64 protein-coding genes and 2 pseudogenes (2 of these 66 running past the window's edge) are annotated in these 56,391 nt (G+C 43.4%); 18 read left to right on the plus strand and 48 right to left on the minus strand.

The annotated features are described in order from the left end of the window. From B1A98_RS03565 to B1A98_RS03575, 3 genes are all read right to left on the minus strand, one after another. A protein-coding gene (locus B1A98_RS03565; protein ID WP_063385731.1) for an SAM-dependent methyltransferase crosses the window boundary here: on the minus strand, positions 1-593 show its 5' portion. It extends 10 nt beyond the left edge of the window; the window shows 593 of its 603 coding nt (coding positions 1-593); it begins with the start codon at positions 591-593; its stop codon lies beyond the left edge, outside the window. 68 nt (positions 594-661) lie between these two features. Continuing rightward, a complete protein-coding gene (locus tag B1A98_RS03570; protein ID WP_063385730.1) occupies positions 662-961 on the minus strand; it encodes a rhodanese-like domain-containing protein in 300 nt (99 codons plus the stop codon). Between the two features lie 241 nt (positions 962-1,202). Continuing rightward, positions 1,203-1,745, minus strand: coding sequence for a ribonuclease FAU-1 family protein (locus B1A98_RS03575; protein WP_063385729.1), 543 nt, complete (start codon positions 1,743-1,745; stop codon positions 1,203-1,205). Between the two features lie 257 nt (positions 1,746-2,002). On the opposite strand from B1A98_RS03575, the gene B1A98_RS20345 reads away from it, so the two are divergent. Next, positions 2,003-2,149, plus strand: coding sequence for a hypothetical protein (locus B1A98_RS20345; RefSeq protein WP_158286012.1), 147 nt, complete (start codon positions 2,003-2,005; stop codon positions 2,147-2,149). Between the two features lie 45 nt (positions 2,150-2,194). On the opposite strand, the gene B1A98_RS20865 is transcribed toward B1A98_RS20345, so the two are convergent. Next, positions 2,195-2,320 carry a hypothetical protein gene (locus B1A98_RS20865; RefSeq protein WP_256682623.1) on the minus strand — a complete coding sequence of 42 codons (126 nt, stop codon included), beginning with the start codon at positions 2,318-2,320 and terminating at the stop codon, positions 2,195-2,197. A gap of 257 nt (positions 2,321-2,577) precedes the next feature. Here B1A98_RS20865 and B1A98_RS03580 point away from each other — a divergent pair, with 257 nt between their 5' ends. From B1A98_RS03580 to B1A98_RS03595, 4 genes and pseudogenes are all read left to right on the plus strand, one after another. Continuing rightward, the gene (locus B1A98_RS03580) at positions 2,578-2,823 is read left to right on the plus strand and encodes a DUF2164 domain-containing protein (RefSeq protein WP_063385728.1); all 246 of its coding nucleotides are present in this window, start codon (positions 2,578-2,580) and stop codon (positions 2,821-2,823) included. A gap of 85 nt (positions 2,824-2,908) precedes the next feature. Beyond that, positions 2,909-3,193, plus strand: a complete 285-nt coding sequence (locus tag B1A98_RS03585; protein ID WP_041096775.1) for a hypothetical protein — start codon at positions 2,909-2,911, stop codon at positions 3,191-3,193. Between the two features lie 296 nt (positions 3,194-3,489). Continuing rightward, positions 3,490-3,720, plus strand: a pseudogene (locus B1A98_RS03590) (pentapeptide repeat-containing protein); the annotation flags it as partial. Positions 3,721-3,963: 243 nt separating this feature from the next. Continuing rightward, on the plus strand, positions 3,964-4,149 hold the full coding sequence (locus B1A98_RS03595; protein ID WP_087903723.1) for an aspartyl-phosphate phosphatase Spo0E family protein: 186 nt from the start codon (positions 3,964-3,966) through the stop codon (positions 4,147-4,149). A 144-nt stretch (positions 4,150-4,293) separates the two neighbouring features. Here the strand turns inward: B1A98_RS03595 and B1A98_RS03600 are convergent, their stop codons facing one another. Then, on the minus strand, positions 4,294-4,572 hold the full coding sequence (locus B1A98_RS03600) for a hypothetical protein (protein ID WP_041096779.1): 279 nt from the start codon (positions 4,570-4,572) through the stop codon (positions 4,294-4,296). Between the two features lie 187 nt (positions 4,573-4,759). Between B1A98_RS03600 and B1A98_RS03605 the strand changes: the two genes are divergently transcribed. Both B1A98_RS03605 and B1A98_RS03610 read left to right on the plus strand, forming a co-directional pair. Beyond that, positions 4,760-5,677, plus strand: a complete 918-nt coding sequence (locus B1A98_RS03605) for a DMT family transporter (protein WP_063385726.1) — start codon at positions 4,760-4,762, stop codon at positions 5,675-5,677. Between the two features lie 225 nt (positions 5,678-5,902). Beyond that, entirely contained in the window at positions 5,903-6,121 is a 219-nt protein-coding gene (locus B1A98_RS03610; RefSeq protein ID WP_063385725.1) for a hypothetical protein, read from the plus strand. Between the two features lie 757 nt (positions 6,122-6,878). Here the strand turns inward: B1A98_RS03610 and B1A98_RS03620 are convergent. Together B1A98_RS03620 and B1A98_RS20350 are read right to left on the minus strand one after the other, a co-directional pair. Beyond that, entirely contained in the window at positions 6,879-7,469 is a 591-nt protein-coding gene (locus B1A98_RS03620) for a GNAT family N-acetyltransferase (protein ID WP_063385723.1), read from the minus strand. Positions 7,470-7,619: 150 nt separating this feature from the next. After that, positions 7,620-7,787 carry a hypothetical protein gene (locus tag B1A98_RS20350; protein WP_158286013.1) on the minus strand — a complete coding sequence of 56 codons (168 nt, stop codon included), beginning with the start codon at positions 7,785-7,787 and terminating at the stop codon, positions 7,620-7,622. 167 nt (positions 7,788-7,954) lie between these two features. Here B1A98_RS20350 and B1A98_RS03625 point away from each other — a divergent pair, with 167 nt between their 5' ends. Both B1A98_RS03625 and B1A98_RS03630 read left to right on the plus strand, forming a co-directional pair. After that, on the plus strand, positions 7,955-8,056 hold the full coding sequence (locus B1A98_RS03625; RefSeq protein ID WP_082028119.1) for a YjcZ family sporulation protein: 102 nt from the start codon (positions 7,955-7,957) through the stop codon (positions 8,054-8,056). A 323-nt stretch (positions 8,057-8,379) separates the two neighbouring features. Further along, the gene (locus B1A98_RS03630; protein WP_041096788.1) at positions 8,380-8,553 is read left to right on the plus strand and encodes a hypothetical protein; all 174 of its coding nucleotides are present in this window, start codon (positions 8,380-8,382) and stop codon (positions 8,551-8,553) included. A 96-nt stretch (positions 8,554-8,649) separates the two neighbouring features. On the opposite strand, the gene B1A98_RS03635 is transcribed toward B1A98_RS03630, so the two are convergent. Further along, positions 8,650-8,874 carry a hypothetical protein gene (locus B1A98_RS03635; RefSeq protein WP_041096790.1) on the minus strand — a complete coding sequence of 75 codons (225 nt, stop codon included), beginning with the start codon at positions 8,872-8,874 and terminating at the stop codon, positions 8,650-8,652. A 246-nt stretch (positions 8,875-9,120) separates the two neighbouring features. On the opposite strand from B1A98_RS03635, the gene B1A98_RS03640 reads away from it, so the two are divergent. Both B1A98_RS03640 and B1A98_RS03645 read left to right on the plus strand, forming a co-directional pair. Next, a complete protein-coding gene (locus B1A98_RS03640) occupies positions 9,121-9,297 on the plus strand; it encodes an aspartyl-phosphate phosphatase Spo0E family protein (RefSeq protein WP_082028120.1) in 177 nt (58 codons plus the stop codon). Between the two features lie 110 nt (positions 9,298-9,407). Then, positions 9,408-9,617 (plus strand): cold-inducible protein YdjO-related protein, encoded by a 210-nt coding sequence (locus tag B1A98_RS03645; RefSeq protein ID WP_041096792.1) that lies wholly within the window; start codon positions 9,408-9,410, stop codon positions 9,615-9,617. Between the two features lie 138 nt (positions 9,618-9,755). Here B1A98_RS03645 and B1A98_RS03650 read toward each other — a convergent pair whose 3' ends face one another. Further along, the gene (locus tag B1A98_RS03650) at positions 9,756-10,433 is read right to left on the minus strand and encodes a DUF421 domain-containing protein (protein ID WP_063385722.1); all 678 of its coding nucleotides are present in this window, start codon (positions 10,431-10,433) and stop codon (positions 9,756-9,758) included. A gap of 161 nt (positions 10,434-10,594) precedes the next feature. After that, positions 10,595-11,467 (minus strand): patatin-like phospholipase family protein, encoded by an 873-nt coding sequence (locus B1A98_RS03655; RefSeq protein WP_063385721.1) that lies wholly within the window; start codon positions 11,465-11,467, stop codon positions 10,595-10,597. 332 nt (positions 11,468-11,799) lie between these two features. On the opposite strand from B1A98_RS03655, the gene B1A98_RS03660 reads away from it, so the two are divergent. Both B1A98_RS03660 and B1A98_RS03665 read left to right on the plus strand, forming a co-directional pair. Beyond that, positions 11,800-12,357, plus strand: coding sequence for a GNAT family N-acetyltransferase (locus tag B1A98_RS03660; protein ID WP_041096798.1), 558 nt, complete (start codon positions 11,800-11,802; stop codon positions 12,355-12,357). 151 nt (positions 12,358-12,508) lie between these two features. Beyond that, positions 12,509-13,885: an MATE family efflux transporter gene (locus B1A98_RS03665; protein WP_063385720.1), complete on the plus strand. Its 1,377-nt coding sequence runs from the start codon at positions 12,509-12,511 to the stop codon at positions 13,883-13,885. A 117-nt stretch (positions 13,886-14,002) separates the two neighbouring features. Here B1A98_RS03665 and B1A98_RS20870 read toward each other — a convergent pair whose 3' ends face one another. From B1A98_RS20870 to B1A98_RS03690, 4 genes are all read right to left on the minus strand, one after another. Next, entirely contained in the window at positions 14,003-15,406 is a 1,404-nt protein-coding gene (locus B1A98_RS20870; RefSeq protein WP_063385719.1) for a M28 family peptidase, read from the minus strand. Positions 15,407-15,921: 515 nt separating this feature from the next. Beyond that, positions 15,922-16,719: an SDR family oxidoreductase gene (locus tag B1A98_RS03680; protein ID WP_063385717.1), complete on the minus strand. Its 798-nt coding sequence runs from the start codon at positions 16,717-16,719 to the stop codon at positions 15,922-15,924. Positions 16,720-16,955: 236 nt separating this feature from the next. Beyond that, positions 16,956-18,629 carry a M4 family metallopeptidase gene (locus B1A98_RS03685; protein WP_063385716.1) on the minus strand — a complete coding sequence of 558 codons (1,674 nt, stop codon included), beginning with the start codon at positions 18,627-18,629 and terminating at the stop codon, positions 16,956-16,958. A 465-nt stretch (positions 18,630-19,094) separates the two neighbouring features. Beyond that, entirely contained in the window at positions 19,095-19,856 is a 762-nt protein-coding gene (locus tag B1A98_RS03690) for a CAP domain-containing protein (protein ID WP_063385715.1), read from the minus strand. 594 nt (positions 19,857-20,450) lie between these two features. Between B1A98_RS03690 and B1A98_RS03700 the strand changes: the two genes are divergently transcribed. Then, positions 20,451-21,758: a diguanylate cyclase domain-containing protein gene (locus tag B1A98_RS03700; RefSeq protein ID WP_063385713.1), complete on the plus strand. Its 1,308-nt coding sequence runs from the start codon at positions 20,451-20,453 to the stop codon at positions 21,756-21,758. Positions 21,759-21,850: 92 nt separating this feature from the next. Here the strand turns inward: B1A98_RS03700 and B1A98_RS03705 are convergent, their stop codons facing one another. The 8 genes and pseudogenes from B1A98_RS03705 to B1A98_RS03740 form a co-directional block, all read right to left on the minus strand. Beyond that, positions 21,851-23,326 (minus strand): lmo1851 family serine protease, encoded by a 1,476-nt coding sequence (locus tag B1A98_RS03705; RefSeq protein ID WP_041096815.1) that lies wholly within the window; start codon positions 23,324-23,326, stop codon positions 21,851-21,853. Positions 23,327-23,446: 120 nt separating this feature from the next. After that, positions 23,447-24,244 (minus strand): M15 family metallopeptidase, encoded by a 798-nt coding sequence (locus B1A98_RS03710; RefSeq protein ID WP_063385712.1) that lies wholly within the window; start codon positions 24,242-24,244, stop codon positions 23,447-23,449. 117 nt (positions 24,245-24,361) lie between these two features. Then, on the minus strand, positions 24,362-25,066 hold the full coding sequence (gene deoD / locus B1A98_RS03715; RefSeq protein ID WP_063385711.1) for a purine-nucleoside phosphorylase: 705 nt from the start codon (positions 25,064-25,066) through the stop codon (positions 24,362-24,364). Positions 25,067-25,164: 98 nt separating this feature from the next. Continuing rightward, positions 25,165-25,935 (minus strand): sporulation protein, encoded by a 771-nt coding sequence (locus B1A98_RS03720; protein ID WP_063385710.1) that lies wholly within the window; start codon positions 25,933-25,935, stop codon positions 25,165-25,167. A 167-nt stretch (positions 25,936-26,102) separates the two neighbouring features. Beyond that, complete coding sequence (locus B1A98_RS20715; protein ID WP_223661619.1) at positions 26,103-26,324, minus strand: YozE family protein; 222 nt, start codon at positions 26,322-26,324, stop codon at positions 26,103-26,105. Between the two features lie 46 nt (positions 26,325-26,370). After that, positions 26,371-27,021, minus strand: a pseudogene (gene msrA, locus B1A98_RS03730) (peptide-methionine (S)-S-oxide reductase MsrA); the annotation flags it as partial. Between the two features lie 134 nt (positions 27,022-27,155). Beyond that, on the minus strand, positions 27,156-27,731 hold the full coding sequence (locus B1A98_RS03735) for a YpmS family protein (RefSeq protein WP_063385708.1): 576 nt from the start codon (positions 27,729-27,731) through the stop codon (positions 27,156-27,158). Further along, positions 27,728-28,537 (minus strand): SGNH/GDSL hydrolase family protein, encoded by an 810-nt coding sequence (locus B1A98_RS03740; protein WP_223661621.1) that lies wholly within the window; start codon positions 28,535-28,537, stop codon positions 27,728-27,730. The genes B1A98_RS03735 and B1A98_RS03740 overlap by 4 nt, the downstream gene beginning before the upstream one ends. A 124-nt stretch (positions 28,538-28,661) precedes the next feature. Between B1A98_RS03740 and B1A98_RS03745 the strand changes: the two genes are divergently transcribed. After that, complete coding sequence (locus B1A98_RS03745; protein ID WP_063385707.1) at positions 28,662-29,168, plus strand: PCYCGC motif-containing (lipo)protein; 507 nt, start codon at positions 28,662-28,664, stop codon at positions 29,166-29,168. Between the two features lie 58 nt (positions 29,169-29,226). Here the strand turns inward: B1A98_RS03745 and B1A98_RS03750 are convergent, their stop codons facing one another. From B1A98_RS03750 to mntR, 19 genes are all read right to left on the minus strand, one after another. Beyond that, positions 29,227-30,069 carry a DegV family protein gene (locus tag B1A98_RS03750; RefSeq protein WP_041096828.1) on the minus strand — a complete coding sequence of 281 codons (843 nt, stop codon included), beginning with the start codon at positions 30,067-30,069 and terminating at the stop codon, positions 29,227-29,229. 157 nt (positions 30,070-30,226) lie between these two features. Continuing rightward, positions 30,227-32,278, minus strand: a complete 2,052-nt coding sequence (locus tag B1A98_RS03755) for a sigma-54 interaction domain-containing protein (RefSeq protein ID WP_063385706.1) — start codon at positions 32,276-32,278, stop codon at positions 30,227-30,229. Positions 32,279-32,415: 137 nt separating this feature from the next. Next, positions 32,416-33,582 carry a beta-aspartyl-peptidase gene (gene iadA / locus B1A98_RS03760; protein ID WP_082821810.1) on the minus strand — a complete coding sequence of 389 codons (1,167 nt, stop codon included), beginning with the start codon at positions 33,580-33,582 and terminating at the stop codon, positions 32,416-32,418. Positions 33,583-33,603: 21 nt separating this feature from the next. Then, positions 33,604-35,052: a Na+/H+ antiporter NhaC gene (gene nhaC / locus B1A98_RS03765; protein ID WP_063385705.1), complete on the minus strand. Its 1,449-nt coding sequence runs from the start codon at positions 35,050-35,052 to the stop codon at positions 33,604-33,606. A gap of 121 nt (positions 35,053-35,173) precedes the next feature. Then, positions 35,174-35,473: a hypothetical protein gene (locus B1A98_RS03770; protein ID WP_063385704.1), complete on the minus strand. Its 300-nt coding sequence runs from the start codon at positions 35,471-35,473 to the stop codon at positions 35,174-35,176. Positions 35,474-35,527: 54 nt separating this feature from the next. Further along, complete coding sequence (locus B1A98_RS03775) at positions 35,528-36,322, minus strand: ABC transporter ATP-binding protein (protein ID WP_063385703.1); 795 nt, start codon at positions 36,320-36,322, stop codon at positions 35,528-35,530. Continuing rightward, positions 36,297-37,316 (minus strand): ABC transporter permease, encoded by a 1,020-nt coding sequence (locus B1A98_RS03780; RefSeq protein ID WP_041098142.1) that lies wholly within the window; start codon positions 37,314-37,316, stop codon positions 36,297-36,299. Before B1A98_RS03780 ends, B1A98_RS03775 begins: the two co-directional genes overlap by 26 nt. 224 nt (positions 37,317-37,540) lie before the next feature. Beyond that, a complete protein-coding gene (locus B1A98_RS03785) occupies positions 37,541-38,542 on the minus strand; it encodes an ABC transporter substrate-binding protein (RefSeq protein WP_063385702.1) in 1,002 nt (333 codons plus the stop codon). A 360-nt stretch (positions 38,543-38,902) separates the two neighbouring features. After that, on the minus strand, positions 38,903-39,388 hold the full coding sequence (locus B1A98_RS03790) for a dihydrofolate reductase (RefSeq protein WP_063385701.1): 486 nt from the start codon (positions 39,386-39,388) through the stop codon (positions 38,903-38,905). 78 nt (positions 39,389-39,466) lie between these two features. Then, positions 39,467-40,486: an STAS domain-containing protein gene (locus B1A98_RS03795; protein ID WP_063385700.1), complete on the minus strand. Its 1,020-nt coding sequence runs from the start codon at positions 40,484-40,486 to the stop codon at positions 39,467-39,469. Between the two features lie 492 nt (positions 40,487-40,978). Beyond that, positions 40,979-41,935 (minus strand): thymidylate synthase, encoded by a 957-nt coding sequence (locus B1A98_RS03800; RefSeq protein WP_063385699.1) that lies wholly within the window; start codon positions 41,933-41,935, stop codon positions 40,979-40,981. A 7-nt stretch (positions 41,936-41,942) separates the two neighbouring features. Then, complete coding sequence (locus B1A98_RS03805) at positions 41,943-42,755, minus strand: class I SAM-dependent methyltransferase (protein WP_063385698.1); 813 nt, start codon at positions 42,753-42,755, stop codon at positions 41,943-41,945. 41 nt (positions 42,756-42,796) lie between these two features. Further along, positions 42,797-43,231, minus strand: coding sequence for a BrxA/BrxB family bacilliredoxin (locus B1A98_RS03810; protein ID WP_041113332.1), 435 nt, complete (start codon positions 43,229-43,231; stop codon positions 42,797-42,799). A gap of 16 nt (positions 43,232-43,247) precedes the next feature. After that, on the minus strand, positions 43,248-44,372 hold the full coding sequence (locus B1A98_RS03815; RefSeq protein WP_063385697.1) for a conserved virulence factor C family protein: 1,125 nt from the start codon (positions 44,370-44,372) through the stop codon (positions 43,248-43,250). A 70-nt stretch (positions 44,373-44,442) separates the two neighbouring features. Continuing rightward, positions 44,443-46,326 carry an ABC-F family ATP-binding cassette domain-containing protein gene (locus B1A98_RS03820; protein ID WP_063385696.1) on the minus strand — a complete coding sequence of 628 codons (1,884 nt, stop codon included), beginning with the start codon at positions 46,324-46,326 and terminating at the stop codon, positions 44,443-44,445. A 24-nt stretch (positions 46,327-46,350) separates the two neighbouring features. Further along, positions 46,351-46,851 carry a hypothetical protein gene (locus B1A98_RS03825; RefSeq protein WP_063385695.1) on the minus strand — a complete coding sequence of 167 codons (501 nt, stop codon included), beginning with the start codon at positions 46,849-46,851 and terminating at the stop codon, positions 46,351-46,353. A gap of 23 nt (positions 46,852-46,874) precedes the next feature. Then, entirely contained in the window at positions 46,875-47,552 is a 678-nt protein-coding gene (locus tag B1A98_RS03830) for a class I SAM-dependent methyltransferase (RefSeq protein WP_063385694.1), read from the minus strand. Between the two features lie 120 nt (positions 47,553-47,672). Further along, on the minus strand, positions 47,673-48,098 hold the full coding sequence (locus B1A98_RS03835; protein ID WP_063385693.1) for a hypothetical protein: 426 nt from the start codon (positions 48,096-48,098) through the stop codon (positions 47,673-47,675). 299 nt (positions 48,099-48,397) lie between these two features. After that, positions 48,398-48,817, minus strand: a complete 420-nt coding sequence (gene mntR / locus B1A98_RS03840) for a transcriptional regulator MntR (RefSeq protein ID WP_041096851.1) — start codon at positions 48,815-48,817, stop codon at positions 48,398-48,400. Positions 48,818-49,068: 251 nt separating this feature from the next. Here mntR and cspD point away from each other — a divergent pair, with 251 nt between their 5' ends. Continuing rightward, positions 49,069-49,269 carry a cold-shock protein CspD gene (gene cspD / locus B1A98_RS03845; protein WP_041096853.1) on the plus strand — a complete coding sequence of 67 codons (201 nt, stop codon included), beginning with the start codon at positions 49,069-49,071 and terminating at the stop codon, positions 49,267-49,269. Between the two features lie 50 nt (positions 49,270-49,319). Here the strand turns inward: cspD and B1A98_RS03850 are convergent, their stop codons facing one another. Beyond that, the gene (locus tag B1A98_RS03850; protein WP_305954908.1) at positions 49,320-49,508 is read right to left on the minus strand and encodes a zinc-finger domain-containing protein; all 189 of its coding nucleotides are present in this window, start codon (positions 49,506-49,508) and stop codon (positions 49,320-49,322) included. 22 nt (positions 49,509-49,530) lie between these two features. Continuing rightward, positions 49,531-50,184, minus strand: coding sequence for a reverse transcriptase-like protein (locus tag B1A98_RS03855; protein WP_063385692.1), 654 nt, complete (start codon positions 50,182-50,184; stop codon positions 49,531-49,533). 123 nt (positions 50,185-50,307) lie between these two features. Here B1A98_RS03855 and B1A98_RS03860 point away from each other — a divergent pair, with 123 nt between their 5' ends. Together B1A98_RS03860 and B1A98_RS03865 are read left to right on the plus strand one after the other, a co-directional pair. Next, a complete protein-coding gene (locus tag B1A98_RS03860; RefSeq protein ID WP_063385691.1) occupies positions 50,308-50,979 on the plus strand; it encodes a queuosine precursor transporter in 672 nt (223 codons plus the stop codon). A gap of 162 nt (positions 50,980-51,141) precedes the next feature. Continuing rightward, entirely contained in the window at positions 51,142-51,540 is a 399-nt protein-coding gene (locus tag B1A98_RS03865; protein WP_063385690.1) for an RNase H family protein, read from the plus strand. Between the two features lie 170 nt (positions 51,541-51,710). Here the strand turns inward: B1A98_RS03865 and B1A98_RS03870 are convergent, their stop codons facing one another. The 5 genes from B1A98_RS03870 to B1A98_RS03890 all read right to left on the minus strand — a co-directional run. Beyond that, complete coding sequence (locus B1A98_RS03870) at positions 51,711-51,983, minus strand: DUF6123 family protein (protein WP_223661630.1); 273 nt, start codon at positions 51,981-51,983, stop codon at positions 51,711-51,713. 20 nt (positions 51,984-52,003) lie between these two features. Beyond that, positions 52,004-52,921, minus strand: a complete 918-nt coding sequence (locus tag B1A98_RS03875) for a 5'-3' exonuclease (protein WP_041096863.1) — start codon at positions 52,919-52,921, stop codon at positions 52,004-52,006. 98 nt (positions 52,922-53,019) lie between these two features. Then, entirely contained in the window at positions 53,020-53,856 is an 837-nt protein-coding gene (locus B1A98_RS03880) for a sulfurtransferase (protein WP_063385688.1), read from the minus strand. A gap of 15 nt (positions 53,857-53,871) precedes the next feature. Then, positions 53,872-54,099: a hypothetical protein gene (locus tag B1A98_RS03885; RefSeq protein WP_063385687.1), complete on the minus strand. Its 228-nt coding sequence runs from the start codon at positions 54,097-54,099 to the stop codon at positions 53,872-53,874. Beyond that, positions 54,080-56,391, minus strand: the 3' portion of a protein-coding gene (locus B1A98_RS03890; RefSeq protein ID WP_063385686.1) for a dynamin family protein. The gene runs 1,330 nt beyond the window's last position; 2,312 of the gene's 3,642 nt are visible here — the last part of the coding sequence; its start codon lies off the right edge, out of view — the gene reads right to left on this strand; the stop codon is at positions 54,080-54,082. The genes B1A98_RS03885 and B1A98_RS03890 overlap by 20 nt, the downstream gene beginning before the upstream one ends.

The raw sequence follows: 56,391 nt of genomic DNA on the forward strand, positions 1-56,391 counted from the left end.
GGTTTTTGGCCCGCAAATTGGATGACATGAGATAATCCGTTGTGCAACTCTCCTTCATGACGGACCACTTCCCCCATAAAAAAATGTACAATACGCCAATCGGAAAACACGGTCCAAAACTCCTCTGGCGCATATAAAAAGCGACTGTCTTTGGGACCCCCGCTCTTGTAGGACAATTGGCAAAGAGAATATACCTCCGCAACAAAGTATCCTCCAGGCTTTACTGCTTTCTTAATGCCAAGAAGCGTTTGGCGGCGCAGCTTTTCTGGAAAATGACCGAATATACACACAATCTCATCCCAGCGGTCTCCCTCCCATTGAGCTTCTTCCAAGTCCATCAGCTCCGTTTGAACAGCCGTTCCCCTTGCTTTTGCTAATTTCTTTGTTTTCTCCAGCCCGGATGGTGCATAATCCCAGGCAGTCACCTTCATTCCTTGCTCAGCTAAAAAAACAGCATTGCGCCCCTCTCCTTCTGCAATAGCCAATGCTTCTCCTGATAACTGCAGTTTTTGCTGCGTTTCTTCTAAAAATTCGTTTGGTGCTGTTCCATATACATATTCTTCACTTGTAAAGCGTTCATTCCACTTATTCATCCTTCTCTCTCCTTTACAGCCGATAGAGTCTTCTATAAGAAAAGGGCGCTTTCGCAAGCGCCCTTTTCTTATTCTGCAGCGCCAGTCCAGCTGTTCATGCCGCCAGTCATATTTTTTACTTTTAATCCTTTTTCGGTTAGCCATTCACAGGCTAAACTGCTTCGATTGCCGCTGCGGCACACAACAATATACTCCTTGTCTGGATCTAGCTCCTTCGCACGTGTGAGCACCTGTCCCAGCGGAAGATGCACAGCGCCAGGAATTTTCCCTGCGGCTACCTCGCCAGCTTCTCTTACATCAAGCACACAGATATTTTTATGTTCTTGCAGGAGCCTTTCCGCTTCCTCCGGCAAAATTTCAGGAAACATGGTGATACCTCCTTTGTTTATTTATAATTTTCTGTACCCAATTACCCCTAAGGGTATATTACGATACAACTAGGGAGATGTCAAAGATTTTAACTGCCTCCAGCAGCCGTTCTTAAAAAGTGCCGGTAATAGAAAAATGCAGCTGGTTGGTGACAGAATGACTAACCAGCTGCATTTTAGCCTGATAAAGTTTCAGGCCTTTATCGCCTTTTTCTTCCACTTTAAAACATGAGCTAAAAAACTAATAACCGTGTAACAGCGGCAAAAGCCGTTGATGGGCATATGTATGCTCGCTTTCTAAAATAAGTTGGTCGAGAATTACCGGCATAGAATGGATAAATGCCTGCAATGTTCGGTGCACCGTTCCATTCTCAAATTGTTCGATCGGCTCTGGCAGCTCGTCCTCATCTAAAATAAAATAAGTGCCATCCGGAAGAACCATAATATCAATGATTAAATCTTCGAAAGAGAGGAACTGATCCGTTAGCTTTGTCTGCCGGACAATGTTGAAATAAGCCCCTAAATAAGCACCATTGCCATCTCTCCAAATATACAAATTATACGGCCGATCCTTCCAATAGTAGGCAATCGTATAGCTGCCTTTAGGGATCGTTAACTTTACCTGCTCAGCAGTCATTGTAAAGGTATATTGTATTTTGTGGAAGAGAACCGCTGTTTGATCGCAGGCTTTTAGCAGCCTGCACGCGTGTTCGACAATCGTAGAATCATACTTTATTTTTCTTTCTATGATTCTATTAAATTGTTGATTAACTAGTGTTCCCATTTCTGCAGCTTCTCCTTCTACTGACTCATACTCTTCTTTATTGATTGTATCATGTACCGTTCATGTAATAAGCAATAGAAGGATCATTGGCTGTATGACTAGATCATTCAAACAACAAATCAGGAATATAGACAAGGAGAGAGGCAAAATCTAAATCACTACGCAGAAAAGCTCGATTGGCAAAGCCGGCGTGGGGGGAAGCTCTTCAAACCTGCACAAGGCGCAATGATCATTGAATTAGAAGGAGTCATCTGCTGTTGGAGAGAATAAAGAAGATAAGTGCCAGAGAAAGAGTAAATATGAGTTTTTTAAAAGATGGCGAAGGGCTTACCCCTTTTTACTTTTACATAGATTATACAGCCATTAAACAAGATATTTTCAAGGAACCCACCAGCGAAACTTGAAAAATACTCATGAGGAACCATTTCGGAAGCCTGCTGATCCTTCCTTTATTTTGCCCCCGAATGTTTAGGCGCCTCATTTGAAAATTTATGAAATAAATAAACAACATAAGCGTTCAAGTCAAATTGATCTTTATGAATGAAACTGGAAAGTGTCAGTTCATGCTTTCTCATTGTTATTCTCCCTCCATTTTTAAATTAAACTTTTCTTCTATTCAAGCTGCCGGAGCGCCGAATAAAAACTGCTCCTACTTCCACTATAATAGAAAGCGCTTACAAAGTGAAGGGGTTATTCCCATAAACTTTTCGACTAATTTCGTGCCTTATCTGCTGCTATAGGGAGCTGCTCCTTTTTGACGCAATAGAACCTATTATTTTCCGTTGCTGCGATGTATAGTTACAGTAATAAAAGCTTTCAAGGAGGAGAAGATTTGTTTATCAAGCTGACAAAAGAACAACGAGAAATAATGGTTGCGGATATTCAATCGTTTTTTTCGCAAGAAAGAGACGAGGAAATCACTCAGTTTGCTGCCGAAAGAGTATTAGATTTTGTTACAGGGACGCTTGCTCCCCATTTTTATAACGCCGCTGTCTCAGATGCAAGGTTTATTGTTGAACAGCAATTCTCCTCAATAGAAGATGAAATTCTAACGCTGGAGCGCCCTATAAAGCGATGAAAGCAGGAATATCCAGAAAAGAAGCTCTTCTTCTGGATAGATTAAGGGAAATCCACTCATACTACAACTGAAAGGCGGTGTATGAATGGATTTCCCTACTATACATACAAACTTTTGGGACGCCGTTATTGCCGTTCCTGCTGTAATCGTATTAACCCAGCTGATTAAAATGTTTTTTAAGATACCTAAATCGCTGGTTCCGCTTGTCGCTCTTTCAATTGGGCTTTTGATTTCAGTCTTTATCAGCCATAGAGGACATTGGATAGCCGGATTGTTTATGGGCTGGTTCTACGGCTATGCTGCAATTGGTTCTTACGCCTCTCTGAAAACAAGTATACGCTCGTACTTGAAAAAAGTGAGGCGTGAATAACCTCCAGCCTGCCCTTTTTCGTACTGATTGAATGACGCTGGATGATAACGGTTCCAGACAAGCATTGACCGTCCAATTTATGGATGATACTATGAAGTAATTAAAAGAATATTCTCAATAAAGAACTCTCTATTATGTCAGCGGTTTAGAGTTAAAGGAAGTGCCCTCTTGTCTAATCACACAGGTGTATTGCTTTATACTCGCCGCAGTAATCTTCATGCTGACTGCAAAAACTGTTTTGGCTTATGTTGTGTCGCCTTGCCTTTTGCCGCTTCAGCTGATTTTGCTTTCAATTGGGAACAGATTTAAGAGGAGCTCTGCTGATCGCAGCGGACTTGAGGGAAGCTGATTTGCGAGCAACTGATCTAATTGGAGCAGATTTGCGAGATGCTGATCTCAGCAGAGCAGACTTAAGGGGAAGTATTTTTCTCACCCAGGCGCAAATTAACACGGCAAAAGGCAGCCTAAACACAAAGCTGCCGCTGGCACTTATTCATCCGCCGCATTGGTTTGCCTCTTCACCTTAAGAAGCTTTAGCTTGTTTTTTAGCGAACAGAGCGCCAAGAAATGGCTGACACCTCCCTTTCCTGGCGTTCTATTTCACCTTCACCCCGTACAGGAGTCCTTGCTCTTTTCTAACGCACAAAGTTTCTTTTTATTTCAATTATTTTTGTAATATTCGATCTTTTTCTTCGCTTTCTAAGGTTGTATAATGTACCCAACCGCATACGAGCGTGTCCTTTCGATTTACCGGCAAGGGAGGATGAAAAGTGATTATACAGGAAACACTTGATGAACTAATTACCCGAATTAACAGCGTGCGTCACTTGATGGTTTCGACAGGTCTCCGTAAAAGTCTTTGTGATTGCGAAACTCTGAAATACAGTGAGGAATTGGACGAGTTGATTCACAATTATCAGCTAGTTGCCTGCTCACGCCTTCCTAGGTCCGGGTAATAGAATCAATGGGTCCGGCTGGTGCACACCTTTCTCACTTCATCGGCCAGGCATAAGCCTGGCTCTTTTTGCTTTCTTATCTGGCAAGAACCTCTTCTGTGTTTTTCTCTGCTCTTATTTTGTGATGAGAATGGCACCGCCTCTTCACTTACTTTCTTCCATTGATCCATTCGTAAGTGAGCGAAACCAGCTTTTATCATCTGAGTCCAATGCCATATTAATGTATAGTTGTGTCAAATCTTTCGTATCCTCCGGAAGAAGTTCAGTGTTTGTTTTATTCATCTCATAATGGTTAAAGCGCTTGTTCCCTTGAATTCTCCCATTTTTGATTACACAGACAAGTGCGCTGCAATGATCTGATTCAAGCACATACCCCGACGCATAATGGTGTTTGATTTCTACCCAATCTCCTTGTGCATACATCGCTGCCGCCTCCTTTTGTAACAGACTCTCCAACTTTTACTCATCTTAACCATAAAAAAACCCCTTCATCCTTTCCCTCTTTAACACGATACGCGAACGGCCTTTTCCTTATTTATGGATCGATGATATTCAATGCAGAAAATCTTTGTTAGTATAGAGGATGTGAAAGCAATGGGGAGGGAAAACGATGGATAATAAACTGGCACTGCTGCTGATCGGCTTAGGTGCTTCTTTATGGGGAATTATTGGCGTATTCGTCACTTATTTATATGAAATGGGCTTTACTCCTGGACAGGTCGTGGCCTTGCGATCCTTTTCAGCGGCTTTGCTTCTTGTCACTTATACTTTTTTTAAAAACCGGCGGCTTCTAAAAATCCGCTGGGCGGATAGTAAATACTTTGTCGGGACGGGAATTATCAGTATTGTCTTTTTTAACTGGTGTCTATTTAGCGCAATCGAGGAAACTTCTATTTCAATTGCCTCCATTCTTCTTTATACGGCTCCTGCCTTTGTTGCCATTTTTTCAAGAATATTCTTTAAAGAAGCATTGACCCCCCGCAAGGTCTCTGCCTTGTTTATTACATTTCTTGGCTGTTCGTTTGTGATCGGCATTTTGCCGAATATGAATGAGACAATTTCCTTGTACGGCTTCATTCTCGGCCTCGGTTCAGGCTTTTTCTATGCGCTGTATAGTATATTCGGAAAGTTCGCCCTTCAGAAATATGATTCGTTAACTGTTACAGTTTATACGTTTCTATTTGCGGCGGCGGCGTCCATTCCGGTTAGCGGAGTCTGGCAGGCTGGCGCTTTATTATCTGATATAAAGGCATGGGGCTGCATCATTGGGCTTGGTGTTCTTTCTACGGCACTTCCTTTCATTCTTTATACGAAGGGATTAAGCAAAGTAGAATCAAGCAAGGCCTCTATTATAGCGACTATTGAGCCGGTTGTAGCTTCCCTGGTCGGATTTTTAATCTTTCATGAGACGTTGCATGCCTGGCAATACATTGGAATTGTACTGGTTATTTCCGCTGTTATCATTGTCCAGGAGCCGGTGCAAAAGTCCAAAAAGCCTTCTGCTGTTTCAAAACAATTATCTTCATGACCCGGCGATTGCCGGGTCATCCTTTTTCTTTGTCCCTTATCCTGAAATTCAATTAAAACGACTATTGTCATCATTCATTCACAAACCGCTTTTATTCAGCAGCTATTATAAACTTATTTATATCAATATCAAGGGAAGTGTGTTATCGTTGGTTACAACAAAGAAAATGAAATTATTGGAATTTTGCTTAGTCCCTTTCCACTAACTCCAGAAAGGAGTGCTAGGATGTCTGTAGAAAAGCTCAAAGAAATACTGGAGATGCTTCGTTACTATAATGCTGTGGAAATCACCCATACTTTCAAAAATGGCGAGAATCCTCTTTTGTCCGTTTGCTGTTTGAAAAATACGTCCACCTTTCAAATCACAATACTTGATAGTAAAACAGTCAAGTATTTCGAATGTGTAGAGGAAGCCGCAAAAGCCATTGAAAAATTAATTCATTAACTTTCTTTTACAAAACTCCTTAACTTTTCAGGGGTTTTTTTATTTTGCTTTAGGTGGTTTACATTCGTTTAAAACCGGGTAAACATAAAATCTCTGTTTATGTATATACTTTCTTCATACTCATTTAAAAGAAAGGGGAATGTCACATGGAGCCAATCGATTATTTTGCTTGGATTATTTCTATCGTCCTAGGTGTCGTGTTTATTAGCTCGTTAGCTATCTTATCGAGGAAACCAAGATTATTTTCTGAGAACAGAAAGAAATCTTCTGAGGTAAATAAATAAAATTCCTTCTGATGTACTTCAACCTATTAACTGTCATCTGCTTTATCCAACTCAGTGTGTCCTTCCATTTAAATTTCAAATAAGGCTTTCTCAAACAGCATGGCTGATTTTTCTATTGATTCCGTTGCAGGCGAATGCTCTCCGCGGCCAATCACCAAGCCGCTTCGCTCGTCTCATCCAAGTCATTGAGAAATCAAAAGGAAACAATAATAGAACCTCCAACTAAAAAGCAAGGCGGCCTCGTGCCGCCTTGCTTTTTAGTTGACTTGTGAATGCGGGCCGTTGATTTCCATTCCAGGCTGCTTCGCTTTCTGCGGGGTCTCTCCTGTCCCGCTGATCCTGCAGGAGTCTTCGCGCCTTCTATTCCAATCAACAGAGCGGACAACGTTAAGGCAGCCCTATAGCCATATCTGTTTGAAAATGGAATCATCAGCCGTCCCTTTTAGTTTATTTGTAGATAGGGCTGTCGCTTTTCATTCCTTGATTTTCAGAGCTTCAGCTAAACTGCCTTCTTTTGCTATCACTTTTTCTTGAACAGGGACGGTTCGTTCTGCCCATTCTTTTTTTAGAAGGGACATTTCGATCGTATCCCAATATTCATGGTCGCTCAATTTGCACACCTGGCGATGAACGCCTTCTGCTTGAAAACCGAAACCTTCATAGCAAGCAATAGCTGGCTTGTTAAATGTAAAAACACCCAGGCTCACCCGGTTCAATTGCAATTCACTGAAAGCAAGATGAAGAATCTGTTCCATAATCTGCTTGACGATTCCTTTCCCGCGGTGCCTTTTGTATACAAGCACATAACTAATCCTCCCCAGTTCATGCTGCTCGTCAATTTCTCTTAAGGCAATGTGTCCAACTGTTTCATTTGTGGAAGAATCTACAGCCTTATAAATATAACTGCCTTTTCCGTATTCCTTATCCATGTAATTCTTAACCTGCTCTTCTGTCAGCAGATAACTGTACGCCCGTCCCGACCATTGAATCATTAATGGCTTGGAATCAATTTCATCCATTAACTCTTTAATATCTTCTCTGGCAAAAGGAAGTAATTGAATCATCGTCCTCGCTCCTATCCCTGATTTCCTTGTTCATCTCTCATTATGCATCATACTCATTTCCTCGTCGAGCAGATAGGAAACAGGGCTTATGGCGCTGGAATACTCCTGACAAAACACATTAAAAGCCCGGAGCGCCTCCGAGCTTTTATCTTATTCCTCCGATGGCTGATCAGCTGCCTGCGCCTGAATAGATACATGCTGAGGCCGTCTCGGATAATTTCCCTTGTCCGCATCCTTAGGTCCTGTCAGTGTTCTTCTCTGATCCAGATTGCTATATTCAACTTGGGTTCTATATTCTTCCTGCTTTCCACGTTCCATCTTGCTGTTTCCCCCTTTCTATATGCGAATAGTCCGGCTCTGTACTTTGATAAAGCTGCCGCTAAAAGTGACTTTTTTATTATTTTTTCCATTCCGCGCGACCGTCCAATCACTTACAGCATTTTTTCATATGATGTAGTAATTCCTCTACAAGGAGGTGGAAAACTATGGGTTACGGCGGCGGATACGGCGGCGGTTTCGCGTTAATCGTTGTGTTGTTCATCCTCTTAATCATTATCGGTGCATCTTACTTAGGTTACGGCTACTAATTTGTTCTTTTTAGGAGCCGGCTGCAGTTAGCTATCCCCTTCTCATTGCAGCCTTGCCTTTGTCCTTTCTTGCATCGCTTAAAACCAGACAAATTGCTGTCTGGTTTTCTTTTTTCCTGCGCTTATATCTTTCCCCGTCTTTCCCTCCTCATTCGTCGTTCGCCAACGCTTTTTGTGCCATCATTTGCTTGGATATATTTTTTTAATTTAAGTCAAATTAAGCATATAGGCAGCACTCTCGGACATCGCCTGACGAGCCGATCTTCTTGCTGCCTACGGTGAAAAAGAATAAACTACGCTGGATTCGATAGGGGGAAATATATATGGAGATTCGTGAAGGCTTAATTCCAACTGCTTTAGGTACGGCTGTTACAGCTGCTGGATATGCTCTAAAGCAAAAACGGGGCTCGAATAAAATGATTGCCAATACGGTTTTTGGATTTGGCCTAGCCCACATTGTCTTAGGCTCCATCGATTTAATCCAGCACCGTCAGTAATTACTCAGGCAGACGCCTTGTCTGCGTCTGCCTGATAAACAAAAACCTTTTTCCTTAAATGGAAAAAGGTTCAAAAGATCAATTTATTTCAAATGCTTAACTGGTTACTTTCACAAATTCCCACAAGTGTTCAATCGGGCAGATTCCGTAGCGCTGTGTATGGGTAAATTCATAGCAGGCATAATTTTTCCAGCCATGGAGATTTACTTTGATTTCTCTCTGTTCGTCCTCCAGCCAAACAAACTTCCAATCCCCGTTCAACAGATTGAGCAACTGATCACTGGTTTTTACTTCTTCAAACGAACTGAATAAATCCGCCATTCTTCCGCCTCCTTATTCACTTACTATACAAATTCTTTGTACCTATGTAAATTCCTTCTAAAAAGTTTCTCTTCTTGACTACTTCTTTTCTTCATGCATATGCAGACAAAGAACAAAAAAGAATGGTTCATTATGTAACATTGTTAGAAGTTTTGTCGAATGTCTTTCTAAAGTGAAGAGAAGCGGCCATAATATGTAATGTTGTGTCTTCTTCGCAAAAAATTATTTGTTCGGGAGAGTTTAGAAATGGAGAAACAGGAAATGTTTAATGATTTAACAGCAGAAATTAATTCGAAACGAAAAATGATGATCAAAGTCGGAATGTCAAAGGGGCTTCATCACTTCGAGACGATTCAATACAGCGAAGAATTGGACAAGCTAATTTATAAATATCAATCTCTGGTGAAAGTCGCCAGTAATTGATGGGGTCTGTTTCACTCTTATTAGCGACATACTTAAAAAGAACTTTAGGAAAAAATAAAGAATTGTGAGATAATGAGAGAGGAGCGAAAAAGAAACTAAGGAGTGACAAAATGGCTTATTATAATAACAGACGGGAAGAGCCTTTGCCAAATGAAGATATCCAGACGTGGGAGTGTACGTCTGAAAACTGCAATGGCTGGATGCGCAAAGCTTTTGCTGCTGTTGAAACACCTAACTGTCCATTTTGCGGCAGTCTAATGGCAAGCGGCATCAGGCACACTCATCCTTTAAAAAATAACAGCCTACATAATAAAGAGTAACCGGAGACTGTTTATTGGAGTACAAATCAAGCTAATATTTTTTACAATGATCAGGCTGATGAAAAACACGTTCATCTTTTCAGGGGTAAATCCTGATAAAGAAAGTTAACGTTGATCAACAGCCTGATTCGTCTTTCTCTATTCTTTATAGGGCACGATGTAAAACCCCTTGTTTCCTGACCATTCTGCATAGAAAATACTATCCGCGCAGACAATCCCTTCTTTTTTTAATTCTGATAGGAGCCACTCTTTACTCTTCCCTGCTCTTTTCAGTTCATCACCATCCACTTTTCCTTCATCGATCAGCAAATACGTCGGCTGATTTTCGGAAGCCGTGATATTCAGCATGGCAGGTGTCACTGGAGCCCCTTCTGCTTTCGGCAATACACTTAACGTTCCATTCGTTTCTAACGTAGCCTGCTCCACATCATGCAGCGAAAAATACCCTTGGCTGCGAAGCAACGTTCGCAACTGTTCCATTTCCATGTGGTTTTTCTTTAACTCTCTGATGCTTACCTTGCCGTTAACGACTAAATCAGATGCTTCTCCTTTGAGTAATTTTTTTAGCCATTCTGATTTCATCACCATTTTTTCTATGAAGTAAATTAGCATTCCCCATAGAGCTACAGCATACAAAACTTGAAGAATGGAGATTTTTTGATCAAACATAGCCTCCTCTAAAAAACTGCCCAGTAAAATGAGGTAAATTAGATCAAATGGAGTCATCTGGGACAGCTCTTTTTTGCCAAGCAGCCGGATGACAAGCAGCAACGTGACTAATCCGACAACGATTTTTAACGTGATATCCAGATACATAAGCGTCCCTCCTTGCATCGATCTAGACTTGTCCTACTATCTCATTCCCCATTTGTCCTTTTGCAAATCCTTGAATGCAGAGCAGCCATGCTTGCAGAACAAAGAGCGAACCCTTACATGGATTCGCTCTTTGCAAGATAGTCATTGCCTGACTATGTTTATTAACGATGTACAGTTTGGCTTTCACCAAGCCATTCACTCAGTTCCGCAAATAGGTCAGACGCATTTTGCCAGCCTAAATCATATGCTTTCGTCAGCTTTCGCGGGTTGCGTTCAATGCGGCTGATTTCAAGGGGCTGCGTCGGACGAATAACGAACGCCTTCTTATCTTTTTGTAACTGCTCAATATACGCTAGGGTTTGATTATAGTGTATCCATCTGTTTTCAAGCGTCTTTATTACTTCCGGATAAGCGGCATATTTACGCTTGATCATAAAGTTAGAACGGGCGGGCTTCTTCTGATATCCTTCATGCTGTGTAAGCACAATCACATTGCGGCTGCAGCCGTCCTGTTCTGCCTTTTTCACCGGAACCGGATCGCTCATGCCGCCATCAAGGAGTTCGTGCCCTTGAAAGGAAACAATCGGCGCAGCTAATGGAAGTGAGCTTGATGCCCGGATAGGAGTTAACAAATCCTCCTTGTATTCTTTTCTGCTAAAATAAATAGGCTTCCCCGTCTGGCAATCTGTTGTGCCAATCACAAACTCGGTCTCGCTTTGTGTGAATTCATCATAATCAAACGGCACAATTTGATTAGGGATCACATCAAAGACATAATCCATGCCAAATAATTCACCCTTTTTAAAGAAATTTCGCAGTGAAATATAATTGGGATCACGAACAAAACCGATGTTGACCCGCTTATTTCTCCCCCATTGTTTTGAAATATAAGACGCTGCATTGCAGGCACCGGCCGAAACGCCGATCACATACGGAAATTCGATCTTATTTTCGAGAAAAAAGTCAAGGACACCTGCTGTATAAACGCCTCTCATTCCACCGCCTTCGAGAACAAGTCCTGTCTTTGTGTGCATGTTCACCCACTCCTTTTCATACTATATTGTATCAAACTCTTTTCTGTAAAACGCCTGATTTGCCTGAAGAAACGACTCTATTCAATAAGAAAAAAATTTTATAAAAACAGGAAAAAAATCTATTTTCAAATAGAATTTTTTTTTGTATGATAGATCTAGATTTAAAACAATTTGATGAGTATTAGGGAAGGCAAATGGTGCGCCACCAGCTTCTGCAGCTGGTTCTAGTGGGTTCGATTCCCACCCCGAAATTTTTTGTGAATGCTATGAAAAATTTCGAGGGTGGATTCGGACACTACAGGACCGGAGTGCCCTCATATGGAGGGATTTACATGTTGAAGAAGCGCGATGTACACGAAAGTCATGTATTATTCGACTTGATGACGCATCCGGAAGTCTTCCCTTTTGTGCGCCAAAAAGCGCATTCTTATGAGGAATTTGTGTTTGTAACGAAACAAACGATTGAAGCAGAAGAGCGCGGAGAATTAATTTCCCGTACGATTACTGATGAATGGGGCAACCCAATCGGCACAATTAATTTATATGACATTGAAGACCAGTGCGGCTTTTTGGGCACCTGGCTCGGCAAGCCATTCCACGGAAAAGGATACAATGCTCCTGCCAAGGAAGCATTTTTCCACGAGCTGTTTTTTGAGCTCGACATGGAAGCGGTATTTATGCGCATTCGCAAAACCAATACCCGCTCGCGCAAAGCCGCAGAAAAACTTCCTTACGCTATCCTCGCTAACGAAACACGATCTGCCGTTTACTCACGCATTAATGAACAGGAGGAAGTGTTTGATCTGTTTGAGGTATCCAAGGATTTATTTACCTTTTACATGCTGCGTCAACAAAGCGAAGCGGCCGAGGAACAAGCGTTGGAAGCTTGATCTCTGCTGTCCCCTAACAATTGCATCACCTTTCCCTTTTCCCCTTCAGCGGCCGCTGAAGGGGTTTTCATATATATCAGGCAGTGCCTATCGCTTTTATGGTATAATTCTCTCATTCTATGTGCAAATACAGAACAAAGGAGGGCGGGAAATGAAACAGACTTTTACAATCAATCAAAAAATCAAACGGCTCCTATTTATTTTAATCCCTATTCTCATTACTCAGCTGGGAATGTTCTCAATGAATTTTTTCGATATTATGATGTCGAGCCGGTACTCTGCTGATGATTTAGCAGGCGTTGCCATCGGCTCTTCTCTATGGGTGCCGGTTTACACTGGGCTAAGCGGAATTTTGCTTGCTATTACTCCTATTGTCGCTCAATTGGCAGGCGCCAAAAAAACGAAAGAAGTCCCTTTTACCGTTATGCAAGGCATCTATGCAGCCATCGCGCTGGCCGTCATCGTTTTTGCTATCGGATGGGCAGCGCTCGGTCCGGTTTTAAATATGATGCATCTTGAGGAAAATGTAAGAGACATTGCTCAAAAGTATGTCATTGCCCTATCGTTCGGCATCATTCCTGTTTTCATCTATACGGTTCTTCGATGCTTTATCGATGCGCTGGGAATGACTAGAACTTCAATGGTCATTACATTGATTGCTTTGCCATTAAATATCTTTTTCAACTATACCCTTATTTTTGGAAAATGGGGATTCCCGGCCCTTGGCGGTGTGGGAGCCGGCTATGCATCAGCGATTACATACTGGCTGATTACCATCATTGCCGCCTTCGTCATTCATCGGGAACAGCCGTTTAGCCGGTATCAAATCTTTCATTCCTTCCCTCCCATTTCGCTGGCTAAATGGAAGGAGATCTTGTTTATCGGTATCCCGATCGGACTGTCTATTTTCTTTGAAACAAGTATTTTTTCTGCAGTCACCTTGCTGATGAGCGAATACAGCACAAAGGTAATTGCCGCACACCAGGTAGCGATTAATTTCGCTTCGCTCCTTTATATGGTTCCACTCAGCATTTCAATGAGTTTAACGATTATTGTCGGCTTTGAGGTTGGAGCGGCCCGGCTGAAAGATGCCAAGGTTTTCAGCTGGCTCGGCGTTGGCGCAGCTATTTGTTCCGCCTTATTATGCATTACGCTGCTCATGCTGTTCCGGGAGCCAATCGCCTCGTTTTATACAAAAGATCCGGAAGTGCTGAAGCTGACGACTCACTTTCTCTTCTTTGCAGCATTATTCCAGCTGTCGGATGCTATCCAAGCCCCTGTTCAAGGAGCGTTGCGCGGATATAAAGATGTCAATACTACTTTTGTTATGACAATGATCAGCTATTGGGTCATTGGCTTGCCGTTAGGCTACTATCTTGCCAATACAACAGACTTTGGAGCGTACGGCTACTGGATTGGTTTGATCTCAGGCTTAACAGCCGGAGCTCTTACTCTATCTACCCGCCTATTCCTGATTCAGCGGAAGCATCCACATACTAATGAACCGGTCGATCAGCTGCCTACTTAACGGAACCGCCAAGAAAATTTCTTAAAAAGAAAAGTCCGGCGAGGAGCATAAGCTCTCTGCCGGACTTTTCTTTTCCTTCTAACCATAAGATTTCCAATTGAACATACTTACTATTGGTTATGCACCAGGCGGACGGTTTTCGAAATCGTAATCTACAGGTCCCGGAGCTACTCGAGAGTGCTCCAAGGCAGGTGTATCCGGCCGTACAATTTGGTAGACGGAGGCACCCACAATCTCTGCTGTTTCTTGCAGTTTGTTTTTATCAATTTTATCAATGGTATCCGCTGGTGTATGATACCACGGCTCAAGAGGAGAATGAATAAATAAAGCGGCTGGAATGCCAAGTTCATGGAATGGCTGATGATCACTGCGCCCCAACTGGCCGTACGGAACCGCTTCGCCTAATGCTGTTCTTGCGCCTGCAGCTGCGGCAAGATCTGTCACTAAATTTTTCTTGCCATCAATGGTGTACATGATTAATCCATTTGCCTTGTGGCCGCCGCCTGCATCCTTGCTGCCGATCATATCCATTTGAAAATGTGCGACCATTCGATCCGCTTCCTCATCACTTAACGTCCCGGCATAGTGGTAAGATCCCAGCAAGCCTTTTTCCTCCGCGCCAAAGGTAACGAATCGCAGCTCTGTATCGGTTGGCATATTCGCCATAACTCTTGCAAGCTCCAGCACAGCGGATACTCCCGAAGCATCATCATTAGCACCTGGTCCGCCTGGAACAGAGTCATGGTGAGCACCAATCATAACAATCTGTCCTGTATCCTTGTTCTTGTGCGGCTTCATTTTGGCAATGACGTTGTAAGAGGTTTTTTCCTCCATACCCGAGCCTGTCACCTTCAGATGAGCCGTTTTTGTGCCGGCTTTTAATTGCTCTACTAACGTTAAGCCCTGATCCTTTGTGATGGCCACTACCGGAATGTTTTGTCCATATCCAGCCTGGCCAAACGTATTGGATGTACCGGAGTTATTGTACATAATAACTCCGACAGCACCTTTATTTAGAACGTTTTGAATCTTTTCAAGAAATGAAATATCGCCTCGTTCTATTAAGGCAATTTTCCCGCTTACTGCATCTGGCACCGTGCCGGCGATTGCTTTTCCGACATGAATGACTTCAGCCGTCACCTCATCGCTATAGGAACCAGAAACCACATACGGATGGAAGCTTTGATTCCCGATTTCCAAGGTTCCGCTAACATTCTTTCTTACCGCATCATAAAATTTGAAGGGCTGCAATTCTGTCTGATAGCCATACTTCTCAAATTGGCCTTTTATGTACATGGCTCCCTTTAATTCTCCATCAGTTCCAGCTGCCCTTGGCTGTTCTGATAATAAAGCAACGGTATTATACATATGATCCGAGTTAATTTTTTTGATTATCTTGTTGTCGAAAGCGGCGGCAGCCTGTGAATTTGGCACTCCCTCTTTTCCTTGTGCATAAGCGCCTTGAACACTGAATACAAGCCCAGCTGTTAATAAAAGAGACATCGCTTTTTTCTTGCTCATTCAACCACTCCTATTCTCCAAAATAGAAACGCTTCCAGTTGATTATCAAGGATTTGATCCGATTAGTAAACGTCAACTGTATTACAAAAAACAAAGCGGTTTGACAGCAGCAATTACTTTCCCTCTAGACGCGAGAGAGAGATTTGTTAAATAGTGCGGTAAAACTAAGAAAAAGCTTGGACAAATAGCCAATTTTGCCTACTAGTTTTTCTCAAGCAGTCCAATAAAAATTAAAGTTTGTCCGCAGTTTTTTTATTTTTCTTGTGGACGAGGCTGCTTCGATTTCCGCAGGAGTCTTTGCGCCTTCCATTCCAATCAACTGGGGGTACAAAAAGAGGGCAGCCATTGATTTTTTTGATGATAAAGCGCCGCTTTTCTCCCTCTTAAAAGGGGTCACCATAAGATTATTCCGGCTGCCTTTTGCCGACAAACTGAAAGGACCTTTAACAGGTCCTTTCAGAGATAGTTCTTCGTTTTACCTTCCAGCCTTAAAATAAGCGGAAGCCTAAATAGAATTATTCCTGCGGCCGATTGTCGTAATCAGCGCGATAAATTTTTCCGAGAACGTCCTGGCCGCCAGTAACAGGAATCATGCTGCCGGTAATAAAGTCCGCATCATCAGAAACGAGAAAAGAGACAACCCTGGCGAGATCTTCCCCGGTTCCCGGCCGGCCCACCGGAACGAGAGAGCTTGTCTCGCGTCTTGCATTGGCAATAGTTTCTTCCTTCCAGCGCTCAGCAATATCACCTGGACAAATCATATTAGCGGTAATGCCATGTTTCGCTTCTTCCAAGGAAAGCGTTCTTGTAAGAGAAGCGAGACCGGCTTTGGCAGCCGCAAAGGCGGAGCGGTAAATCCAGCCTGGTGCCGTTTCTACCCTATCATAGCCAAAGGTGATCACTCTTCCCCACTTTTCGGCGCGCATATAAGGCAACGCCAGCTTGGTTAAATAAAAAGCGCTGTTTAAATTGCCGTTAATCATGTACTGCCATTCATCCCATTCATACTCATCCATTGTTTTTCGCAATGAGATGTAAGGACCAGCGTTATGAATTAACACGTCCACCCCGCCAAAAGATTCAGCTGATTGACCAATCAGCGCCTCGCAATCCGATTTTTTTGAAATGTCACCTTGTACCGCGATCGCTCCGACTCCAAATTGTTCCGATAGCTCGGCGGTCAGTTTTTCTGCTTCTGTCTTGCTGGTGCGGTAATTGATAATGATGTTATACCCCCGCTCGGCTAGAACAGCTGCCGTACACTTGCCAATTCCTCTTGAACCGCCTGTAATCAGTGCCGTTTTTCTCCCCATGACATCCTCTCCAAAAAAGTAATTATATAAATTATACTAATCATCCGCTTTGAAATATGCAAACATAACCGCAAAAAAAGCACCGCGAATATACGGTGCTTAAGATTGGCAGATACGTTCTCAGCCAAGCTCCCCTGTCTGATCGTCTAAAAAGCAAGTAAGCCCGGCGGAACACAGACAGCAAAGCGTCGAGTACTTAACAGCAGTCTTCAGTTAATTGCTTAAAATATCAACACTTATTTAATACCTACTGCATCGAAAGACTTATTTACAGCATTTACTTCCGGCGAACTGGCTCCATATAGATCAGCTGCTGATTGAACTAATGCCGCACGGGCTTGGCTGAACGTAGAGGAGGCTGTTAAGTAGACCGTATTCGCCCGGTAGTAGATTTTCCCTACCTTTTCATTGCCGATTCCTGGAACGGTGATGCTATAATGAGTGCCGCCTTTTGCCAGCAAGTAAGCCGCTTTGTTAATAATCCCGCTATTTGTATGGACACCGCCGTTATCTCCTGTGCCTGTATAACGCTTAGAGTAGTGGTCTGGATCGCCATTTTTTGTCGGATCGCTCATCGAACGCAAAGCATCGTTTGCCACGCCAGGTGTATAAATGTCTTCTCCGATTTCATAGTCAGGGTTATTATTAGCATAAAATTCAACGAGGGTGCCAAAAATATCGGACATCGCTTCATTTAATGCTCCGGATTCATTTTGATAAATTAAATCTGAGCTATTGTCCGTTACAGCATGTGTTAGTTCATGCGCTACAACATCTAGTGCCCCTGATAGCGGGATGAATGTCGACCCGTCGCCATCTCCATACACCATTTGGCTTCCATTCCAAAAGGCGTTGTTGTATTTGCTGCCATAGTGAACCGTCGATTTAAGTGCAGCTCCCCGATCATCATAAGAATTGCGGTTAAATTTTTCTTTATAATAATCATAGGTTTTAGCTGCATAATGGTGAGCATCGACAGCTGCTGCCTCATAAGTGCTGGTTAATACGTTATCGGCACTAGACCAAAGCGTACCTGGAATACTGGAGCGATTCGCTGCATCATGCGTTAATATACCGCCGCCTCTTGTCCGATCCTGCAAATAATAGGTAGAGCCTGACAGTATCATGTTAAGGCTTTTAGTATCTCCTAATACTCCTTTTCCAGTGCCTGTTGTATCAGTTGCAGTGGCGGAAGGACCAGGTTTTCCGGGACCTTTCTTTCCTGTTTGCTGAGCATTCGATTCGTGAAGGTCATTATATTTATTTAAGATTTTTCCAGTAGAAGCTTCAACAAAATAATTAAAGTTTCCTGGCTTCGGATAGAGAAAATTTAAGTTTACGAGATAAGCATATGTAGCCTCATCGCCTTCCATATAGACAACTAGCTCAGACGTTGGCTTTTTCTCATATTCCGGAACGAACCCGAGGTCTGCCTCAGCAATTTTAATAGATTGGTTGGCATTGACTTTTTCTTCATGTTTCAATCCTTTTTTATCTTCAAGATTAGGCGTAACGGTTCCAGAGAAAACAGTCAATACCCCATCATTTGTGACGGTTGCAGCTTGTGTAGATCCCCAAACAGGAACCCCATTATACATTTGCTGCAGCCGAAGAGCAGTAGAGCCGTCTTTATCCTTCTTGCTGGACATGACTTTGAACGATTCTTTAGGTGATTGGGAACCAAGCTTATACTTCTCTTTGTTAGCGCTTACATATTCGTGAACAATACTTTCAGCGCTTTTTTGAGACGGCTTTGTCAGGTGGCCTGAAACAAATTCCGGTGATCCAACTGTCTGGTTGTATTTGTAATTGGATAAAACATTTTTCGGTGCTGCAAGAGATGAAGCAGGAGCAAAGGCACTAGCGGCTAATCCAATCGACAATCCAAAAGCTAACACTTTTTTGTTCACTTAAATTCCTCCCTAGTTAACATGAATCGTGGTTCAGAAATAATAATAGCACGTTCCTGCCGATATTCATACTATTTTTAAATTTTTGAATACATTTAACTACCTTTAATGTAATTTTAAGGAAAATAGACTCTTAAACAACTAGATAGATTATGAGTTTATCGTATCAGTCATTAAGCTTCTCCTGCTTTACTGAACGATTAGTGAACATCTCTTCCCCGACACAAGTATGGTTCAGCTGGATCACAATAAATTTCAAGAAAGAGGCCATTTTGATCATCTTTTATTCTCTTATATCGCTTTAAGATCAACCAAAAGATTTGGAATGGAGATCAACAGCCCTGTCCATAATAAAACTAAAAAAGACTGCGGACAAACTTCAATTTTCATTGAGTTTGTCTACAGTCTTGAGAGATTCGGAATTTATCTGGAACCTCTTTTTTCGACAGCAAATTCTCTTTTTACTTATTTTCCGATAAACATTTGTGTCCAAATGTTTCCGTTTGCTACGTATCCAACACCGATGTGTGTATAATCTTTATTCAAAATATTTGCACGGTGTCCCGGGCTTTCCATCCATGCTTTTACCACTTCTGCCGGTGTGCGCTGCCCTTTAGCAATATTCTCTCCTGCTGTACGGTAAGTAATACCGAACTTTTTCATCATATCAAATGGAGAACCGTATGTTGGGCTAGTATGTGAGAAATAGTTTTTAGCCAACATATCTTCTGATTTTTTTCTAGCCACTGAGCTTAATTGCGTGTCAGCTTTTAAAGCTGGTAATCCTGCTTTTTGGCGTTCGTTGTTTGTTAGATCAACCACTTGCTGCTCAAATGCACTCAATCCAGCAGTTGGCTGTGCCGGCTTGCTTGGTGCAGGGGCAGTTGTTTCCGGTGCGGGCTTCGTAGATGGTGCGGGTTGCGCCGGTTTTGTTTCTGGAGCTGGCTTCGTCTCAGGCACTGGCTTTGTTTCTGGTGCCGGTTTTGCAGATGGTGCTGATTGCACCGGCTTCTGAACTGTCCAGCCATAGTTTTTCAATACCCATTGTAAATTGATCGTTCCTTGTTCTAATTGCTTTGATACTTCTTTAGGGACAACAACTTGTCCTGTTTGACACTGAACTTTTACTGTTGGCTGTGAAACTTGAGCGGCTTCTGTTTTATTGACAAATGGAGAAGCAAGTAATGCGACGGATGTTGCTAATGAAACGATTACTTTTTTATTCATATAAATTTCACTCCTACTTTTTTCTTTTTTTGACAGTAAAATCGTAACATGATTTTTTTGTAATAAGAGAGGCAATTCATAGCAAAAAAACCAGTCTCTTTTTTTAAGAGAGTATGAGCGGCTTCAGGGAACAATTAAACGCCTTTATCCTTGAAATAGCGGCGTTTTCCATAGGTTTCATAAGCAAGAACTCATCGGCTTATTTTCCACCCTCGTGGTTTCCTTTCATGAAATTGGCACGTTTTCTTTTCTAAAAAAAGAGAAGAATTCAGAAGTTTTTTTCAAAAAAGACAATAAGATGACAAGACCGACATTTTTTTTGCTGATTTGTAAAGAAGATCCGCCTGTTCTTTCCATGCTTTTCCGCTTAACGAAGAAGTTTTCACTGTTTACAATATATTTAAATGATTTATTATTAGAAGAGAAAAGTTACATAATGCCTATGTCATTTATCACATTCATTATTCAAGGAAGAATGATTTTGTAGTAGATGATCCACCTATCTGCCCTCGTTCATTTAAACGCAGGAACAGAACGATGCTATTAGGCAGCTGTTAAAATACATTGAGTTTGTCAATTTGAAAGGTAGTTATCATGAAAAATTTCGATAGTGATGTCTTGTTTTCCAATGCTTTTCAACATTCCGCTATTGGCATGGCCCTTGTCGGCCTTGATGGGAAATGGCTGAAAGTCAATCATGCCTTGTGCGAATTAATCGGCTATGCTGAAGAAGAACTTCTTCAAGTAACCTTTAAAGATATAACCCACCCTGACGATTTGGAAAGTGATTTATCCCATGTCAATGAATTAATACAAGGGAAAAAAAGTTCCTACCAAATGGTCAAGCGGTATTTTCATAAAGATGGGAGCATTATTACTGTTTTATTGACCGCTTCTATTGTTTGCGACGAGGATCATCACCCGCTGTTCTTTATTTCACAAATCCAGGACATTACCGAACAGAAAAAAGTGGAGTCCGAGTTAAAATTGTTTGCCAAGGTTCTTGAAACAACACAGCAGGGCGTGATCATTGCTGATGCAGATGAGAAGATCACTTATGTCAATGAAGGATTTACCAAAATTACCGGCTACTCGTTCGAGGAAGTAAAAGGCCAACACTTAAAACTCCTTCCATCAGGAGACCATGACGATTCGTTTTTACGGGAAATGTGGATGAATTTGCTAACTAACGGCTACTGGGAAGGCGTGATTTCCAATAAAGATAAATTTGGAAGCACCTATACTCAATGGCTGAATATCGGCACTCTCAAAGATGAGACAAATAAAACCACTCATTACATCGCTGTCTTCTCTGATGTTTCAAAATTAAAGAAAGCAAAAAACAAACTGAAAGAGATTAACAAGCAATTAAATCAGCTTTCCGCTATAGATGAACTCACCGGCATTCCCAATCGCCGGACGTTTGATGAAAAGCTTTCAGCAGAATTGAAAAAAGCGACTCAATGGCATAAACCATTGTCCGTTGTATTGCTCGATGTTGATTTCTTTAAAACTTATAATGATACATACGGACATTTAAAAGGAGACACCTGCCTAAGAACTGCCGCTGCCGCCATGGAGAAAAAGGTTGCTGAGTTTTCCGGCATCCTCGCAAGATATGGAGGAGAGGAGTTTATCGCCATTCTTCCAGACATGCCTCCTAAGGAAAGTTGCATAGCCGCGGAAGAAATCCGAAAAAGTGTGGAAAAGCTGAAAATCCCGCATGGAAAATCTAAAGCCGGTGAGTTTGTAACGACTAGCGCCGGTCTCATTACTGTTTTGCCTGGTAAACATCATTATGCGCCGGACGATTTAATCCACTTGGCTGATCAAGCACTGTATGAAGCAAAAGAAGCAGGCCGCAACCAATTAAGAGTAGCAAAAGGAAGCGACATTTTCTGATTAGCTTTTAGTGCAGGCGATCCTTTTACTTGACTATAGATAAAGAGCCGGCTTCTTCCCAATGCTCAGGAAGAGGCCGGCTCTTTGTATTCTTATGAAGCGGAGCTTGTCTGCTCGTTTTTCAATGTATCTATTGCTTTTTGTTTTTGTGTATCATTTTCTTGAATTTTTTCTCGTAAATCCGTCATCAATTGTACGGTCGTCTCACCTGACAGCACGCCTGTTTGCTCAATGTTTGATTTCTTCTGGAAATCTTTTACCGCTTTTTCAGTTTCTCCATCAAAAAAGCCGTCTACTTTTCCTGGCGGGTAGCCAAGTGCTTCAAGCATTTTCTCGGCAGTTTTTACTTCCTCTGATAAACTGTCGAGCTTAAGCTCATTGTCGGGACTTAAATAAGACAAGTTAGCATAGTCAGGAAGTTTGACCGGTATGTCCGGTTTAATTCCTTTTTTGTGAATCCAATTTCCGCTTGGCGTCAGCCACTTGGCAGTTGTAAACTTCATATTCGAACCGTCTTTAAAATCCTCTGCTGTTTGCACGGTTCCTTTTCCGAACGTTTTTTCTCCAATGATCGGAACACCTGCGGATTCTTTCATAGCCGCTGCAAAGATTTCTGAAGCGCTGGCGCTGCCGCTGTCAACTAGGACAACGACCGGGACCGATATTTTCTCTTTGTTATCAGATACCATTTTTTCACGCTTGCCATTATTGTCCTCTACCTGGAAAAGAATTTTCCCTTCCGGCACAAACATATCGGTAATCTCAATGGCTTGATCAAGCAGTCCGCCAGGGTTTTGCCGCACATCAAGCACCATGGATGTCATTCCTTTTGCTTCCATGTCTTTGATGGCATCTTTTAGCTCTGCCGCTGTATGTTCAGAAAAGCTTGTGATTTGAATATGGGCGACCTTCTCATCATTTATTTCCGCATATACTGTTTCAATCGGAATTTCATCGCGTACGAGCGTCATTTCCATTGGCTCTTTTGCTCCGGCGGGCTGGACTTTTAATTTGACTTTTGTGCCTTTTTCACCGCGAATCAGTAAAACGGCTTCCGAGGAGCTCATCCCTTCCAGGCTTTTCCCATCGACCGCCAAGATCCGGTCATTCGGGCGAAGTCCGGCTTTTTCCGCCGGAGAGCCTTTAATAGGAGAAACAACTTTAATCATGCCTTTTTCTTCTTGTATTTCTGCACCGATTCCTTCAAAGGACGAAGAAACACTCTCATGGAATTGATTCGCTTCTTTTTTGTCCATGTAGTCTGAGTACGGATCATCTAAAGAATCAATCATCCCATTAATTGCCCCGTTTACGAGTTTTTCTTTATTTACGTCTTGATAATAATTTTTCTCTAGTTTGTCATAGGCCTCATACAGCTTTTCAAATTCCTGATGCGGCTTCATGCCGACCTCTGCTGCTTTTTCCCCTCCAAAAGCAAGAGCGAGCGTAGTAATGGCCGCTGTTGCAAATACGAGGAAAAACACAAGCATAATAAAATGGAACCTCTTTAACCGGATGTATGGAGACGGATGCTTGCCGCCAGGCTGGCCAGATTGATTTTCATCCATGATGCTCACCGCTTTCCATGCTTAATGTTCATTGTTTAACTCTTACATTCTATCAGTTTTCAAGCGAATTAAAAAGAAAAACCTCTCCCGAATAGAATAGGGAGAGAGGTTAGAAAGGAATTATATTTTTTTCACATGATTGAAGTATTCTTCCAGCGTCCATCCCTGTTTGTAAATCTCTGCGGCGGCCTTGGTGCCCACATAGCGAAAGTGCCACGGTTCATACATATATTGGGTAACCGCTTCCTTTCCTTTCGGATAGCGCAAAATGAACCCGTACTTATGCGCATTATTGGCGAGCCACTGCCCTTCTTTCGTCGTTTCAAATGCTTGGATTAAATCAAACTGAACACTTTCCCCTGAGATATCCATCGTCAGGCCCGTCTGATGTTCGCTTTGCCCAGGTGGTGCCACTGCCTGCGCAGCTTTTTCAAAGGAACCTGCTTTTGCGATTTGATTATTCATAATTTCTTCCTGCCGCTTATAAGAACGGTAGCCCGAAACAGCAAACAGCGCAATCTGCTCTTGTTTTGCCGCAGCAAACATTTTTTCAAGCGCCGCGGCCGCTTCTTTTCTCATATGGCTTTTTTCAATATCCTGCTCTCCAAAGGAAAACGGCACATTCGGACGCACTAAGTCTGGCGGTGTATAGTCTCCGGGCAAGGAAAACTCTTTGTTTACCAGCGCCATAATATTTTCAGGGTTAGTGATCACTTTTTTTCCTTCAGCTTCCGTTACTTCATTAAAAAAAGCGGAATCCAGCTCGAAAGCGGCAGGAGCCTCTTTCTCCTGCTGTTTCGGCTTCTCAGCAGCGCTCTGCCCGTGAGGCTTTTCTTGCTGGTCATGATCAGCCCCTCCTATTTGCTGGCAGCCGCTGAGCAGCAATGCAGCTGTTAGTAACCATCCTGTTTTTTTCATTTTATCACCTGATTCTTTACTTAATTTTGTCAAATTCTTGCTGGCAGGACGTTCAAAGGAAAACCAGCCCTTTCAATGGGCTGGTTGTTCGTTTGTTAATATCAAGCAGCTGAACATTTATTCTTGGATGGCTGCTTCAAGAGCTACTTCAATCATGTCATTGAACGTTGATTGGCGTTCGGCCGCAGTTGTTTCTTCTCCCGTTAAAATATGGTCGCTCACTGTCAGCACAGACAGCGCTTTTCGATCGTATTTTGCCGCTAATGTGTACAGCGCCGCCGTTTCCATTTCAATGGCCAGCATGCCATAGTTCGCCCATAACTCATGGTCAGCATTGTCATTGTAGAACATATCGGCAGTAAAGACGTTTCCAACTTTCAGCTGGAGCCCTTTTTCTGTACCGGCGTCAAAAGCTTTTTTTAGTAATTCCCAGTTCGCCGTTGGGGCATAATCGATTCCTTTGAATGTCAATCGATTCATTTGGGAGTCTGTAGACGCGCTCATAGCTAAAATAACATCTCTGACTTTTACGTCTTTTTGAATGGCTCCGCATGTACCGACACGAATCAAGTTTTGGACGTTGTAGCTTTGCATCAGTTCATTTATGTAGATAGAAATGGAGGGGACGCCCATTCCCGTTCCTTGAACAGAGATGTTTTTCCCTTTGTACGTTCCTGTGTATCCAAACATATTTCTGACTTCATTATAGCAAACCGGATTTTCCAAGAATGTTTCCGCAATATATTTCGCCCGCAGCGGATCACCTGGAAGAAGAACCGTTTCTGCTATTTCATTTTCTTTTGCTCCAATATGAATACTCATTGTAAACCCTCCTAAATAATCTCTTTCTGCTTTCATTATTGTAATTCTTTTTAGAAGGGTCTGCAATGAATATGGGAGCTTTCTTAGTGACAGGCTAATTAAGCGTATTTAGCAATCGTTTGTCTGAGCTTCTCTCGTAAATTTGGTATTTCTGCAGACTCTACTATTAGCTTGATATGGGTTTCATCCATTTCCAATGCTTCTGCAAATAAGCCGCCAATCCCTCTTGCTTTACGGTCTACTTGAAACAGCAATTCCGCTTTCTCGTTTGATTGTGCTAAGAAAATAATCTCCAATTCATCGAGTTTGCCTCGAAATGGACCGCTTATCGGCACAAATTCAAATTCTTGCACAAATGGAAAGCGGCTGCCGCTCCATCTTGGCGCCTGTTCACATTCTACCTCTCTGAGACGGAAGCCGAGCTGTCCAACCTCCTCCAGAACAGCCGCAGCCAACCGCGTCGGCCGCACTTCAATGTAATCTTTATCCCCCGGATCAGCCGCGTTTTTAATATCAAGCCCTGTTGCTACCCAAACGCGCGTATTGCCGTAAGTAATCGGTGTATCTGTCGGCAGCTCCATGGAAAAAGGAATAGATTTTTTCTCGTTAGCGCCAATCTTGAATGGTTCATTTAATTTGTGTTTCTTCACTGCCGCATGATCCGTATACTTGCGGTCATCGGCTTCACGGGTAAATGTCGTATACACAGTCAAATAAATCGAGTCAATTTGCTGTTCTGTGCTTCCCCCGACGATTTCCACCTGTCCCCGAATGACTTCCCCAGCCGTGTATTCTGATTTTTCCAGCTTAGTATCTACCTTTGCTCCGCCAATTCCAATGCTAGCCAAAATTTTATTAAAAAATGACATACCGTTTCCCCCTTCTCTATTCATATGCTCACGTAATATACGCCGGTGCCGCAAAAAAGTTTCAATTTTTTCACCTTAAAATGCTCTTGCATCCCACCGGGGAAACTGGCGGCGTTGATTAACGGAGCGATAAGAAGAAGGCTGTCCGCAATACTTTCGGCAGCCTCTTACGTTTCTTCTTCTAAATAGCGGTCCCATGCCTCATCAAAAACCCTCATGCCTGATAAATAAGAGCCGTTCATCTCTAAATAACGGCTTAATTCATCATAGTCATCAGCCGCTTTCGGAAAGCTGTGATCCGCAAATGCATGATTCGCAAATTTCGCCAACTCATCTCTCGGCGGCTCTTCCCGAAATTTCATTAAGTAATGATAAAATGATTTTCGCACAACCCCATCTCCTTTTTCACCCAATATAAAGGAAAGAGGTGTTTCGGTAAAGAAAAATTTTTGAAAGATTCCCGTATTCATTGCGTAAAGAAGGCTCCGTTCCGTTGTTTTGCGTGACTTCAAATTGCCGCTCGTTCAGTTTTTGCTTAATTCCGGCCGGTTAGCTTTCACTTCTTTTTCCTCCCCAGTGATTGCGGATAAAGGCCGCTCTCCCTGACCCTTGATGATAATCTTCGTAATGATGCGGATTTTTTTTATAATATTGCTGATGAGATTCCTCCGCCTCATAAAATGGCTGAGCCGGCAAAACCTTCACGCCGATCGGGAGCGGAAAACGCCCGCTCTTTTGCAGCTTTTGCTTTGAATCCTCTGCCAGTCGCCGCTGCTCTTCTGTGTGGTAAAAAACGGCTGTCTGATAAGATCGGCCGCGGTCATGAAACTGACCGCCAATATCTATCGGATCAATATTCCTCCAGTAAATTTCAAGCAGTCGTTCGTATGAAAAAACAGCCGGATCGTAGGTAATCTCCACCGCTTCATAGTGGCCGGTTGTTTCACTGCACACCTCTTCATAGGTTGGATTCTCAGTCGATCCTCCCGTGTAACCCGAAATGACTTCTTTAATGCCCGGCTGCTCCTCAAACGGTTTGACCATACACCAGAAACAGCCTCCAGCAAACGTTGCCTTTTCTTCCATTTTCCATCACCTCTTTTTATAAGTAATACCCGGTTTAATCAATTGAAATCCACTGCCGCTTTTTACATGACTGATAAAAAAGCTGTCCCTGAATGGCGGATCTGCCTTCAGGGACACTTCTGGACTGTGTGCGGCTATTCTGTCGGAAGCTGAAATGTAAAACGAATATCGTCCTTTTTCAAGTCGATCCGATCTGCTTTAACTTTCAAATCACTCTCAAGCTTCATTTTATCTAAAGAGATATAAATCAATTCATCATTGGGCATAATTTTCACCCAGTCTGGAAATTGATAAGCATCTCTTGCTGCCTTTAAGACATAGGAGACGGGCAAATTGATCCTGCCAACTTTAATGCCCTTTTGCCGAAGGATGACATTTCCGTTCTTCAGCGCCTCCGGTTCAAAGCTTAATTTATAATTGATTCTCTCTGAAAACACGGCGATATCTCCGTATAATTCTACTTGATCGCGCAAATAGACATTATAATCAACGAAACTCTTGGCCTTTTCTTTTTCTATAAACGTTTTAATGACCCGGTTTAAATCTTCTTTATTGGATTGCACATGAAACTCAACGGCCTCTTTCTCCGGCTGAGCTTTCGGCAACGGCTCATCCTTTACCGGTGAGAACAAGGCGATAGCGAGGATCAGAACAATGATCACGTTTAAAGTAAGCAACCCTAAAAATGCCAGTTTCCACTTTTTATTCATTCTCTCTCCTCATTTGCGTAAATAATTTTTTTGTTTGTCAGTTCTTCCAGCTTTTTCCCTTTGATTGTTTCAAATATCCTGTCGGCGATCCGTTCATAGCCTTGATCGTTTGGATGAAACTGATCATTATACAATAGTTCTTCCTTTGGATTTTCAAACAGATCTTCAACCGCCACAAAACAGGTTTGATCATATTGTTCAACAATGGTTTTGCTTGCCTCATTCCAATCATGAATGATAGCTTTGACTTCCTCCACATCCGCCAGTACCTTGGTGAAAGGATTGTATAAGCCCATTAAGACAATCCCGGCGTCCCTGTTTTCTTTTCTAACCGTTTGGATAATTTCATCGAGCCTTTTTTCATAGGAGCTGCGCTGCCGGTCAAATGCCGGAACGCTTAGCTTGGTAAAATTATCTTTAAATACCTTCATAATGTCATTTCCACCGATGGTAATAATGACAAGGTCAGCTTTTTGCAGGGATTTTTTCACTTCCTGCTGGTTAAGGCGCTCCAGCAGCTGATCTGTGCGGTTTCCTTTGACCCCGTAATTCACAAAGTTAGCTTTTTTCACCTCGGGAAGCTGTTCCAGCCGCTGTTGCAAATACGGGATATAGCCGCCGCTCTCCGTGCTGTCTCCTACTCCTTGTGTCAACGAATCACCAATCGAAACGACATGTAAATTTTTTGGAACGACCTCTGTTGTCTCGTTTGGAAATGTGGAACAGCCTGTTAAACTGAACACAAAGGCCAAAAAAATGATCCACATTTTTCTCAAGTTGTTCACCCCGCCGTTTGAATTATTCATATTATAGCATATTCCTTTTTTAGAAGAAGCTTTGAGCACAGCTTCTCAATAGGCCCTTGATCGATTGTATAGTATAATATGTTTAACTGTATAGCAAAAACACTAAAAAAGGAGTTTGACCGAATTGAAGGTACTATATTATTTTGCCGTTCTTGGCACGCTGCTCGTCCTGATTGCAGGCTGTTCCTCTAAAACTAGCGAGGGAAAATCTGAGAAGGCGGAGCATTCCGGCCATCATGATGCACATACTCAAGCGAATGGGGATTTGCAGGAGACTACCTCTTCTGTAGAAGAAATGCCTGATTTCTTAAAGGATAAAGATGAGCAGATGAAAGCTATTTACTTAGCGGCCGCCAAAAACCCTGAGGTTCTTGAATCTATGCCTTGCTATTGCGGCTGCGGTGATTCAGCTGGCCACAAAAGTAATTTAAACTGTTTTGTGGCTGATATCTCAGAAGACAAAATCGTTTGGGACGATCACGGCACACGCTGCGGCGTATGCTTGGAAATTGCTGCCGAATCTGTGCTGATGTTTAAAGACGGCAAGCCACTGAAAGAAATTCGCCAATATATTGATGAAAAATACAAGGAGGGGTACGCAAAGCCAACCCCAACTCCAATGCCGGCATAAAAAAGTGTTCTGAAAGCTTAAGCTTTCAGAACACTTTTTATTTATAGGAAACAAACGCTCATTTCGCCCAGTACATCAATCCAAGGGCGCCTACTCCTGTATGGGTGGAGATAATCGGAGTCGTCGTCTCAATTTCAAAATCGTCAAATCCCGTGACTTCGATGAGCTTCTCTTTTAACCGGCTTGCCAGCTCGTAGCCATCCGCATGCATCAAACCAATTTTTATAACCTTTTTCCCTTTAATTTCCTCAGCTATTTGCGCAGATAAGTACTTAATCACTTGGGCATGGCTGCGCACCTTTGCCACCGGATTTAGTTCTCCTGTATCCAGGTTTGCAATGGGCTTTATGTTTAAGAGAGAGCCGATAAAACCTTTTGCCCTGCCAATACGGCCGCCTTTTATTAAATTCTCTAACGTATCCACCACAATGTAGAGCTTCGTCTGCGAACGAATTTCCTGCAGCTGATGGACGATTTCCTCAACCGGGACGCCTTGTTCAGAAAGCTTTGCCGCTTCCACGACTTGGAAACCCAGCGCTTTTGAAATATAGCCGGAATCAACCACCGTGACATCCGTTTGGCTCATCTCTGCGGCCTGTTCGGCCGCCCGTACAGTTCCGCTCATCTTTCCTGTCATGTGAACCGACAGCACTTGACTGCCATCCTTTCCTAACTCATCATATACCTCTAAAAAGCGGCCTACAGAAGGCTGTGAGCTTTTTGGCAGCTCATTTGCCTCCTTCATTTTTTCTAAAAATTCATCAGGTGAAATATCAACTGTATCTAAATACGTTTTTCCATCTATAAAAATCGTTAAAGGAACGATAGTAATGCCATACTGATCCAGCACTTCTTTCTTTAGATCCACAGTTGAATCCGTTACTACTTTAATTTTTTGCACGATTCCACATCCTTATTATCCATCTGATCACATTATATCGCTAAACCTATTCTATGAACATCTTAATCTCTCGTTTTTGGATATTCCAATAAATATAAAAAGACGAAGAGAAGCTTCGTCTATAATGAACGCTAGTTTATAGCGGCTCTCGCGCCCTCTAGTCGGCTTCTTCTGCAACTGTGGCACTTTCCGCAATCTTTCTTGCCTGCTTTTCGCCTCTCTGGCTTACTGTACATCCTCTTACACCTTTATTCACTTCGATCCACCCTTTTTTCCTTAAAGCTTCAAGGATGAGTTTTACTTTTCCCTCTCCCATGGACAAACCTCTATTTTCTAATTCTTGCACAATACGTCTCCTGCCGATCCCATACTTTTGATAAATAATGAGCAGCACCTGCTCTTCTGCTGACAGAAAAGGCTTGATCTGCGTGAGCTCTGTCTGCGGTTCTTCGCTTCTCCATTCTGCAATGAAATAGGCCGGCAAATCATTCAGCATCATTCTTTGTTTTGGAAGCTTCATATTTACCATATATTCAACTATATTTACCAGCTCTCTTACATTTCCCGGCCAAGGATGGCGGGATAAAAAATCTGCTGCTTCTTTATCCAAGTATTCATTTACATGATACACATTATTCTGAGTGAAGACATTCAAATAATGATGAACCAGAGGCATGATATCTTCTTTTCTTTCCCGCAAAGGCACTGTATCCAAAGGCAGAACATTTAAGCGGTAGTATAAATCCTTTCTAAAAGATCCATCCGCTACTTTATCTGCCAGATTTTGATTGGTAGCCGAAATGATGCGAACATCCACCGGCACCTGGTGATTGCTCCCAACCCTTCTCACTTCCCCTTCTGCAATGACTCTTAATAATTTAGCTTGCACATCAAGCGGAGTCTCTCCAATTTCGTCCAAGAAGAGCGTTCCATGATTCGCTGATTCAAATAATCCCCTTTTCCCTCCCTTTTTAGCACCAGTAAATGCTCCTTCTTCATAGCCGAATAACTCACTTTCCAACACCGAAGGAGAAAGAGCTGCACAATTGACAGGAATAAACGGCTGGTTAGAACGCGGGGATTCATTATGAATCGCTTGAGCGAGCAGTTCTTTCCCCGTTCCGCTTTCTCCTTGAATGAGAATCGAGCCCTGTCTCTTGGCCATCCTCTTCGCCAGTTGAATCATCCTATTCATTCGCTCGTTGCGGGAATGAATATGAGCAAACTGATAACGAGCTATGAATTTGCCGCTATTGATTTTAGAGCTAATCACTTGATCTACATATTTAAAATTGTCATAGTTTTCAAGTTCAATTAAATAACAAATGACCTCTTTCTCATTTTCAACCTTATCCACAGATAGAATGTATGTATTATTTCTTAATTGAAACAGCTCTTCTTCATAATATTGAGCCGTCCTTATATCAAACTCCGCCCCGAATAAGTCTTTCACATGAACATCCAGAAAAGCATTCCCTTCAAAAATCCATTTCATTTTTTCATTAGAGTAAGTGACCTGCCCCTTTTCATCGCAAAACAATAATGCTTTAGGAAACTTATCAAAAATCATAGTTAACAATAAATTTGAATCATCCAACTTTCTGTTAATGATTGATAAGTACTTGGTTAGCTCGATAATTTCACTGACAAATTCAGAGGAGGCAAGCATCCCGGCTTTTTTAAGAATATTTAATTCAGACATAATTTCGGTAATGGTGGTGATATCAACCTGTCTATTCCCAATATCAATGACTTCTGAAACTTCTGGCGGCACAAACCGGCTTTCTCCCGGGGTGACAGCTATCGCACATGAAGAGTAGCTTGAAATACCCGGATAGTAAGGGAAGAAAGCCAGAGAGTGAAAGCCATGCCCCTTCAACTGCTCGATAGCCTCATAACAGCTTTCTTTTGTATCATTCACTAATAAAACATTCGTTTTCTCTTTCAGCATAAAAAGCTTTTCAATATGACGATAGCTCAATGCCCGTCTGGCAACAATAATCTTTTTAGCCCCTTGTACTTGTGCAGCTACGTGCTGTAAAATCGGTGCTCCTGTCAAGAGTACAATTTTATCTTTAAAGTCTTCCTCCACGCCTGTTTCAATGGAATATCCCCGAATAGCCACTTCATCTCCGACATAACGTTTAATTTGTTCCGTCATACTTTCCAACGTGTTGACTCCTAGAGAAATGATGATTAATTCCTTCATTGCTGCTCCTCCTCTCTTCTGCTCCTAATTGACCGTTCGTGCGGATTTGTTATAAATGTTAACAATAAACTGACAATAAAAAAAGAGAGCTTTATCCAAAACTAAAGCTCTCTCACAAGAAAAGAAATGTCCCTGTTCTATGATTCGAATGTGCCTTTTCTCACCAGTTCATATTCCTTTATAAATTGCATCCCATTGACGAACATATTTCTTATTCCCATCTCTTCATCCATCAGGACAATATCTGCATAGCTGCCCTCTTGCAGGACGCCTCTTGCCGGATAAAGCCCTAATCCTTTTGCCGGAGTCACCGTAAATGGTTTTAGTGCCTCCTCCACGGAAAGCCCTCGTTCACTGACCAGTTCCTTTAAAGCATCCAGTGTAGGCTGAAACCCTGCCACCTCAAGACCCTTCAGTTCACCTGCCTCATTGAAGACAGGCATACTGCCGTTAGCATCTGAACTGACCGTTATTTGATCAATTGCCACCCCTTTATCCAGCAAATACTTAAGCGCTTGTGCAGGAGACAATCGGCCTCGGCTTCCCTTTAGCGTAATATTGGAAGTAAGATCTACAAGTCCTCCGCGATGAGCATATTCTATAGATGCTTCCAATAAATCCTCGCTTCGGTTAATATGTGTCGGGCTGAACAGGCTAATGGGCAAATTGGTTTCCGAGAGAATTTCATAGAGAGTATCATAATGATTGCGGCCGGTTCCCATATGCAAATGGATGAACCCTTTCTTTCCCGACAGCATAGAGGCTACTCTTACATGGGCAGCCAGCCTTTTCATCTCCTCTTTTGTGATATAAGAAGAACGATGGTCCTCAATAGCAAGCTTTAAACCCAATACCTCTTGGAAGAACATAATGTCTTCCCTTACATCTCCTGTAAATGTGTTGGGGGGATAACCATATCCTCCGGTTAAAATATACGCATTGATCCCCTCTTCTCTTAAAGCCTTAGCTTTAGACAATAAGTTTTTTATACTGCGCCCTATATCATTTGTGCCAAGCAGGCCTACTACTGTAGAAATTCCTTTACTCGCCAAGGACCCCAGTTGAACTTCCGGTGTGCTTGAAGAAAATCCTCCTTCTCCTCCTCCTCCGGTAATATGAACGTGGCGGTCAATTAAGCCTGGTATACATATTGTATTTTTTCCATCGATCACTTCGACATCTACTCCGCTTATTGCTATGTCATTAGCGATTTCAGCAATTTTATCGCCTGCAATCAGCACATCTTTTTCTCCTAAATCTTCTGGTGAATATACATGTGTACCCTTAATAAGCTTTAATATCATGTTTCTTCCCCCTGCAGCTGTTTAAAATTTATATTGAAAGTCATCTTTTGAAGAATCCACTTCGGCAGATGGTTTGATTTTCTCGATTGAGAACCCTGTGTATCCATAAATAATGGCAAAAATAAACCCTACATAGCACATAACTGCCCACGGCAAAAATTCAATCACCGGCACGCCTAACGTACTGGACATATACACTCCCGCCAAAGACCAAGGAACGATCGGGACAACGACAGTCCCCGAATCCTCCAGCGTTCTTGAAAGATTTTTAGGATGCAAGCCCCTTTCAGCATATACATTTCTAAAAAGTTCTCCGGGAATTAAAATAGATAAATAAGAGCTTCCCGTCGTGATAGCAATCGTAATACAAGATAAGACAGTAGCCAGAATTAAGCTGCCTGTTGACTGGGCTTTTTCATTGACTTTTTCCAATACAACATCTAAACACCCAATCTTGCTTATGATTCCTGCAAAGGCAAAGGAACAAAAAGCAATTAAGGTCGTTCCCATCATCGAAGTCATTCCCCCGCGGTTCAACAAATTCGAGACATCCTCCGGAACTTTGGCTGAATCGACTGTTCCAGACATCATACTGACATCAAATCCGCTGACCGTAGACAAGAACGCATTTGCAATAGAAACACCTTGAAAAGTCACTCCTAAAATAATGGCTATTGTTGAAGAAGCAAGCATAACCGGGATAGTAGGATACTTTAAAATCGAACCCGCTAAAACGATCAGAATAGGCACAATTAACAATAAGTTCCAATCATACATAGCTACCAAAGTGGAAGTCATCTCATTGAGGGCTTCTTGATTATCACCGCTAGTAATGGTCGTCATTTTTCCTGCTATAAAATAAACAATCAATCCGATAATGGCAGCTGGTATAGTCGTATACAGCATGTGCTTTATATGCTCATATAGCTTGCTTCCAGCGGCGGCAGGAGCCAAATTCGTTGTGTCGGAAAGCGGCGACAGTTTATCTCCAAAGTAAGCGCCTGCTACAACCGCACCTGCTGTCATTGGCAAAGAAACACCTTGGACAAGAGCGATTCCCATAACTGCAACTCCAATAGTTCCTGCTGATCCCCACGAAGTGCCAGTGAAGGTAGAAACGATCGCGGCGACAAAAAAAGCAGTAATCAATAAATAATTAGGATCAATTAACTTTATTCCATAAAAAATCATCATTGGAATGGTTCCTGCTACCATCCAAGTTCCAATTAAAACCCCGACCGTAATTAAAATTAGAATCGCAGACATTGATTTAGCAGTTGTCTCAACAATTCCATTTTGCATTTCTTCCCAAGATACACCTAAGCTTTTCCCAATAACAGCCGCTATCGTCGCTGCAATGATCAGAAGAGGCTCCGCTCTTAAATGAAAGAGGCCGTAACCTATTCCGAGCAACAACAGCAGCGCAACGATAGGGATAATGGCCAAAACGAAACCAGGCTTTTTTTTCATATGAACTCCCCCTTATTTTTTACTTTCACTTAGTTATCAATAATGCAATAAGCGTGCCAATTACCCATTAATCAGAATTTACTGATATTTATACCTTTCTCCCTATACGAACGACTGTTTATCAAGAAACAGACGGGATATAACGGGTTAGAAAGTCACAATTAGACCAATAGATCCCAATAAATAAAAAATTGATGTTTACTTCATCAAACACCAGAAAGTGGCTGTCCCATTCGTCTATAAAATAAAAACAGGCGGAGAAAAAGCTTGATGTTTCTCCGCCTGTTTGCAAGGATAGCGGCAACTCGTGCGGGAACAGGGCGAGCTCTGGAGGGAGCACGGTGAAGAAAGCATCTGCCGCAATAAAGACCAAGTCTATTTTTAAAAGAAAAAGGAGCCGATTCGAAAAGTCATGTTTCATGACCTTTTGAATCGGCTCCTCAAATTACAGAAAGCCAATCTAATTTATTTTTTATTAAGCCAAAAGTGAACGGTCGCTTAAGAGGGCTTCGCCGCGGATTCTTTGGAATTCCGCCAACAGCTTCTCCACAGTTAAGTTTGGCTTTTCTGTTTCGTTTGCCTCGAATATAATCTGGCCCTTATCCATCATAATCAGACGGTTGCCAAGATCGAGCGCCTGCTGCATATTGTGAGTAACCATTAGTGTAGTTAGCTGGAACTTTTCTACAATCTCTTTCGTTAATTTGGTAATTAAATCCGCTCTTGCCGGATCAAGGGCGGCCGTATGTTCATCCAACAGAAGAATATCCGGCTTGGTAAAGGTAGCCATCAGCAAGGAGAGCGCCTGCCTTTCTCCCCCAGACAGCAGTCCGACCTTCGCCTGCAGACGGTTTTCAAGACCCAGATGAAGAATCTCAAGCTGCTCACGGAAGAAATCGCGGCGTTTTTTGGTTACACCGAACTGCAGCGTCCGCGGCTTCGTTCGATTGTAAGCAAGAGCCAAGTTTTCTTCAATCGTCATTGTCGGCGCTGTTCCCGCAAGCGGATTCTGAAACACCCGCCCAATTTTTCTGGCACGCTTATGCTCTGACATAGCAGTCATATTTGTTCCATTGATATTTACAGTTCCATAATCCGGAAAAATATTCCCTGAAATAATGTTCATGAGAGTAGACTTTCCAGCCCCATTACTGCCGATCACTGTGACGAAATCACCAGGTTTCATGTGTAAGTATAATTGATTTAAAGCGATCTTTTCATCTGGTGTTCCTTCATAGAAAACTTTATAAATCTGTTCTAGCTGCAGCAACCTGATCGCCTCCATTTAACTTGGCCGAATCTAATTGGGCGGCCCGTTTTTTCTTTCTTGCTCCTGCTTTTTGTTTATCAATTAACTTAGGAACTACAAGAGCAAAAATGACAATAACAGCCGTAATGAGCTTCATATCTCCTGTTTCCAAGAAGTCTGCTCTCAATGCCAGTGTTACAATCAGACGGTATAAAATAGCTCCCACTAACACAGCAAGGGTTGCTCTGACAATGGTCGCATTGCCAATGACCGCTTCCCCAATAATAACGGAAGCCAATCCGATAATAATCATCCCAATGCCCATTCCAACGTCGCTAAAGCCGTTATACTGGGCCACTAGTGCTCCAGAAAAGGCAACTAGCGCATTGGAAATGCCCAAGCCAAGAACCTTTAGCCAGTCCGTATTAGCTGAAAAGCTTCTTACCATTCCATCGTTGTCACCGACTGCCCTCAGGCTTAATCCAATCTCCGTTTTTAAGAAAAGATCCACCATTTTTTTAATAGCAAAAGCGATGATGAACATAACAATAAAAATTCCCCATGTAGAAGGGATATAATCGCCTAAGCCAATAGAAGTAAATAAGCTTTGCATCATGCTGTCAAAGCCGATCCCCTGCCACCAGGAAGCGATTTTTGTAATCACTGTTTCTTCGGAAAGAAGCGGTACATTGGGTTTATCCATAATGCGAAGATTAATGGAATAAAGAGCAATCATCATTAAGATTCCAGATAATAATGGATTAATTTTTCCTTTGGTATGAAGTATACCTGTCACGCATCCTGCCAAAAATCCAGCGGCCAAGGCTGCTATTGTAGCGAGAAAGGGGTTAACGCCGGAAATGATTAATACAGCCGCTGTTGCCCCTCCAGTTACGAAACTTCCATCTACTGTTAAATCAGGAAAGTCCAATATTCTAAAGGACAGATAGACTCCTAAAGCCATAATGGCATAAATAACACCAACTTCTACTGAGCCAAATAAGGCTGTGAACATATAAATCTCCTCCTGTTGACCGATGGTAAGAGGGCTGTGGGAACACCTGCTTTCTGCGACATTCATAGCCGGGCGGCTTCCTCCGCTTTTGTCCGGCACCCCGCTGAAAAACAAACCTTTCCCATCAGCCTTAGCGTAAGAGATAGACGCCATCTACCGCTTTAAATAAAGCCCCCTCACCTGGTTACTTTGGCTAGCTAATTCTGCTTTGTTGCCCCGCAAAATTATTCCTTGACAAATTCTGCCTCTTTCTTCCATTCATCTTTAATTTCGATATTCATTTCTTTTGCGGCTTTCTCATTAATCAGCAGCTTCAAGTTTTGCGGAGGCTGTACAGGCATGTCTCCAGGTTTTTCCCCGTCTTTTAATACCTTCGCTGCCATTTCTCCCGCTTCATAACCGATGTCATAGTATTCAAAGCCAAACGCTGCAAACCCTCCGCGCTTGACAGAATCAAGCTCTCCGACAAATAATGGAATGTCTTTTTGGTTAGCCACCTGAACAACCGACTCAAGCGCAGATACGACTGTATTGTCAGTGACGATATAAATCATGTCGGCTTTTCCGGCAAGCGATTCAGCAGCCTGTTTTACCTCAGAAGAAGATGATACTGTCACCGGCACGAGCTTTAACCCATTTTTCTCCATTACTTTTTTAACGCTTTCCACCTGAGCTACAGAATTTTGCTCTCCCGCATTATAAATAACCCCAACGCGTTTGCCTTTAAATTCCTTAGACATAAATTCAATCGTTTTCGGAATGGCGTCCGGATGCAAGTCTGTTGTGCCGGTAATGTTGCCGCCAGGTTTTTCCGTGTCCTTTACAAGTCCTGCCGCCTTTGGATCAGTAACGGAGGTAAAAATAATCGGGATGTCTTTCGTAGCATTCAGCGCCCCTGTTGCACTAGGAGTGGAGTTAGCAAAAATGAGGTCAACTTTGTCACCGGCAAAGTTATTGGCGATTGTCTGATTATTGTTTTGGTCCCCTTGAGCGATTTGCACATCATAGTCTGCTTCTATCCCTGCATCCTCCAACGCTTTTTTAAAGCCTTTGTAAGCGTTATCAAGAGACGGGTGCTCAACAAGCTGAGTAACGCCAATCTGATACTTTTTAGCTTCTTGTCCCTTTGCTTCTTTTCCCTCTTCTTTACTCTCTCCGCCACAGCCAGCCAATAACAATGCACTTGCTATCCCGGCTGCAGTCATCCCTTTTATCCATTTTTTCATCCATACTCCTCCTTAAGTCCCTATCTTTCTAGTAAATTCTTCATTTATTTCTAAGATAAATTTATTATGCTTGAAAGATAACAGAAAATCAAGTGTTTTCAGAATATTAATAATACGTTTTTTTCTCGTTAGTGCTTTGGTGCGTTATAGCGCAAAAACTGAGTTCCTTTGAATTATTTATTTCGCAACATATTATCCAAAAAAACTTTCTCCTGATTTCTTATCATTCATACGCACAAACCGGCTTTCAAGTTTTATTCTCCGAAGGCAGCATAAGAGACAATTCCCCTCTCTTCTTCATTTTATCTAACAAAAAAAGCTTGCAGAAAAACTGCAAGCTCATACAATTAAAACCGGCTGCTACTTTCTTTTATACATTCGAAAATAATATTCATAGGGATTTTTCTCATTTTTCGGCCCCTGCTTTTCAGAAATAAGCGTCCATTCCTCCCATTCAATAGAATCAGGAAAAAATGTATCTCCTGCAAAAGAATGATGGATTACCGTTACATACAGCTTTTCCGCATAAGGCAGCATTTGCTTGAAAACTTCTGCTCCGCCGGTGATAAATAACTCTTTCTCCTGTTTAGCCCGTTCAAGCAGTTCTTCATAGGAGTGAACGATGGTACACCCGGCTGCTTCATACTCTTTATCACGTGTAATGACAATGTTCTCCCGGCCAGGCAGCGGCTTGCCGATGGACTCATATGTTTTTCTTCCCATCACAATCGGATGGCCCATTGTCGTTTCTTTGAAAAACTTCAAATCCTCGGGAAGCCGCCAAGGGAGGCCGTTATCCTTCCCCATCACGCCGTTTTCATCCATTGCCCAAATAAAAGAAATCATGCCCGTCACCTTCTCTTTTCATCTTGCCGCTATTCATCTCTCAACAATAGAGGCAGTATATATTATACGTATTATTCGTCACGGTTTTTCCGTGATTTGCAGCCCTTGCTGGTCCAGAGCGTATGTAATGCCTTGCTGCAAAGTAGAGAAACAAGGGCTCTTTTGGATTTCGTAGCCGCTTTGCGTAATCCTCAAACTTAACTCCGGCGTGATGCCAACAAACAAACAATTTGTTCCCAGCAAAGAGGCCGCTTGGACAAACTTTCTCAAAAAATCGAGCGTATATTCATCCACCCCTTTAATTCCTGTTAAATCCAGAACTAAATAGGAAGCCCGGTAGTTCGGCAAATTCAGCAGCGTCCGATTCAATAGCTCTTCTGCCCGGAATTCTTCATATTTCCCTATAAGCGGGATCACAAGAATAGAATCCATTACTGGAATAATGGGAGAAGAGATATCTTTAATAATGTCCGATAACATTTTTGTCCGCTCGGAAATCGTTTGCTCGAGTTCTCTTTTCGCACGCTGTTCCTCTTCCTGAATCATCGTATGGATATTCAGCGTCGGTGTCACATGAGAAGGAAAGAATTCATATTCGGTATATGAATCTCCCGCAATTTGGCTCTTCGATACTTTGTACCAAACTTGCGCATTCAACAGTCCGCTCAGAACGCCAGCCCAGTGTCCGGGCAGGAAGGTGCCTTCCTCCGTCTTATGCTGGGCAACATTAATCTTATATTCCCAGCTATTCTTAACGCGGACAACCGCTCTTTTTTCTTTTTGCGAAAAAGATTGGATCTCTGTGATTCCCCAGCCAGCTGTTAAGTATGTAATAGGGAGCTTCTCTAAAACCGTGTCAACATCGCCGATCGAATCTAAATAAAAGCGGCTGACGATCTTTCCTGTCCGGTATCCAGCTGTTTCCAGCACAAGCTCGGCTGCCTTTTCGCCTGATATTTCCTCAATAGAGTCAAGCAAGGTTTTAAAGGCTGTATTCACCCAGAACAATACGACTTCATCATTTTCAAATGTAAATGTCCCCTTTTCTAAATCCCAATCAAATAGAGAACCGTGAACATCCAGCTTATAGTTTTCCAATTAGAATAACCTCCACTATCTTCTGCGATCATCATGCTAGTATAGTACCCTTTATTAGAAAAATAAAGCCTGCTCCATTGGGAGGGCAGACATCTTGTTCATGGCTTATTCATTCGCCATCGCAAACAGGTCAGCAGTTTCATTATAATGCTGCCACAATCTCCTTGTAAATTCAAACGAGCAGGCACATAAGAAAAGGATAGATGAACAGGAGAATATCTCTGTATACATCTATCCTTTTTGCCCGGCATATGGCCGCATTTACTGCAGCAGCAGCTTCAACAGCATATCCATTGCCCCAGTTTTCAGGGAAGGTACATAACTTATGTTTTGCTCAAAAGACCACCATTGCAAGCCGATCGTTCCATTACCTGATCTGCACTTGGCAGCGATTTCTGACCATAGCCACGCAGTACATCGTCAGCAGAAAAACAGTTTAATGTATCCTGAGCGTCATTTTCAACTAATTCCGCTGTTTCTCTTTCATGCGTTTTAAACAGCTACTGGCGCCTTGATTGGACCATGAGGGTCGTAGCCGATCAACTCGATATCTTCCATTGTGAAGTCAAAAACACTTTTGACTTCAGGATTTAGCTTCACCTGCGGAAGCGGGCGCGGCTCTCTTTGCAGCTGTTTCTCTACCTGTTCAATATGATTAGAATAAATATGTACATCGGCACCTGTATAAATGAGCTCGCCCACTTCCAAGCCGCACTCATGGGCGATTAAATGGGTCAGCAATGCATAGGAGGCGATATTAAACGGAAGACCTAAAAACACATCGTTTGAACGCATGTTAAACATGCAGCTGAGCTTGTCTTCCGATACATAAAATTGAAAAGCATAGTGACACGGCGGAAGCTGCTGATTTTTAAGTTCGGACGCACTCCATGCGTTGCACAGCAAGCGTCTGGAATCCGGATTTCGTTTAATTTCATCAATAATATACTGAATTTGGTCATATACTTCCCCATCGGCGCCTTCCCAGCTGCGCCATTGCTTTCCGTATACGTTTCCAAGGTCGCCGAACTTTTGAGAAAAGCCATCGTCAGTTAACACTTTGTGCTGATAAACAGCAAGCTGCTCTTCGTACAGCTTCTTAAATTCTTCATCCTGCTGGCTTCTGATGCCGAAATCAGTCATATCAGGACCAGTGTACTCCTTTGATTCCACCCATTTTTGAAAGCCCCACTCATCCCAAATATGATTGTTATGCTCCAACAGATAACGAAGGTTGGTATCTCCTTTTAAAAACCATAACAATTCACTGACAATCAGCCGGAAAGGCACCCGTTTGGTCGTCAGCAGCGGAAAGCCTTCCTGCAGGTCAAAACGCATTTGGCAGCCAAATACACTAATCGTCCCGGTTCCCGTCCGGTCGTCTTTTCTGATTCCTTCTTTTAATACATGCCGGCATAAATCCAGGTATTGCTGTTCATTGTTGCTCATCTGATCTTCACTCCTTGTTTGTTACGCTGTCCACTCTTCTTTTGTCTTCTGCTTCAATCGTTCCAAAATGAAAGAGAGAAGCAGGACGGATTTGCTGGGCAAACCCCAGTTCTGCAAAACGCCCTGATTGATAGTGGTCTTTTAAAACTACCCGGTGTTTAGCAACCCGCAGCGCTTCATGAACGGCATCTTTTGTTAACTCATTCTGAATTGCAAGCTTTCTCAAGCCAGCAATCCCTTCAGAAGTTAAGATTGGCTTGGCAAACATCGGGTCGAAATAGACAATATCAAATGATTGGTCCGGAAGGCGGGCCAGCACAGACTCATAGGGCTCGTTGACTACCTCAATTCTCTTCATGGCCGCATTGAGCTCCGGCAGAGGAGACACCCATTCCTTTAGGCCCTCTCGCACCATATAGGCAAGCACCGGCTGGCCCTCCACGCCCGTTACCCTGCCTGCCGCTCCTGTGACAAAACTGGCAGCAACACTGTCTGATGCTAAACCGAGCGTGCAGTCAAGCAAAGACATCCCCGGCCGTAGTCCGGCGGCAGCAATAAACGGATCCTCTTCCCCTCTCATCAGTCGTTTGACGCGGAAGGAAGCTGAGTTGGGATGAAAGAAAAACGGTTCCTCTGCATCACGGGAATATAACTCCAACCGGCTTTTGGCAACGATCAGGCAGTCAGAATGGTAGTGCGCCTGCAGTGAAGCGATCGAGCGCTTTTCTCTCCGCACAAACCGGCAGCCCAGTTCATCGGCCGTCTTTTTGGCTTTTTCTTCAAGATTCTTATTGGTGCGTGCTGATGTAGATACAATCATCTTTTCTCCTGTAAAAAAGGATGCCCGGAGACATCCTTTGTTTATTTGCAATATTGGTCAAATGCTGCTGTCAAGTCTTGAATAATGGAGCCCATATCATTTCCTTCGATATGCTCGCGCGGCACGAAATGAACGACTTCCTGGCCTTTTAATAAGGCCATTGATGGAGAAGACGGCTCATAGCCATCGAAAAACTCGCGCATCTGAGCCGTTGCTTCCCGGTCTTGACCGGCAAATACAGTCACAAGATGATCAGGAGCCGGCTCATGCATCGTTGCCTGCACCGCAGCAGGACGGGCCAAACCAGCTGCACAGCCGCATACCGAATTTACCACGACAAGCGTTGTGCCTTCTGCGCTGGACATAAATTCACTCACTTCTTCTGCAGTTGTTAACTCCTTAAAACCTGCGTTTGTCAATTCGGCCCGCATCGGCGCGGCCATTTGCTTCATATATTCTTCATAAGCGTTTGTCATTTTGGTCCCTCCATCATTATTTTTCTCTGGATTCTGTCATTTGCTTCCAGACAGACCCTTTCGCTTCTTCGCCGCCTTCGATACGTTCGATCGCCATCTTCACCTGCATTTGCACTTCGAACTCCTGGTCGTTTTCCGCTTGCTTTAAAGCAGGCAATGCTGTTTCGTCGCCAACTTCGTATAAAAACATAGCGGCCCGCCAGCGGACGATTTTGCTCTTATCCTCCAGAGCCTTGCACATTGCCGGAATCGCTTCTTCAAATCCAAGATCGGAAAGGCAATCGCCAGCCGTGCGGCGAACCGTCACTGTCGGGTCATTCAACCCTTCATATAAGAGCGGCAGCACCTTTTTGTCTTCAATCATGCCAATATAAACAACGGCTAACCGGCGAATCGCCGGCTTACTGTCCGAAAGCGCCAGCTGCAGAACAGGAAGATCCCCTTCAGACGGGGCTTCCATCTGCTCCAGCCATTGATAGCGTTTGCGCCAGTCTGCTTCTTCCTGCCACATGGAGGCCGTTAGTTTTAAGCTGCGCCGCTTTATTTCACGCTCAGGCTTGCCTTGCGCCCCGTCTTCCGCCAGCGCTTCCAGACGCTCGCGCGGATAAGCGGCCACAATCTCTTCAACCGTTTCTTTGCCCATCTCATCTAAATCACCATATCGAATTCCAAACTCTTCCCACTTTCGTTGAAGAACATAGTTATCCTCCGCCAATTGGGCTTTCTTAAATGCTTCCAAAAAATAATCCGGCAGCGGAAAGCGTTTTTCCTCTGCGGAAGAAGTAAGCTTCAGTTGAATGGGGATGCCTTTAAACGTTTGAATAGAGGCTTGAACCTCTCCATATGAGTCTGTGGCTGCGGCAGCCTTTTCCTCTCCGCCGGCAGCTTCGCCAAAAACAGCCCTTACCTGCGGAAGCAGGCTTTGCCAATCATATTTGCCGTTTCGCTCAATTGCTAAAAAATCGGCGACATGATAGACGCCTTTCACGCCTTCAATAGCGAGGATGGACTGGATTTGCTCCGGCGCTTCTTCTGAGACACCGGCTCTATAGTTATTGCTTTTCCCCGCAGGCAATTCTTCGTCCAAAATGACCTTCATTGTATTTGGACTTGGTGTAGGTTCAATCTTTACAATATGCAAAATGAACGGCTCCTTTCGCAAGCTTTACCGCCATTTTACCATAGATGAAACGGCTGGTGCGTTCATTTGCTCATTGCACAAATTCCGATAAATAACTCCAGCGCTCAATAAGCTCCTCCAGCTTTTCATTCAGCTGCTCCAATTCCTTGCTTAGCTGCTGCGCCCTTTCAAAATCGCTGCCCGCCGCCTCTAGCTCCTCATCTGCCTTGCTTATGAGCTCCTCGACATTGGCGATCTCTTCTTCAATGGTTTCCCATTCCCGCTGTTCATGATAGCTTAATTTTTTCTTTTTCGGCTTTTCTCTCACAGTTTCGTTCTTGGCTTCTTTAGCCGGTGCGCTCTCCAGCTTTTCAGCCATCGCTTGTTCGGCTAAATAATCGCTGTATTGTCCATAGTAAGAGTCAATGACCCCATTTCCTTCAAAGATCAGCAGCCGGTCTGCCGTTTTATCAAGAAAATAACGGTCATGGGAAACAGTTATAACGACGCCCGGGAAATCTTCTAAATAATCTTCCAATACAGTCAAAGTTTCTGTATCCAGATCATTAGTCGGTTCATCCAACAGCAGAACGTTCGGCTGCGTCATTAATAACTTCAACAAGTACAGCCGGCGCTTTTCTCCGCCAGACAGCTTATAAATCGGTGTGCCATGAGCATGCATCGGAAAAAGAAAACGCTCCAGCATTTGTGCAGCAGAAATTCTCTCTCCTGTCTTTGTTGTCACCATTTCCGCTGACTCCCGAATATAGGCAATCATCCGCATCTTTTCATCCATATCCGTGCGCTCTTGTGTATAATATGCTGTCTTCACTGTTTGTCCTGTTACGATTTCACCGCTGTCAAATGGGAGCTTGCCGGCAAGCAGGTTCATAAAGGTCGATTTTCCGCTGCCGTTTTTTCCGATAATCCCGAAACGGTCTCCCGGCTTTACGAGCAGGTTGAAATCTTTTAAAATCACTTTTCCATCAAATGATTTCGACACATGACTTAGCTCGAATACTTGTTTGCCGAGCCGGCTGCCTTTCATGGCTAAATCAATTTGTTCTTTCTTCGGTCCCTGACCGATTGATCCTTCTAATTGCTCAAAACGGTCAATCCGGGCTTTTTGTTTGGTCGTTCTTGCCTTCGCCCCTCTGCGCATCCAGGCAAGCTCGCGGCGGTACAGATTTTTCCGCTTATCTTCTTCAGCTGCCTGCAGCTCTTCCCTCTCTGCTTTAGCAGCGATATAATCCTGGTAATTTCCTTTGTATGTATGGAGCTGGCCATGGTCCAGTTCAAACATTCTATTTGTTACTCGATCTAAAAAGTAACGGTCATGAGTAACGAGCAGCACAGCTCCTGGATATTTACTTAAATATTCTTCCAGCCACCCGATCGTTTCATAGTCCAGATGGTTGGTCGGTTCATCCAAAATTAACAAGTCAGGTGTCTCAATCAGTACTTGCGCCAGCGCCACCCGCTTTTTTTGTCCGCCTGACAATTCACTGACCTTTCGGCTAAAATCAGAAATGCCCAGCCGTGTTAAAATCGCTTCCGCATTTGTATTAGCTTCCCAAGCACCGAGGGCATCCATTTGTTTCTGCAACTCGAACAGCTGCTCTGCCGCTTCCTGATCCTGAGGGCTCTCTTCAAGCTGCTTTAATGCTCTCTCATATTCCTTTAACAGCTGAATCACCGGCGCCTCACTTAAAAACAATTGATCCATTACTGTCAGCTCAGGATTCATTTCCGGCTCTTGTTCCAAATAAGCGATGGTGTAATCATTTGGGCAAACAATTTCGCCAGCATCAGGCGTATCTTTTCCGGCAACGATTTTTAACAAGCTGGATTTCCCCGTTCCATTTACACCAATTAAGCCGATCCGTTCCTTTTCACCGATGGAAAAAGTTAAATGATCAAACAGCACTTTTTCCCCGTACGATTTTGTCATGTCTTGCACACTCAGCGCTCTCATTTCCATTCTCTCCCCGTTTGCAGATCATCTATTGTCTTTGGCTTCCATCTGGAGCGACTCAGCAATAAAATTCACCAAGTCACCAAGTTCCGGCAGCATTTCTTCTGTTATCATCCGCTCGAAATACACGTGCCATTCATATACAGTACCAGTTTGATCAGATTCTATTTTCTTCCGTTCGTAGCGTCTTTCGGTTCCCCATATACGCTCGAAAAGATCCATCTTCGCCGCTGGCAATTCTTGTTCCGACCCCGCATACAAAATACGAAGCGAAACACTTGGAACCGTCCCGGCAAGAGGCAGCAACTCCCCTGCCAGCTTTGCCAGGTCTGCCTTGATAATCAGCGATACCTGAAGGCCAGGCTTTTCCGCCAGCGAAAACGTAATCGCTGCTTCCCGGCTGAGGCTGGCGAGATCCATTATATCCGTGCGATGATGAATGTGAAACAGGCCGGCAAGATCGCGGTCATATACTTCCGCCTGCATCATAAATTTAATGTTATCAAAAGCGGTCGGATCAAACACGTCAACACCTTCTTTGCAGTTGTTCAAGCTTTCTCTATCATAAATAGTGTAAAAAACGTCAACGATTGCTTCAATTCAGCTGGAAAGGCCTGTACGTATGGCTCTGTAATGCCGCCTTTATACACATGCTCCTCAGCCATATACACAAAGCCGTTGTCTGCCGCCAATCTGGCAAATTCCCATGGCATCATCGTATTCATAATAACAGCTTCTCCGCTTAAGCGCTTATAACTGTTTTCCCGCGGTCCGGCGGTTGGCCCGAGTATAGCTGCACACACTCTTCCGGAAGGCTTTAGCACCCGGCGAATTTCCGCTAGCACTTGAGATGGATTTTCCGTCCATTCCAAGGAATTGATGGCCATAACGGCATCAAGCTCTTCATCAGCAAATGGAAGGCTGGATAAATCTCCCTGCCTGAACGTCAGTCCTTCTGTTTCAAACCTGCGGGCAAGCTGAACCATCTTATTCGATAAATCGATTCCAATCACTTCATACCCTGACTGATGGAGCTTGCGGCTGCCGTAACCGTCACCGCAGCCCAGATCAGCCACCCGGCTGCCTTGTGGAACATATCCGGAAAAAAAAGGACAGATCCCTTTGCGGCTGCCTCGTTCCCACATCTCTGCGCTTTTCGACTGCCATCCTTCCGCTCTCGCATCCCACTGGCTTTTAGCCTCTGTGTGCCACGATCCGTTCGCCATGATTGATTCCCCCTTAGTTTTCTTCATTGTAAGGGAATCAACCAGCTTTCGGCAATATAAATAGAACCGCTCTTAGACTCAGAGCGGTTGTGCATACGGCAAAACGGAACAGTTATTGTGTTAATGAACAAGCGGGCTTCTTGAAAAATAGCGCAGTGATTCTTCTCTCACCCGGGCGAACAGCCGTGAATCGATAAATGGAATAAGCTCTTCCGCAATGCTCCAAGCATTTAACTCAATTTGGGCCAAGATATCGAGGCTTTTCGTGTCTTCAAGCCGGTCGCTTAAAGAAGGAAGCTCTTCATCCAGCGCATGCCCAAGCTCGTGGGCAAAAATAATCCATTCATATTCCTTCAGCCGCTCCAATGATCCTAAAAGCCTTTCACATTGAATAGCGATATCTTGCTTAAAAAGCGTAACCGAATGATCAGCGGGCGAATATTTTCCTCCAACGCAGCGAGCCCCCGGAAATTCCTTTTTTATTTTTAACGTCAACTTCGGATCTTTTTTTTTCATCAAAGAAGAAAAGCTGGTTTCTTCAAGCATGTTATTCTCATCTCACTCTGCTTTTTATCTTTATTATTATTCTTTCCCTGCCGATTCTATGTAATGGCTACAAGGAAGAATGAAAAAATTTTTTTTGCCCTGTTAAAATGACAGCCTGGATTCGACCTTTTTTCCGCCCGATTTTTAAGAAACGGAGCAAGAAGGCTGCTTTCCTGCCATTTTAACGAAGCTAATTTTTTAATAATAGAAAAAAAGCGGTGACTTGTACATAGGTCATAAGAATCACTAAAAAGATTGTCCCGCTGGTCAGCTGTAAGCTTGCGAGCGGGACAATCCTTTTAGTCCATGGTTTTTTTTTGCAAAGAATGCAATGTTTGAATTCGTGCAGGGTCTTCATTAAAATAGTCCACAAGATCAGCGATGCGGTCAATGGAATTCCAGCTTAGATGATGCTCAATTCCTTCCACATCTTCATAAATGTGTTCCTCTTTCACACCAATGATCCGCAGAAATTCCTCCAGCAAATCATGACGCTCTACGAGACGCTTGCCAATTTTCTTTCCTTTGGCAGTTAAAACAAGACCACGGTATCTCTCGTATATTAAATATTCGTCCTTGTCCAGTTTTTGAACCATCTTCGTTACAGACGAGGGATGGACAGACAACGCTTCGGCAATATCAGATACACGGGCGTATCCTTTTTTATCTATAAGTATAAAAATTTGTTCTATGTAATCTTCCATGCTTGGTGTCGGCATCGGGATCCTCCTGAATGTACTCGTCTATTTAAGTTTACTATAAGAGCAGTTCCAGTACAAGTTAAGGAAGTTTTTCCGTTTAATCGGAAATGGTGAAATTTTTTGTATTTTTCCCTTTCCCTTCCTTGACTTTTTTTACTTTTTCCGGTATATTGTATGTATTATAAACAGACTCTCTGTTTGTAATGAATATTTTGATTTGGGCACATATAGATAAGATGTGTTTCGAAGATTTAGGAGGATTCATTAACATGCAAAACGGTAAAGTAAAATGGTTTAACAATGAAAAAGGATTCGGATTTATCGAAGTAGAAGGCGGAGACGATGTATTCGTTCACTTCACTGCAATTGAAGGCGACGGATATAAATCCCTAGAAGAAGGCCAAGAAGTTTCTTTTGAAATCGTAGAAGGAAACCGTGGACCTCAAGCAGCTAACGTTGTAAAACTATAATCCAACTCATAAAGCCGGCACATGCTGCCGGCTTTTTATTTTGTTTGTTTTTATTTAAGCAGGCGCTCTCCGCACCTTTTAAGCTGCTCTCCTACAGTACATTCTGTAATGCAAAATTTATGGGCGTAGGATTTTCCCTTCTCTTTTCGAAATGCCGCCTTCAGCAGACAGCCTTCGCAATATGTGTGCAAAATTCCTTCTACCTCTGCTATTAGCTGTTTTCTTTCCAAATACACCACACCTTTCTGAACAAGACACTGCTTAGGAAATAACCGAATGACTGTTAACAATGGTTCCTTCTAGCGCCTGATTGGCGAGTTTATCCGCTTCTTTATTCTGCCTTCTGTCCACCGGTTTGTAAAGCGGTGTAAGATGAAGCGATTCCAGCTTGCTTTCAATTCGGTCCAGCCACTTATTTAACGTTTCATCAAAGCAAGGCCACTCACCTGACAGCTGCTTAAGAACCACATGTGAATCTCCTGTGATCGTCACTGGCACTTGCTTAACACCGATTTCCCCAAGAAGCTCGATAGCCCTGTAAAGAGCCGCATATTCCGCTTCGTTGTTGGACTCCAGCTGCAAAAGCCGGTCATTGATGCGGCAGCGCCAATCCTCACCGTTTTTCTTATAGTATACAGCGATTCCAATTCCTGATATTTGTGAAGAGCGGTCAAATCCGCCGTCAAAGTATACTTCTACTTCACTTGGTTCTTCATCAAGCTGCTTATTTAATTTTGTAAATTCCTTAACCGTCCATTCATTCAATAATTCATCCATAATGGTCGCCGTTTTCATCCGGCCCGTTCTCTCCAGATCCTCGATCAGCGGCAATACGATATCTTTGCTTATCCACTCAGATTCAAATTCTGCCTTTCTTCCCTTGAATTCATACTGCCATTTAATTTTCATTTTCATATCGATCCTCCGTTTTTCTTCTTGACCAATTTTTATGTTTTTGTATAATGTACGTTATGCTCAAATGTGCAAAGAAAGACAACTATTTTCCCGCTATTTCTTTTATCTTACAGGAGGTTTTACATGTTTAACGAGTGGTTCGGCTTTCTATTTATCATTGTTAACTTTACTATATTTCTGGCGATGTATCGACTATTTGGGCGCATGGGGCTGTTCGTATGGGTTGGAGTGGCCACGATACTGGCCAACCTTCAAGTAGTAAAAACCATTGAAGTATTCGGCTTAACGGCGACACTGGGCAATACGATGTACGGAACAGCTTTTTTGGCGACCGACTTGCTTAATGAGCGCTACGGCAAGGAGGATGCAAAAAAAGCCGTGTGGCTTGGCTTTTTTACCTTAGTCATGATGACAGTCATTATGCAAATGGTCTTGCTCTTTGAGCCGAGCCCGTCTGATATGGCTCAAGAGTCTTTAGGACAGCTGTTTGGCTTGTTGCCCCGCATCGCTGCCGGCAGTCTTGCCGCCTATTTGGTCAGTCAATTTGCCGATGTGTATATCTTTTCCTATTTAAAGAAAAAATTCCCGAAAGACTCACAATTTTGGATCCGCAACAATGGAAGCACGATGATCAGCCAGCTTTTGGATACACTTGTGTTTACGAGCATTGCTTTTCTTGGCGCATTTCCGACCGGAATTTGGTTTCAAATTTTCCTGTCTACGTATGCATTAAAGTGGGTTGTGGCTTTAATCGATACTCCGTTCGGCTATATTGCCAAACGTTTTCCTAAATAACAGCCAGCCAGATGACTGAACGAACCAGCTTTCAATCAGTCATCTTTTTTCGTTTGCTTGTGAACAGTTTGATTGGCTGGACAGACCTCTCCTCTTTGCATATTGCAAATGGTTTGTTTTTTCCGTAAAATTTTGTATGGCAAAGATAAAGGGGGAGTTTGTTTGTTTGAAGTATATACAGATGGAGCGAGCAGCGGATCGCCTGGCTGGGCGGGCGGCGGTGTGTTTATTAAAAACGGCAGCCATGTGGACCGCTACTCCTTTCCTTTTGGAATCAAAGATACACATGAGGCGGAATTCCTTGCTGTCATTAAAGCATTAGAGTTATTGAAGGAAAGAGAGGCAGCCACCGTTTCCTTGCGGAGCGATTCCCAAACAGTCGTGCAGGCTATTGAAAAAGAATATGTACATAAAGAAGTGTATAAACCTCTCTTAGAAGAAATTTTAACATTGTCCAAAGAATTTCCGCTCTTTTTTGTGAAATGGATACCAAGCAAAGAAAATCGTGCGGACAGTCTGGCTCGCGAAGGCGTCAGGCAAAACAAAGGCATGAAAAAATGATGAGGCAGGCCAGCCGCTTCTAACGCAGGTGTTAGATTCCTTTAAGTATTGCGCTCGTTCCGCTTTTCCCGCCGCAGATCCGGCGTTTTTATCTAAACAACCGCCTAGTTTGTCCAAGCGGTTGTTTTTCGAAAGTATTCTCCATCTTGATCACCCAGCCATCAGCTGAACTACAGCAAACCGTTGGAACGGGCAAAGCGGAAGGCGGTCTGCCGATTGGCGATCCCCTTCTCTTTAAACCACTCCAGCAAAGAGAGAAAAAAGCTGCCATCAAATTCCTTTTGTACTTTTAATGTAATCTCTATACTGGCGATCACTAATACATCAGACGCATCCGTTGACCTTTTTCCAAAATAAATAAAAGCGACCACTTCATCGGAAAACCGAAATCCTTTTTCCTCTAACTTAAGCAAATAATCAGCCAGTGCCTGTTCTTTCTTCACTTCAGTTCCCACCTTGAACATTATGCAAATGGATCAGCAGCCTCTGAATAGGCAGCTGCCGCTTTCATTTGTGTTAAGTGGCGTCGTACTGTTTTTAACTCCAGTTGCTCCACTGCTTCTTCTGCTTCTTTGCTAACCCCTTCCCAGTCTGCTTCTTTAATATCCCAAACTAAAGGCACGTCGCAATTAATTTCCGCAAGCTGACGTGATAGATGGAGCATATCGAAGCCTTCTCTCATCTTCTTCTGCTGCGAGGGCGTGAGCTGCTCGATATTTTCAAGGATGCCATCGATAGTGCCAAATTCCCTGACCAGCTTAAATGCCGTTTTTTCGCCTATGCCTTTTACTCCCGGATAACCGTCACTAGGATCACCCATCAGTGCCTTTACGTCAATAAACTGCTTTGGAGTAATGGCATACTGGTGAGCGAAGCTTTCTTCCGTATAAGTTAAGTAATTGCCAAAGCCTTTTTGCAGCAGCGTCACTTCAATGTTCTGATCAAGAAGCTGCAGAAGGTCCTTATCCCCGCTTAAAATGGTAACCCTCCGCCCTTGGTGTTCCTGCTTGGCAATCGTGCCGATACAATCATCTGCCTCATACCCTTTCACACCAATATTGGGCAACAAAAAAGAGCCGGCTACTTCTTTAGCCAGATCAAATTGCGGCTGCAACTCAACAGGAGGTGCCTGGCGATTCGATTTATAATCGGAAAACAATTCATTCCGGAAAGTTTGGCTGCCCATATCCCAGCATATAGCCGCGTGGGTAGGCCGCATATATTCAATCGCCGTCAGGACATGCTTGATAAACCCTTGAACACCATTTGTCGGCATCCCTTGTGAGTTCACCATAAATTGGCCGCTGACTGCTGTCGCAAAAAAAGCCCGAAACAGCAAAGCCATGCCGTCTATCAGCAGCAAATGTTCTTGTCTATTCATTTTGTCACCTCTCTAGTATTCTATCACAAGTATCCCGGCAGTTAAGCAAAGCCAAGAGAAAAGCCGCCCGTTGCTGACAAACGGAGCAGCTTTTCCATTCACTGTTTTTCCTTTTCTACAGGCAATTCTTCATAGGATGACCAATCACTGTAGCTTCCGGCATACAGGCGGACATGAGCAAAATCCGCTTGCTTCAGGGCAATAATATTGGGAGTGGCCGACACGCCCGATCCGCAATACACAATAACCGGCTGGCTTGGATCCAGCTGTTTAAAGCGTGCCTTCTGTTCCTCCGCGCTCTTCCAAAATGAATGGCGAAGCCCTTCTTGGAAAAAGAAATTGACTGCAGTAGGGATATGCCCTGCTACCCGATCAAGCGGTTCTACTTTTCCGGCATAGCGCTCCGGCGCACGGGAATCAATGAGCACGGTTCCATCTTTTTCAAGAGCTGCCCTTTTTACTTCTTCAATAGAGACGAGCCAGTCATGCCGCACATTCATGGACAAGCAGCCTTCTTTTGGGACAGGCACCTCAGTTGACACCGGAAGCCCTTGTTTTTCCCACTCAGCAAAACCGCCATCAAGAATATAAACATGCGAGTGGCCGATATATGATAACAGCCACCAAAAACGCCCGGCAAACATGGCATCCCCGTTATCGTAGGCGATAACAATTGTTTCATCTGTAATTCCATAAGACTCTGCTGTTTTGCGGAACGCCTCCAGGTCAGGAAGCGGATGACGGCCGCCATGAATGTTCTTTTCCCCTGACAAATCCCGATCAAGATGAGCATAGAAGGCCCCAGGGATATGAGCTTTCCCGTATTCTTTTTCGCCAGCTGCCGTATCTGCCAAATTAAAGCGGCAGTCCACGATGCAAACATTTGAGTCATTCAAGCGCTCTGATAACCAGTTAATCGAACGGATATATTTCACGTTGTCCTCTCCTTTTTACTCATCATCGGAATCACTGATCATATCAAGCTTCTTCTTTAACAGTTTAACGACTTGGTCTTTCGGATTCCAGCAATTAAACTGATAAGCGGGTTTCGTTTCATATTGCAGGCGGGCACAATAGTAGCGCATGCCTTGCTCCATTTTCAGCGGCTGAAAATGCCGGCAAGTGGCACAGGCGTGAAAATGATTGATAATTGCCTGTTTATGGGCGTTCGAGCTCAACAAGCGTCTGCTCCCATTCCTCGATATTCTCTGCGGCACCAAGCACTTGCAGCCAAGCAGCAAATTGCTCGTCCACATCGGAAGTCGCTGTATCCGTCATTAACCGCAGGCCTTCTGCCGCTTCTTCAAGTGCCCATTTGCTGAGCTTGTCTTTTTCTTCGGCCAAGTAACGATCGGCGAGTTCTCCTAAACGGCTATACAGCTTTTCTTGCATGAGCTGCTTGTCATTTTTCTCAAAGAAGGCTTTCGCATTCTTAAATAAAGACAGAGCGTCCGCAAATGCTTCAGGTGTCATTTCATGAAAAGCCACAGGGAATTCAGGAGTTTCTCTCGATGGCCATTCAATAGCCGAAAATTGCAGCTGCGGCTGAATCGACTGGCTATGCAGCTTCAAGGCTTCGTATTTCTCTGAAAGCAGCTTATGCGCCTGCTTTTCAGCCCGCAGACTGGTCGCTCTCATTTCCTGTGCCAAATCATAGCCGACTGCTTCAAGCAACTCTTTCATGGCTTCACTTAAAGCTGCTTTTATTGGCCGGCTGCCATTGAGCGCTGCCGGATTAAAAGCCTCTTTAAAGAAATCGGTAAAACGGTAGAAAACACGTTGCTTCAGGTAGAAAACAAGCTCATCTATCTCCTGGATCAGGCGCTTTTCTATTAATTGGCCTGTTTCCTTGTTAATATAGCTGCTAATATCATTCAACTGGCTATCCAATTCCGCTTTTCTCTGATCACGATTATCACGGTTTTCTTTCGCCGTCGCAATCAGCTGGCGAAGCTGTTCCAAACCGCGCAGCCATTCGGCCTCTGCCGATTGGATCGCCATCTCCGCCAAGTCTCCTTGTAAAAACTGGTGAAAATCTTGTTTAAACGGACGCAAATTCGAATGAGGATGATCCAGTTCCCCCCGCTCAATCTCTTGAATCGCCTGCAGGCTGGATACCCCGTGAATGCGCGGGAAGCGGATGCCATACTGCAGCAGCTGATCTTTCACATAATTAATGACTTCATCAACCTCTTCATCGCTGCTTGCCAAGTCAATCGCATTCACAATAAAGAACATTTTATCAAGCTCAAACGCATCTTTGACACGGCCCAGCTGGATAAGAAATTCACGATCTGCTTTTGAAAACGCATGATTATAATAAGTGACGAACAAAATAGCGTCTGAGTTTTTAATGTATTCAAAGGCAACGCCCGTATGCCGGGCATTGATGGAATCTGCTCCCGGCGTGTCAACGAGTGTGACTCCCTGGCGCGTAAACTCGCAATCATAATATAAATCAATCGATTCGACAAAGCAGCTTTGTTTCTCATTGGCGACAAAGCCTTGGAATGCCGGCAGATCCACGCAAAGCGTTTTTCCTAGATGCTCCTTATATTCCTTGTATCCCTCATAGAAAGCTTTCAAAAAGGATAAATGAATATTTTCGCGGCCTTCTCCGTCAGTATTTTGCAGCAAGCCGGGAATCCGCTCAAAGGCATCGTCAAGCGACTGAACCGTTTGTTTGAAAAACTGCAGAGACTGCTGCAAATCAATGAGCATTTGCTGTTCAGTTTTCAAATGCACATTCGCCGTCCGATGCGCATTTCCCTCGCTAGGCGGATGAATACGGTTAACAGCGGCAGTTGTCGGGTTTGGCGAAACCGGCAGCACCTTTTCGCCGAGCATCGCGTTCGCGAAAGAAGATTTGCCAGCGCTGAAGGCGCCAAATAAAGCAATCGTATACTCGCGTTCCTCCAGACGGGCAGCCTTTTGCTTCAATCCATCGATGAAGCGGTGAAAGCCTGGAATGCCAGCCAGCTTTGTGCCCATTTTTTTCAATCGGGCAGCCGTTTCTGCTACCGTGCCAGCCGGCTTTCCAGCGGGCACAGGAACGCTTTCTTCTTCTCGTTTTTTCTCCTCCGCCAACGGAGCCGCAAGCTCAGCAGCGATCGCTTCATCAAAAACAGTGACTTTGCTTTGCTGCTCTTCCCATTGCTTGACAAGTGTTTCGTATAGAGCAGGAAGAGTGATCTGATCTTCTGCGAGCAGACCGCGGATTTCCTGCTGCCGCTGCTCTGCTGCGGCTTTTAGCTGACTCAGTTGTTGAACAGCATTAAGCTTCTCATGCCATACTGACCATCTCGCCTGAAGCTCCTGCTTCTCCGCAGCAAAACGCTTCTCCATCCGTTCAGCTGCTTTTTCTTTAATAGCGTCCGTTAACCGGCGCGCATTCTTCTTCAGTTGTCCGGCCAGGTCGTCCGTGTACGTAAGAACGTAATCCCCGGTAGCCATTGCTCCTGATTTCACCA

The organism is Pseudobacillus badius, assembly GCF_002189605.1.
Taxonomy (GTDB): domain Bacteria; phylum Bacillota; class Bacilli; order Bacillales; family Domibacillaceae; genus Pseudobacillus; species Pseudobacillus badius.

What these genes read in the sequence shown, in the direction of transcription:
- B1A98_RS03570 (WP_063385730.1), bottom strand. Translation starts at nt 961, where the DNA reads ATGTTTCCTGAAATTTTGCCGGAGGAAGCGGAAAGGCTCCTGCAAGAA.
- B1A98_RS03575 (WP_063385729.1), bottom strand. Translation starts at nt 1,745, where the DNA reads ATGGGAACACTAGTTAATCAACAATTTAATAGAATCATAGAAAGAAAA.
- B1A98_RS20865 (WP_256682623.1), bottom strand. Translation starts at nt 2,320, where the DNA reads ATGAGAAAGCATGAACTGACACTTTCCAGTTTCATTCATAAAGATCAA.
- B1A98_RS03585 (WP_041096775.1), top strand. Translation starts at nt 2,909, where the DNA reads ATGGATTTCCCTACTATACATACAAACTTTTGGGACGCCGTTATTGCC.
- B1A98_RS03600 (WP_041096779.1), bottom strand. Translation starts at nt 4,572, where the DNA reads ATGTATGCACAAGGAGATTGGGTAGAAATCAAACACCATTATGCGTCG.
- B1A98_RS03605 (WP_063385726.1), top strand. Translation starts at nt 4,760, where the DNA reads ATGGATAATAAACTGGCACTGCTGCTGATCGGCTTAGGTGCTTCTTTA.
- B1A98_RS03610 (WP_063385725.1), top strand. Translation starts at nt 5,903, where the DNA reads ATGTCTGTAGAAAAGCTCAAAGAAATACTGGAGATGCTTCGTTACTAT.
- B1A98_RS03620 (WP_063385723.1), bottom strand. Translation starts at nt 7,469, where the DNA reads ATGATTCAATTACTTCCTTTTGCCAGAGAAGATATTAAAGAGTTAATG.
- B1A98_RS20350 (WP_158286013.1), bottom strand. Translation starts at nt 7,787, where the DNA reads ATGGAACGTGGAAAGCAGGAAGAATATAGAACCCAAGTTGAATATAGC.
- B1A98_RS03625 (WP_082028119.1), top strand. Translation starts at nt 7,955, where the DNA reads ATGGGTTACGGCGGCGGATACGGCGGCGGTTTCGCGTTAATCGTTGTG.
- B1A98_RS03630 (WP_041096788.1), top strand. Translation starts at nt 8,380, where the DNA reads ATGGAGATTCGTGAAGGCTTAATTCCAACTGCTTTAGGTACGGCTGTT.
- B1A98_RS03635 (WP_041096790.1), bottom strand. Translation starts at nt 8,874, where the DNA reads ATGGCGGATTTATTCAGTTCGTTTGAAGAAGTAAAAACCAGTGATCAG.
- B1A98_RS03640 (WP_082028120.1), top strand. Translation starts at nt 9,121, where the DNA reads ATGGAGAAACAGGAAATGTTTAATGATTTAACAGCAGAAATTAATTCG.
- B1A98_RS03645 (WP_041096792.1), top strand. Translation starts at nt 9,408, where the DNA reads ATGGCTTATTATAATAACAGACGGGAAGAGCCTTTGCCAAATGAAGAT.
- B1A98_RS03650 (WP_063385722.1), bottom strand. Translation starts at nt 10,433, where the DNA reads ATGTATCTGGATATCACGTTAAAAATCGTTGTCGGATTAGTCACGTTG.
- B1A98_RS03655 (WP_063385721.1), bottom strand. Translation starts at nt 11,467, where the DNA reads ATGCACACAAAGACAGGACTTGTTCTCGAAGGCGGTGGAATGAGAGGC.
- B1A98_RS03660 (WP_041096798.1), top strand. Translation starts at nt 11,800, where the DNA reads ATGTTGAAGAAGCGCGATGTACACGAAAGTCATGTATTATTCGACTTG.
- B1A98_RS03665 (WP_063385720.1), top strand. Translation starts at nt 12,509, where the DNA reads ATGAAACAGACTTTTACAATCAATCAAAAAATCAAACGGCTCCTATTT.
- B1A98_RS20870 (WP_063385719.1), bottom strand. Translation starts at nt 15,406, where the DNA reads ATGAGCAAGAAAAAAGCGATGTCTCTTTTATTAACAGCTGGGCTTGTA.
- B1A98_RS03680 (WP_063385717.1), bottom strand. Translation starts at nt 16,719, where the DNA reads ATGGGGAGAAAAACGGCACTGATTACAGGCGGTTCAAGAGGAATTGGC.
- B1A98_RS03690 (WP_063385715.1), bottom strand. Translation starts at nt 19,856, where the DNA reads ATGAATAAAAAAGTAATCGTTTCATTAGCAACATCCGTCGCATTACTT.
- B1A98_RS03700 (WP_063385713.1), top strand. Translation starts at nt 20,451, where the DNA reads ATGAAAAATTTCGATAGTGATGTCTTGTTTTCCAATGCTTTTCAACAT.
- B1A98_RS03705 (WP_041096815.1), bottom strand. Translation starts at nt 23,326, where the DNA reads ATGGATGAAAATCAATCTGGCCAGCCTGGCGGCAAGCATCCGTCTCCA.
- B1A98_RS03710 (WP_063385712.1), bottom strand. Translation starts at nt 24,244, where the DNA reads ATGAAAAAAACAGGATGGTTACTAACAGCTGCATTGCTGCTCAGCGGC.
- deoD (WP_063385711.1), bottom strand. Translation starts at nt 25,066, where the DNA reads ATGAGTATTCATATTGGAGCAAAAGAAAATGAAATAGCAGAAACGGTT.
- B1A98_RS03720 (WP_063385710.1), bottom strand. Translation starts at nt 25,935, where the DNA reads ATGTCATTTTTTAATAAAATTTTGGCTAGCATTGGAATTGGCGGAGCA.
- B1A98_RS03735 (WP_063385708.1), bottom strand. Translation starts at nt 27,731, where the DNA reads ATGAATAAAAAGTGGAAACTGGCATTTTTAGGGTTGCTTACTTTAAAC.
- B1A98_RS03740 (WP_223661621.1), bottom strand. Translation starts at nt 28,537, where the DNA reads ATGAATAATTCAAACGGCGGGGTGAACAACTTGAGAAAAATGTGGATC.
- B1A98_RS03755 (WP_063385706.1), bottom strand. Translation starts at nt 32,278, where the DNA reads ATGAAGGAATTAATCATCATTTCTCTAGGAGTCAACACGTTGGAAAGT.
- iadA (WP_082821810.1), bottom strand. Translation starts at nt 33,582, where the DNA reads ATGATATTAAAGCTTATTAAGGGTACACATGTATATTCACCAGAAGAT.
- nhaC (WP_063385705.1), bottom strand. Translation starts at nt 35,052, where the DNA reads ATGAAAAAAAAGCCTGGTTTCGTTTTGGCCATTATCCCTATCGTTGCG.
- B1A98_RS03770 (WP_063385704.1), bottom strand. Translation starts at nt 35,473, where the DNA reads ATGAAACATGACTTTTCGAATCGGCTCCTTTTTCTTTTAAAAATAGAC.
- B1A98_RS03780 (WP_041098142.1), bottom strand. Translation starts at nt 37,316, where the DNA reads ATGTTCACAGCCTTATTTGGCTCAGTAGAAGTTGGTGTTATTTATGCC.
- B1A98_RS03785 (WP_063385702.1), bottom strand. Translation starts at nt 38,542, where the DNA reads ATGAAAAAATGGATAAAAGGGATGACTGCAGCCGGGATAGCAAGTGCA.
- B1A98_RS03790 (WP_063385701.1), bottom strand. Translation starts at nt 39,388, where the DNA reads ATGATTTCTTTTATTTGGGCAATGGATGAAAACGGCGTGATGGGGAAG.
- B1A98_RS03800 (WP_063385699.1), bottom strand. Translation starts at nt 41,935, where the DNA reads ATGAGCAACAATGAACAGCAATACCTGGATTTATGCCGGCATGTATTA.
- B1A98_RS03805 (WP_063385698.1), bottom strand. Translation starts at nt 42,755, where the DNA reads ATGATTGTATCTACATCAGCACGCACCAATAAGAATCTTGAAGAAAAA.
- B1A98_RS03810 (WP_041113332.1), bottom strand. Translation starts at nt 43,231, where the DNA reads ATGACAAACGCTTATGAAGAATATATGAAGCAAATGGCCGCGCCGATG.
- B1A98_RS03820 (WP_063385696.1), bottom strand. Translation starts at nt 46,326, where the DNA reads ATGAGAGCGCTGAGTGTGCAAGACATGACAAAATCGTACGGGGAAAAA.
- B1A98_RS03830 (WP_063385694.1), bottom strand. Translation starts at nt 47,552, where the DNA reads ATGGCGAACGGATCGTGGCACACAGAGGCTAAAAGCCAGTGGGATGCG.
- B1A98_RS03835 (WP_063385693.1), bottom strand. Translation starts at nt 48,098, where the DNA reads ATGCTTGAAGAAACCAGCTTTTCTTCTTTGATGAAAAAAAAAGATCCG.
- mntR (WP_041096851.1), bottom strand. Translation starts at nt 48,817, where the DNA reads ATGCCGACACCAAGCATGGAAGATTACATAGAACAAATTTTTATACTT.
- cspD (WP_041096853.1), top strand. Translation starts at nt 49,069, where the DNA reads ATGCAAAACGGTAAAGTAAAATGGTTTAACAATGAAAAAGGATTCGGA.
- B1A98_RS03855 (WP_063385692.1), bottom strand. Translation starts at nt 50,184, where the DNA reads ATGAAAATGAAAATTAAATGGCAGTATGAATTCAAGGGAAGAAAGGCA.
- B1A98_RS03860 (WP_063385691.1), top strand. Translation starts at nt 50,308, where the DNA reads ATGTTTAACGAGTGGTTCGGCTTTCTATTTATCATTGTTAACTTTACT.
- B1A98_RS03875 (WP_041096863.1), bottom strand. Translation starts at nt 52,921, where the DNA reads ATGAATAGACAAGAACATTTGCTGCTGATAGACGGCATGGCTTTGCTG.